The sequence below is a fragment of the Pseudomonas rhodesiae genome (assembly GCF_007858255.1).
Classification (GTDB): Bacteria; Pseudomonadota; Gammaproteobacteria; order Pseudomonadales; family Pseudomonadaceae; genus Aquipseudomonas; species Aquipseudomonas rhodesiae.
Genome location: NZ_VFEU01000008.1, coordinates 111822 through 169492, shown reverse-complemented (window position 1 = coordinate 169492; position 57671 = coordinate 111822). Strand labels below are relative to the sequence as shown.

50 protein-coding genes (1 of these 50 only partly in view) are annotated in these 57671 nt (G+C 60.0%); 24 read left to right on the top strand and 26 right to left on the bottom strand.

The window, feature by feature from the left end; translation table 11 throughout:
- Nucleotides 1–145: 145 nt before the first annotated feature.
- Entirely contained in the window at nt 146–2671 is a 2526-nt protein-coding gene (locus FIV35_RS14720; protein WP_034136947.1) for a PepSY domain-containing protein, read from the bottom strand.
- 128 nt (nt 2672–2799) lie between these two features.
- Nucleotides 2800–5100, bottom strand: a complete 2301-nt coding sequence (locus FIV35_RS14715; RefSeq protein WP_034136948.1) for a TonB-dependent receptor — start codon at nt 5098–5100, stop codon at nt 2800–2802.
- A 205-nt stretch (nt 5101–5305) separates the two neighbouring features.
- Between FIV35_RS14715 and FIV35_RS14710 the strand changes: the two genes are divergently transcribed.
- Both FIV35_RS14710 and FIV35_RS14705 read left to right on the top strand, forming a co-directional pair.
- A complete protein-coding gene (locus FIV35_RS14710) occupies nt 5306–5986 on the top strand; it encodes a Fe2+-dependent dioxygenase (protein WP_034136949.1) in 681 nt (226 codons plus the stop codon).
- 1 nt (nt 5987) lies between these two features.
- The gene (locus FIV35_RS14705) at nt 5988–6743 is read left to right on the top strand and encodes a tetratricopeptide repeat protein (protein ID WP_034136950.1); all 756 of its coding nucleotides are present in this window, start codon (nt 5988–5990) and stop codon (nt 6741–6743) included.
- Between the two features lie 33 nt (nt 6744–6776).
- Here the strand turns inward: FIV35_RS14705 and FIV35_RS14700 are convergent, their stop codons facing one another.
- The 5 genes from FIV35_RS14700 to FIV35_RS14680 form a co-directional block, all read right to left on the bottom strand.
- The gene (locus FIV35_RS14700) at nt 6777–7940 is read right to left on the bottom strand and encodes a type III PLP-dependent enzyme (protein WP_034095854.1); all 1164 of its coding nucleotides are present in this window, start codon (nt 7938–7940) and stop codon (nt 6777–6779) included.
- A gap of 396 nt (nt 7941–8336) precedes the next feature.
- Nucleotides 8337–9494 (bottom strand): osmoprotectant ABC transporter ATP-binding protein OsmV, encoded by a 1158-nt coding sequence (locus FIV35_RS14695; RefSeq protein ID WP_034136951.1) that lies wholly within the window; start codon nt 9492–9494, stop codon nt 8337–8339.
- Nucleotides 9491–10144 carry an ABC transporter permease gene (locus FIV35_RS14690; protein ID WP_005784720.1) on the bottom strand — a complete coding sequence of 218 codons (654 nt, stop codon included), beginning with the start codon at nt 10142–10144 and terminating at the stop codon, nt 9491–9493. Before FIV35_RS14690 ends, FIV35_RS14695 begins: the two co-directional genes overlap by 4 nt.
- A gap of 12 nt (nt 10145–10156) precedes the next feature.
- A complete protein-coding gene (locus FIV35_RS14685) occupies nt 10157–11050 on the bottom strand; it encodes a glycine betaine ABC transporter substrate-binding protein (RefSeq protein WP_034136952.1) in 894 nt (297 codons plus the stop codon).
- Between the two features lie 20 nt (nt 11051–11070).
- Nucleotides 11071–11823 carry an ABC transporter permease gene (locus tag FIV35_RS14680; RefSeq protein WP_232925194.1) on the bottom strand — a complete coding sequence of 251 codons (753 nt, stop codon included), beginning with the start codon at nt 11821–11823 and terminating at the stop codon, nt 11071–11073.
- A gap of 296 nt (nt 11824–12119) precedes the next feature.
- On the opposite strand from FIV35_RS14680, the gene FIV35_RS14675 reads away from it, so the two are divergent.
- Nucleotides 12120–13703, top strand: a complete 1584-nt coding sequence (locus FIV35_RS14675) for a peptide chain release factor 3 (RefSeq protein WP_034111736.1) — start codon at nt 12120–12122, stop codon at nt 13701–13703.
- A gap of 739 nt (nt 13704–14442) precedes the next feature.
- Nucleotides 14443–14688, top strand: coding sequence for a hypothetical protein (locus tag FIV35_RS14670; protein ID WP_034136953.1), 246 nt, complete (start codon nt 14443–14445; stop codon nt 14686–14688).
- 90 nt (nt 14689–14778) lie between these two features.
- On the opposite strand, the gene FIV35_RS14665 is transcribed toward FIV35_RS14670, so the two are convergent.
- From FIV35_RS14665 to FIV35_RS14620, 10 genes are all read right to left on the bottom strand, one after another.
- The gene (locus FIV35_RS14665; protein WP_034095859.1) at nt 14779–15750 is read right to left on the bottom strand and encodes a peptide ABC transporter ATP-binding protein; all 972 of its coding nucleotides are present in this window, start codon (nt 15748–15750) and stop codon (nt 14779–14781) included.
- Entirely contained in the window at nt 15750–16718 is a 969-nt protein-coding gene (locus FIV35_RS14660; RefSeq protein ID WP_034136954.1) for an ABC transporter ATP-binding protein, read from the bottom strand. Before FIV35_RS14660 ends, FIV35_RS14665 begins: the two co-directional genes overlap by 1 nt.
- 10 nt (nt 16719–16728) lie before the next feature.
- Nucleotides 16729–17640, bottom strand: a complete 912-nt coding sequence (locus tag FIV35_RS14655) for an ABC transporter permease subunit (protein WP_010213191.1) — start codon at nt 17638–17640, stop codon at nt 16729–16731.
- 10 nt (nt 17641–17650) lie between these two features.
- Nucleotides 17651–18661, bottom strand: a complete 1011-nt coding sequence (locus tag FIV35_RS14650) for an ABC transporter permease subunit (protein WP_025856266.1) — start codon at nt 18659–18661, stop codon at nt 17651–17653.
- Between the two features lie 76 nt (nt 18662–18737).
- A complete protein-coding gene (locus tag FIV35_RS14645) occupies nt 18738–20336 on the bottom strand; it encodes an ABC transporter substrate-binding protein (protein WP_034136955.1) in 1599 nt (532 codons plus the stop codon).
- A gap of 80 nt (nt 20337–20416) precedes the next feature.
- Nucleotides 20417–21814 carry an OprD family outer membrane porin gene (locus FIV35_RS14640; RefSeq protein ID WP_034136956.1) on the bottom strand — a complete coding sequence of 466 codons (1398 nt, stop codon included), beginning with the start codon at nt 21812–21814 and terminating at the stop codon, nt 20417–20419.
- Between the two features lie 170 nt (nt 21815–21984).
- Nucleotides 21985–23529 carry an ABC transporter substrate-binding protein gene (locus tag FIV35_RS14635; protein ID WP_376782725.1) on the bottom strand — a complete coding sequence of 515 codons (1545 nt, stop codon included), beginning with the start codon at nt 23527–23529 and terminating at the stop codon, nt 21985–21987.
- 364 nt (nt 23530–23893) lie between these two features.
- The gene (locus tag FIV35_RS14630) at nt 23894–25522 is read right to left on the bottom strand and encodes an ABC transporter substrate-binding protein (protein WP_034136958.1); all 1629 of its coding nucleotides are present in this window, start codon (nt 25520–25522) and stop codon (nt 23894–23896) included.
- Nucleotides 25523–25780: 258 nt separating this feature from the next.
- Nucleotides 25781–27382 carry an ABC transporter substrate-binding protein gene (locus FIV35_RS14625; RefSeq protein WP_034136959.1) on the bottom strand — a complete coding sequence of 534 codons (1602 nt, stop codon included), beginning with the start codon at nt 27380–27382 and terminating at the stop codon, nt 25781–25783.
- Nucleotides 27383–27667: 285 nt separating this feature from the next.
- On the bottom strand, nt 27668–28381 hold the full coding sequence (locus FIV35_RS14620; RefSeq protein WP_034136960.1) for an SIMPL domain-containing protein: 714 nt from the start codon (nt 28379–28381) through the stop codon (nt 27668–27670).
- 204 nt (nt 28382–28585) lie between these two features.
- Here FIV35_RS14620 and FIV35_RS14615 point away from each other — a divergent pair, with 204 nt between their 5' ends.
- The 3 genes from FIV35_RS14615 (at nt 28586) to FIV35_RS14605 (ending at nt 32226) form a co-directional block, all read left to right on the top strand.
- A complete protein-coding gene (locus FIV35_RS14615; protein WP_034095868.1) occupies nt 28586–29848 on the top strand; it encodes an ATP-binding protein in 1263 nt (420 codons plus the stop codon).
- On the top strand, nt 29841–30401 hold the full coding sequence (locus tag FIV35_RS14610) for a response regulator transcription factor (protein ID WP_003171731.1): 561 nt from the start codon (nt 29841–29843) through the stop codon (nt 30399–30401). The genes FIV35_RS14615 and FIV35_RS14610 overlap by 8 nt, the downstream gene beginning before the upstream one ends.
- 100 nt (nt 30402–30501) lie before the next feature.
- Nucleotides 30502–32226 carry an ABC transporter ATP-binding protein/permease gene (locus FIV35_RS14605; protein WP_034136961.1) on the top strand — a complete coding sequence of 575 codons (1725 nt, stop codon included), beginning with the start codon at nt 30502–30504 and terminating at the stop codon, nt 32224–32226.
- Between the two features lie 83 nt (nt 32227–32309).
- Here the strand turns inward: FIV35_RS14605 and FIV35_RS14600 are convergent, their stop codons facing one another.
- On the bottom strand, nt 32310–32747 hold the full coding sequence (locus FIV35_RS14600; RefSeq protein WP_034095870.1) for a Z-ring associated ZapG family protein: 438 nt from the start codon (nt 32745–32747) through the stop codon (nt 32310–32312).
- A 147-nt stretch (nt 32748–32894) separates the two neighbouring features.
- Here FIV35_RS14600 and FIV35_RS14595 point away from each other — a divergent pair, with 147 nt between their 5' ends.
- The 3 genes from FIV35_RS14595 to zapE all read left to right on the top strand — a co-directional run bounded on the left by FIV35_RS14595 (nt 32895) and on the right by zapE (nt 36078).
- Nucleotides 32895–33524 (top strand): alpha/beta hydrolase, encoded by a 630-nt coding sequence (locus FIV35_RS14595; protein WP_034136962.1) that lies wholly within the window; start codon nt 32895–32897, stop codon nt 33522–33524.
- 24 nt (nt 33525–33548) lie between these two features.
- On the top strand, nt 33549–34904 hold the full coding sequence (locus FIV35_RS14590) for a tryptophan--tRNA ligase (protein WP_034136963.1): 1356 nt from the start codon (nt 33549–33551) through the stop codon (nt 34902–34904).
- A gap of 79 nt (nt 34905–34983) precedes the next feature.
- Nucleotides 34984–36078, top strand: a complete 1095-nt coding sequence (gene zapE / locus FIV35_RS14585; RefSeq protein ID WP_034095873.1) for a cell division protein ZapE — start codon at nt 34984–34986, stop codon at nt 36076–36078.
- Nucleotides 36079–36112: 34 nt separating this feature from the next.
- Here the strand turns inward: zapE and FIV35_RS14580 are convergent, their stop codons facing one another.
- Complete coding sequence (locus tag FIV35_RS14580; RefSeq protein WP_169868007.1) at nt 36113–37033, bottom strand: GlxA family transcriptional regulator; 921 nt, start codon at nt 37031–37033, stop codon at nt 36113–36115.
- 220 nt (nt 37034–37253) lie between these two features.
- Between FIV35_RS14580 and FIV35_RS14575 the strand changes: the two genes are divergently transcribed.
- Nucleotides 37254–38390: an acyl-CoA dehydrogenase family protein gene (locus FIV35_RS14575; RefSeq protein ID WP_034136964.1), complete on the top strand. Its 1137-nt coding sequence runs from the start codon at nt 37254–37256 to the stop codon at nt 38388–38390.
- A gap of 104 nt (nt 38391–38494) precedes the next feature.
- Here the strand turns inward: FIV35_RS14575 and FIV35_RS14570 are convergent, their stop codons facing one another.
- Entirely contained in the window at nt 38495–39535 is a 1041-nt protein-coding gene (locus tag FIV35_RS14570) for an NADP(H)-dependent aldo-keto reductase (protein WP_034136965.1), read from the bottom strand.
- A gap of 247 nt (nt 39536–39782) precedes the next feature.
- On the opposite strand from FIV35_RS14570, the gene rplM reads away from it, so the two are divergent.
- The 7 genes from rplM (at nt 39783) to FIV35_RS14535 (ending at nt 44672) form a co-directional block, all read left to right on the top strand.
- A complete protein-coding gene (gene rplM, locus FIV35_RS14565; RefSeq protein WP_003188508.1) occupies nt 39783–40211 on the top strand; it encodes a 50S ribosomal protein L13 in 429 nt (142 codons plus the stop codon).
- Nucleotides 40212–40225: 14 nt separating this feature from the next.
- Entirely contained in the window at nt 40226–40618 is a 393-nt protein-coding gene (gene rpsI, locus FIV35_RS14560) for a 30S ribosomal protein S9 (RefSeq protein WP_016971570.1), read from the top strand.
- A gap of 266 nt (nt 40619–40884) precedes the next feature.
- Nucleotides 40885–41478 carry a ubiquinol-cytochrome c reductase iron-sulfur subunit gene (gene petA, locus FIV35_RS14555; protein ID WP_034136966.1) on the top strand — a complete coding sequence of 198 codons (594 nt, stop codon included), beginning with the start codon at nt 40885–40887 and terminating at the stop codon, nt 41476–41478.
- Complete coding sequence (locus tag FIV35_RS14550; RefSeq protein ID WP_034136967.1) at nt 41478–42689, top strand: cytochrome b; 1212 nt, start codon at nt 41478–41480, stop codon at nt 42687–42689. Before petA ends, FIV35_RS14550 begins: the two co-directional genes overlap by 1 nt.
- Complete coding sequence (locus tag FIV35_RS14545) at nt 42689–43471, top strand: cytochrome c1 (protein WP_034095879.1); 783 nt, start codon at nt 42689–42691, stop codon at nt 43469–43471. Before FIV35_RS14550 ends, FIV35_RS14545 begins: the two co-directional genes overlap by 1 nt.
- A gap of 146 nt (nt 43472–43617) precedes the next feature.
- Nucleotides 43618–44235, top strand: coding sequence for a glutathione S-transferase N-terminal domain-containing protein (locus FIV35_RS14540; RefSeq protein ID WP_034136968.1), 618 nt, complete (start codon nt 43618–43620; stop codon nt 44233–44235).
- Between the two features lie 17 nt (nt 44236–44252).
- A complete protein-coding gene (locus tag FIV35_RS14535) occupies nt 44253–44672 on the top strand; it encodes a ClpXP protease specificity-enhancing factor (RefSeq protein WP_034136969.1) in 420 nt (139 codons plus the stop codon).
- A 62-nt stretch (nt 44673–44734) separates the two neighbouring features.
- Here FIV35_RS14535 and FIV35_RS14530 read toward each other — a convergent pair whose 3' ends face one another.
- A complete protein-coding gene (locus FIV35_RS14530) occupies nt 44735–46324 on the bottom strand; it encodes a glucan 1,4-alpha-maltotetraohydrolase domain-containing protein (RefSeq protein WP_034136970.1) in 1590 nt (529 codons plus the stop codon).
- 263 nt (nt 46325–46587) lie between these two features.
- Between FIV35_RS14530 and FIV35_RS14525 the strand changes: the two genes are divergently transcribed.
- Entirely contained in the window at nt 46588–47337 is a 750-nt protein-coding gene (locus FIV35_RS14525) for a FadR/GntR family transcriptional regulator (RefSeq protein WP_034095883.1), read from the top strand.
- 38 nt (nt 47338–47375) lie between these two features.
- On the opposite strand, the gene FIV35_RS14520 is transcribed toward FIV35_RS14525, so the two are convergent.
- Nucleotides 47376–48530, bottom strand: a complete 1155-nt coding sequence (locus tag FIV35_RS14520) for a hypothetical protein (protein ID WP_034136971.1) — start codon at nt 48528–48530, stop codon at nt 47376–47378.
- Between the two features lie 234 nt (nt 48531–48764).
- Between FIV35_RS14520 and kdgD the strand changes: the two genes are divergently transcribed.
- From kdgD to FIV35_RS14495, 5 genes are all read left to right on the top strand, one after another.
- Nucleotides 48765–49676, top strand: coding sequence for a 5-dehydro-4-deoxyglucarate dehydratase (kdgD, locus tag FIV35_RS14515; RefSeq protein WP_034095885.1), 912 nt, complete (start codon nt 48765–48767; stop codon nt 49674–49676).
- A gap of 54 nt (nt 49677–49730) precedes the next feature.
- Complete coding sequence (locus tag FIV35_RS14510; protein ID WP_034136972.1) at nt 49731–51176, top strand: aldehyde dehydrogenase family protein; 1446 nt, start codon at nt 49731–49733, stop codon at nt 51174–51176.
- A gap of 96 nt (nt 51177–51272) precedes the next feature.
- Nucleotides 51273–52637: an MFS transporter gene (locus FIV35_RS14505; RefSeq protein ID WP_034136973.1), complete on the top strand. Its 1365-nt coding sequence runs from the start codon at nt 51273–51275 to the stop codon at nt 52635–52637.
- 10 nt (nt 52638–52647) lie between these two features.
- Nucleotides 52648–54201: a galactarate dehydratase gene (gene garD / locus FIV35_RS14500; RefSeq protein ID WP_034111764.1), complete on the top strand. Its 1554-nt coding sequence runs from the start codon at nt 52648–52650 to the stop codon at nt 54199–54201.
- Between the two features lie 164 nt (nt 54202–54365).
- Nucleotides 54366–55307, top strand: coding sequence for an AEC family transporter (locus tag FIV35_RS14495; protein ID WP_034136974.1), 942 nt, complete (start codon nt 54366–54368; stop codon nt 55305–55307).
- On the opposite strand, the gene FIV35_RS14490 is transcribed toward FIV35_RS14495, so the two are convergent.
- The 4 genes from FIV35_RS14490 to gatB all read right to left on the bottom strand — a co-directional run.
- Nucleotides 55304–55684, bottom strand: coding sequence for a carboxymuconolactone decarboxylase family protein (locus FIV35_RS14490; RefSeq protein ID WP_034095890.1), 381 nt, complete (start codon nt 55682–55684; stop codon nt 55304–55306). The two genes, FIV35_RS14495 and FIV35_RS14490, sit on opposite strands and share 4 nt — an antisense overlap.
- Nucleotides 55681–56727 (bottom strand): calcium/sodium antiporter, encoded by a 1047-nt coding sequence (locus tag FIV35_RS14485; RefSeq protein WP_034136975.1) that lies wholly within the window; start codon nt 56725–56727, stop codon nt 55681–55683. The genes FIV35_RS14490 and FIV35_RS14485 overlap by 4 nt, the downstream gene beginning before the upstream one ends.
- Before the next feature lie 66 nt (nt 56728–56793).
- Entirely contained in the window at nt 56794–57165 is a 372-nt protein-coding gene (locus FIV35_RS14480) for a septal ring lytic transglycosylase RlpA family protein (protein ID WP_034136976.1), read from the bottom strand.
- Between the two features lie 158 nt (nt 57166–57323).
- A protein-coding gene (gatB, locus tag FIV35_RS14475; protein WP_034095893.1) for an Asp-tRNA(Asn)/Glu-tRNA(Gln) amidotransferase subunit GatB crosses the window boundary here: on the bottom strand, nt 57324–57671 show its 3' portion. 1098 nt of this gene lie beyond the right edge of the window; 348 of the gene's 1446 nt are visible here — the last part of the coding sequence; its start codon lies beyond the right edge, outside the window; it ends in the stop codon at nt 57324–57326.

Below are 57671 nucleotides of genomic sequence, written 5' to 3'. Positions count from 1 at the left end.
AAAAAGCGCCACCGGCACAGAACACTGACTTGAAATGCAATCCCAATGTGGGAGGGGGCTTGCCCCCGATGACGGTGTGACAGTTATTTATCAGGCGACTGATCCACCGCTATCGGGGGCAAGCCCCCTGCCACAGTGAGTGACCTCAGTACACGTCGCGGCGATAGCGGCCTTGTTCGATCAAGCGCTCCACCGCCTCGCGGCCGAGGATATCCAGTAGCGCCTGATCCACCCCGGCAGCCATGCCCTGCAAGCTCCCGCACACATAGATCGCCGCGCCGTCGGCCAGCCATCTACGTAGCACGTCGGCCGATTCGCGCAGGCGATCCTGCACGTAGATCTTCTCCGCCTGATCGCGGGAGAACGCCAGGTCCAACAGTGCTAGGTCGCCGCTGGCGAGCCAGCCTTGCAGCTCGTCTTGGCACAGGTAGTCGTGGGCGATATTGCGTTCGCCGAACAGCAACCAGTTACGTTGCTGGCCTTCGGCAATGCGCGCTTTCAGCAAGCTGCGCAGGCCGGCCAGGCCGGTGCCGTTGCCCAACAGGATCAGCGGCACCGGCGCGTCCGGCAGGTGGAAGCCGCTGTTGCGCCGCAGACGCAGGCTGATCGCGCCGCCGAGAGCCGCGTGTTCGGTGAGCCAACCCGAGCCCAGGCCCAGGCGGCCGTCGGCGTGGCGTTCCTGGCGCACGATCAGTTGCAACACGCCGTCGCTGGCAAGCGAGGCGATGGAGTATTCGCGCATGCTCAGCGGCACCAGAGCATCCACCAGCGCTTGGGCGTGCAGGCCGACCAGATGCGCGCGGTTGTCCGGCAATTGGCGAGTGGTCAGGGCCTGATCGAGCGTCTGTGCCAGCCCTTCGATGAGTACGCCGTCGCTGCCTTGCAGGCCCAGGCCCGCCAGAAAGTGCTCGACTGCCGACGCGGGATTACGCGGCAGGATTTCCACTAGGTCGCCAGCGTCCCAATGCTGCGGCGACGTCGACGTGAGGCCCAGCAGGTACACGCCTTCGCCTGCGCTGCCGGGGTTGAGCAGGGTGCGCTGGCTCAGTGTCCAGTGCTCGTACTGGGCGCTGGGCCAGGCGGCGGCGGGGGCGTGGCCGGTCAGTTCGCCCAATTGTTGCTGCCAGTGCAGTAGGGCTTGGGTATCGCCGCTGTCCACTTCCACCGGGGCGAACAGCGCCGTGCCGCCCTGGTTGGTCAGCCAGAAATGCAGGCGCCGGGCGAAGCCGCAAAAGTGCGGGTACTGACGATCCCCGAGGGCCAGCACCGCGTAGTTCAAACCGTTGAGCGACAGAGCCTGGCCGAGCACGCCGCGCTCGAAACCACGGGCGCTGTCGGGGGCTTCGCCGTCGCCGAAGGTGCTGACCACGAACAGCGCGTTGTGCGCTTGGCGCAGGTCCTGTGCATTGACGCTGCCCAGCGCCTGCACCTTCACCGGCAGGCCGGCGGCCTGCAATTGCCCGGCGGTCTGCCAGGCCAGTTGCTCGGCGAAACCGCTCTGGCTGGCAAAGCCGATCAGCCACGCCGGCGCGTCGCTGAGGTTGGTGCCGAGGCGCTGACGGGCGTCGCGCACTTGGCGTTTTTTGCGACGGCGATCCAGGTACAGCAACCAGCCGGTGATAAAGAACAACGGCATCAACAGCGAACTGACGGTCAACACGATCCGCCCGATCAAGCCGAAGTAGCTGCCGGTGTGCAGGGCATAAATGCTGGTCAGTAACTGAGCCTTGAGGCTCTTGTCGGCGTAGCGATCGTGGGATTTGACCTCGCCGGTGGCCGGGTCCAGGTTGATCTGGTTGAGCGCGCGGTCATGGGGCGAGTCGCTCAGCAGGTAATACACGGTGGCCGGTTGCCCGGCAGCGCCTGGCATGCGGATGTTGTAGGCGCTCAGGTCCGGGCCGGCGTTGCTGTAGAGGCTGCTCCAGATCGCGTCGTAGTTGGCCACCGGTGCAGGGCCTGCCGGCGCTGGGCCGCGCGTGCGTACCCGTTCGTTCTGCGGGGCATCGGACAACAGTTGGGTCAGCCCTCGGCTGTACCAATCGTAGGACCAGGACAACCCGGTGAGTGCCGCCAGCAGGTACAGCAGCAGGCACCATGTGCCGAACACCGAGTGCAGGTCCCAGTTAAAGCTGCGGCCCTTTTTGCGCCAGTCCAGGGTCAGCCAGGCGCGCCAGCTCGCCACTTGGCGCGGCCAGCGCAGGTACAGGCCGGAGAGGCAGAAAAACACCAGGATCAGGGTGCAGGCGCCGGTGATCTGCCGGCCGGTTTCGCCGATGGCGAGGAAGCGGTGCAGTTGCAGGACAAAACCGAACACATCCTGGCCCACGGCGTCGCCCAGGTACTCGCCGGTGTACGGATCGAAGTAGCGCATCTGGCCACGTCGCTCACCCGGTGGCGGGGTAAAGGCCACGCGCGCGGCATTGCCGCTGTCACGTTCCACCCACAGCATCGCCACGGTTTTGCCTTCGGCGGCTTCGAGCTTGCGCACCAGTTCGGCCGGTGGCAGCACCCCGGCTTCGCGTTTTTCCACATGCAGGACGCTGGGGTTGAGGGTCCGCAGTATTTCATCCTGGAACGACACCGCCGCACCGGTGATCCCCATCAAGGCCAGCACCAGCCCGGCAGTAATGCCGAAAAACCAGTGCAACTGAAACAGGGTTTTCTTCAACACGTCGGACCGCCTCGCTCATCGGGATATAAATGCCACGGCGCGCATTATGCCGTGGGTTGTCGAGAAACTTTGTTGTTTAACACGCAAAAGCCCCACGCATTCGATGCGTGGGGCTCGGTGGCCAGCGTTTAGAAGTGGAAGCTGGTGGTCAGCAGCGCCGTGCGACCGGCCGCCTGGTTGGCGAAGTGCGCGGAGTATGCCTTGTCGTAGTAGACCTTATCGGTCAGGTTCTGCACGTTCAGTTGCAGGTCGACGTTCTTGGTCAGCTTGTAGCTGGCCATGGCGTCGTAGCGGGTGTAGGACGGCACATACACGGTGTTGCCCACGTCGCCGTAAACCTGGTCGACATAGAACGCGCCGCCGCCAACGGTGAACTTGGGTGTAAGGGCATAGGTGGTCCACAGACTGAAGGTGTTCTTCGGCGTGTTGGGCATCTGGTTGCCTTCGTTGGAACCGGCGCTGATCACCCCGTTGCGACCGTTACGGCCAGCCTTGACCAGTTCGCTGTCCAGGTAGCTGTAGCCGGCGAACACTTGCCATTGCTCGGTGATTTTGCCGCTGGCGGACAATTCCAGACCATCGACCCGAGACTCGCCGGCGTTCTGGTAGGTGAGGGCATCCACCAGAATGCGGGTGTTTTTCTTCTCGGTGCGGAACACGGCGGCGGTCAGCGAGAGGCGGTCGTGGAACAGGTCCCACTTGGTGCCCAGCTCATAGTTGACGGTTTCTTCCGGTTGCAGATCGCTGGTGGCGGCGCCGGCGGACAGCGGGTTGCCGTCCGAACCTTCGCCGACCAGGCCGCCTGGCGGGGTGGCCGAGGTGGCGTAGGAGGCATAGATGCTGCCGTTTTCCAGAGGCTTCCAGACCAGGCCGGCCTGCCAGTTGAAGAACTGGCTGTCGTCCTTGATTTTGCTGCGTGCTTTGACCGTCGCTGTAGGCACTGCGTTGGTATTGGCTTCGGTGTCGAAAGTGTCGTAGCGCAGGCCGACGTTAAGCAGCCATTTCGGGTCCAGTTCGATGGTGTCGAACACGTACGCGGCGCGGCTGGTGGCTTTGGTGTTGGTGCCGTTGTAGTTGCGGGCGACGGAGCCAGTCCAGGCGTCGTCCGGGTTCGGGTTGCTCAGCGACGTGCATTGGCCGCCCAGGCCGCCTTTGGCCACGGTGCAGATCGGGTTGGCGTTCGGGCTGACGGTGTAGCTGCTGACGCGGGTTTCTTCGCCGGTGAATTCCAGGCCGGTGGAGTAGGTGTTCTTGAAGCCCAGGGCCTGGAAACTGCCGAACAGGTCGGTCTGGTTGGTGGTCGTGGTGGTGGTGGACACCCGCGAGTTGGCACGGCGCCACACGGTGCCGAATTTGTTCACGTTGAGTTTGCTGTCGTCCGGCTGGGTCAGTACGTAGTCCTGGCCAGTGCTGCCGTGGCGCAGGGTGTTTTTCAGGGTCATGTTGTCGTTCAGATCGTGCTCGATGGAGAACGTACTGATGTCGGCGCGGGTCTTGCGGAAATCGCGGCCTTTGAGGCCGTAGAAGTTATCGCTGTCGCCGCCGTCGTTGGGTTTGTCGTGGACGTGGGCGGTGGCGGTGGCCGAACCGTAGCCGTAGGGAATCCCCGAGTCTGGCAGGTCGTCGCTTTCCAGATGGTAGTAGCTGAGGTTGACGCGGGTGGGGGTGCCCAGGCCGAAGGTCAGCGAAGGCGCAACGCCCCAGCGGTCGTAGTTCACGGCATCGCGCCCGGCCACGTTCTGCTCGTGGCTCATCAAGTTCAGGCGGAATGCGGCGCTGTCGTCGAGGAACTGGCGGTTCACGTCGAGCACGTAGCGGCGGGTCTGGTCGGAACCGTAGGTGAAGCCGCCGTTGGTGAAGTCCCGTGCCTGTGGGGTCTTGCTCACCAGGTTGAGGCTGCCACCGGCCGAGCCGCGCCCGCCGAAGGAGGAGTTCGGGCCTTTGCTGACTTCGATGGATTCGATGTCGAAAATCTCACGGCTCTGGCCGCCGGTGTCGCGCACGCCGTCCAGGTAGGTGTCGCCTTGGGCATCGAAACCGCGGATAAACGGACGGTCACCCTGAGGGTTACCGCCTTCACCGGCACCGAAGGTGATACCCGGTACGGTGCGCAGCGCATCCTGCAACGAGGTAGCGGCGGTGTCCTTGAGTACTTGTTGCGGCACCACAGTGACCGAGCGCGGTGTGTCCACCAGCGGTGCGGTGTATTTCTGCGAGGCAGCTTTTTCCACTTGGTAAGAGGTGTCGTCCTGTTCCTGGCCGGTAATGCTGGTGGCGCCCAGAGAGATGCTATTGCGCCCGCCTTTTTGTTCCGTGTCTTCAGCCGCTTGCGCCAAGTGGGCGGCAGAGCTGGCGCTCAGAGCGACGCCGATGGCCGAGGCCAACATGCGTGGTGAACCGGCGGAGGTTTTTGTTGAAGTGCGCGACATGACGTGTCCTTTCCCCAAGGATGTGAGGCGGCGGAATATAGGGTGAACACGACTTTCTATCAATTGCGATACATTGCTAATTGCACTGAATTTACATTCTTTACACTTTTTGCTTACGGTTTTTACGATCTCATCCGTCCTTGGGTTTTACAGCGTGGATAAGAATCAATACCATTGGCGTCCCTCCGCACCCAGGTACTGCCCCATGCTGCTGCACATTCCCGGCCTGTTCTCCCGAGAGGAGGTGCAGCGCATCCGCCAGGCCTTGGAAAACGCCGATTGGGCCGACGGTAAAATTACCGCCGGGCACCAATCGGCCAAAGCCAAACACAACCTGCAATTGCCCGAAGGCCACCCCTTGGCCAAGGAAATCGGCACGGCGATGCTCGAACGCCTGTGGCAAAACCCGCTGTTCATGTCGGCGGCGTTACCGCACAAAGTGTTCCCGCCGCTGCTTAACTGCTACACCGCCGGTGGCAGTTTCGACTTTCATATCGATAACGCCGTGCGCCAACCCAAGGGCAGCCCTGAGCGGGTGCGCACCGATTTGTCGTCCACATTGTTTTTCAGCGACCCGGATGACTACGACGGCGGCGAACTGGAGATCCAGGACACTTTCGGCCTGCAGCGGGTCAAGTTGCCGGCCGGCGATATGGTGCTGTACCCCGGGTCCAGCCTGCACAAAGTCAACCCGGTGACCCGGGGGGCGCGTTACGCCTCATTCTTCTGGACCCAGAGCCTGGTGCGCGAAGACAGCCAGCGCACATTGCTGTTCGAGATGGACGGTGCGATCCAGCAGTTGACCCGGGATGTGCCCGATCACCCGGCGCTCATCCAGCTCACCGGCACTTATCACAACCTGCTACGTCGCTGGGTTGAGGTTTGATATGAGCTTTTTGTTGCGTCGCCAAGAGGTGCTCACGGTCGAGCAATTGCAGAGCATGCTTGACGACTCCCCGGTGCGCGCCGCCCAGGCGATTCTGGTCGCGGCGAAGGAAGGGCTGGTGGATGCCCAGGCGTTGCTGGGGCAGATTCTGCTGGACGGGCGCGGTATCGAACGCGATCAAGCGCTGGCGCTGCGGTGGTTTCGCATTGCGGCACAAGGCGGGCAGTTGATGGCGCGCAATATGCTCGGGCGTTGCCTGGAACACGGTTGGGGCTGCGCCGTCGACGAAGCGGCGGCCGCGCGGGAATATCGCCAGGCCGCCGAGGCGGGCTTGGACTGGGGGTTGTACAACTACGCCAACCTGCTGGCCACCGGGTGTGGTGTTGCACAAGATCAAGCCCAGGCATTGGCGTGCTATCGCCAAGCGGCCGAGCGGGGTCATGCCAAGTCGATGAACTTGCTCGGGCGGTATCTGGAGGAAGGACAGTGCTGCCCACGGGATCTGGAAGCCGCGCAGCAGTGGTATCGCCGTTCAGCCGAGGGCGGGGATTTTCGCGGGCAATTCAGTTATGCGGCGGTGCTGGCGGGTAATGGCCAGATCGAAGCGGCGTTGGCATGGCTGCGCAAAGCGCTGGCGGGCGGGAATCTGAAGTTTCTGCGGGTGGCCCACACCGCGCTGGCGGCGGCGGATGAACCGAGGATCCGGGCGATGGCGCAGGCTTATCAACAACGAGCCCAACAGTTGGAAACCCTATAGGGGCGAACCGCTCGCTCCTATAGGAAGCACGGCTTAGACGTAGTAGGACTTCAATGGCGGAAACCCATTGAACTCAACCGCGCTGTAGCTGGTGGTGTACGCACCGGTGGACAACCAGTACAAACGATCACCGATCGCCAGGTTCAGCGGCAGGCCGTACTTGTAGTTTTCGTACATGATGTCGGCGCTGTCGCAGGTCGGGCCAGCGATGACCACTTCTTCCATCTCGCCTTTCTTCTCGGTCCAGATCGGAAACTTGATGGACTCGTCCATGGTTTCGATCAGGCCGGAGAACTTGCCCACATCCGTGTACACCCAACGCTCGACGGCGGTGCGGGATTTACGCGCCACCAACACCACTTCGCTGACCAGAATGCCAGCGTTGGCGATCAACGAACGGCCGGGCTCCAGGATGATTTCCGGCAGATCGTCGCCGAAGTCTTCCTTGAGGAAGCGGATGATTTCCTCGGCATAGGTTTCCAGGCTGTTGGTGCGGGTGATGTAGTTGGCCGGGAAGCCGCCGCCCATGTTGATCAGCTTGAGGTGGATGCCGTCTTCTTCTTTCAGGCGCTCGAAGATCACTTTGACCTTGGCGATAGCCGCGTCCCACACGCTGATATCGCGCTGTTGCGAGCCGACGTGGAACGAGATGCCGTACGGCACCAGGCCCAGGTCACGGGCCAGGATCAGCAGGTCCATGGCCATGTCGGTCTGGCAGCCGAATTTGCGCGAAAGCGGCCAGTCAGCGGTGGTGGAGCCTTCGGTGAGAATGCGCACATACACTTTCGAGCCCGGCGCGGCCTTGGCGATATTGCGCAGGTCGGCTTCGGAGTCGGTGGAGAACAGACGCACGCCCTTCTCGTAGAAGTAGCGTATGTCCTTGGATTTCTTGATGGTGTTGCCGTAGCTGATGCGGTCGGCGCTGACGCCACGGTCCATGACCTTGTCCAGCTCGTAGATCGAGGCGATGTCGAAGCTCGAACCTTTGTCTTTCAACAGGTCGATGATCTCGACGGCCGGGTTGGCCTTGACCGCGTAATAAACCTTGGCGAATTCGAAACCGGCGCGCAGGTCATCGTAGGCCTGGCTGATCATCGCGGTGTCGATCACCACGAATGGGGTTTCTTGCTTGTCGGCGAACGCCTTCATTTTGTCAAAAGTGGCGCGCGCGAAATAATCTTCGACGTTGATCGACATGCTGGGAACTCCTAAGGGCAAACTGTATTGATCAATGGGTACAACTGAACGTCCTCCGTATCCCCACTTTGGTTCGCCTACTTCCCAAGGCATGTCGCCGAAAGCAAAAAGGCCATGGGATAAGCTGCCCTTGGCCTTGCTGTCTCGTCGTCAGTACTTGAGCCGGATGGATCGTTTCCAGCATGGACGTTCGGCGCGAACTTTAGGGCGTGAGGGGCTATAGATCAACTAAAAATGTCGCGTTTTTGCACGCGTTCGTCGCGCTGCGTTGTGCAGCTACTTATGTAACCGACCGGTGTGACGGAATGATGTTCCCCGGATGGGGGTAATTGAAGGTATTTCCCTGACAGATCACGGACCCAATATGGGAGGGAGCAAGCCCCCTCCCACATAAGATCAGGCCAGGGCGGCCTCGGCAGGGGAGACGATGCTGGTCTTGCCCCCACGGGACTTACCGGAGCTCAGGTACTCGGCAATCGACTCTTGCGTCACTTCCCCCAGGAACACCCGCTCGGCATCCATCACTGGCAACCACGAGCGATTGAACTCGTACATGCGCGACAACAGGATGCGCAAGTGCTCGTCGTACGCCGCCGTGGCGTTGAACTCACGCAGGTACTGGCCGCAAGTGCCGGTCTGACGGTGCAGGTCGCGACGGCGCACATAGCCCAGTGCCTTGTTCTCGGCGCAGGTCACCACCACGTAGCGACGGTCGTGCTCGTCCATCAGTTCCAGTGCATCGGCCACCGGGGTTTCCGGGCTCACCGACGGGGCGTTGTCCGCCGCGTCTTCGGCCTTGACCAGCAGCAGGCGCTTGAGGGTGCTGTCCTGGCCCACAAAGTTGCTGACGAATTCGTCGGCCGGGTGTGCCAGCAACGTATCCGGGTGGTCGATCTGCAACAGCTTGCCGGCGCGGAAAATCGCGATCTTGTCGCCCAGCTTGATGGCTTCGTCGATGTCGTGGCTGACCATAATCACCGTCTTGTTCAGCGCCCGCTGCATCTCGAAAAACTCGTTCTGGATCATCTCGCGGTTGATCGGGTCGACCGCGCCGAACGGCTCGTCCATCAGCAGCAACGGCGCATCCGCCGCCAAGGCGCGGATCACGCCAATCCGCTGTTGTTGGCCACCGGACAATTCACGCGGATAGCGATGCAGATACTGCTTGGGCTCCAGCTTGATCATGCTCATCAACTCGCGGGCGCGGTCGTGGCATTTCTGTTTGTCCCAGCCGAGCAGTTTCGGCACGACCACGATGTTCTCTTCGATGGTCATATTGGGGAACAGGCCGATCTGCTGGATTACATAGCCGATGTTACGGCGCAGGGTCACTTCGTCGAGGTCGGTGGTGTCTTCGCCGTTGATCAGGATCTTGCCCGAGGTGGGTTTGATCAGGCGGTTGATCATCTTCAGCGTGGTGCTTTTGCCGCAACCCGATGGCCCGAGGAATACACAGATCTCGCCTTCATTGACGGTCAGGCTGACATCGTTGACGGCGGTGACGGTTTTGCCGTTGCTTTGGAACGTCTTGGACAGGTTTTGAAGTTCGATCATTTGAGCAATCCTTTTGGAGTCAGCGAGCGTTGCAGCCATTGCAGAAGCAGGTCGGCGAAGATGGCCAGCAGGCTGACCAGTACGGCACCGACGATCAGCATCGACATATCGCTGCGGCTGATGGAGGCCAGAATCAGTACACCCAAGCCACCGGCGCCGATGGTGGCGGCGATGGTCATCACGCCGATGTTCATCACCACGGCAGTGCGCACGCCGGCGAGGATCACTGGCACCGCGATGGGCAACTCGACCATGCGCAGGCGCTGGCCGAAGGTCATGCCGATGCCTTTGGCGGCTTCGCGAATGCCCGGCTCCACGCCGGTGAGGGCCAGGTAGGTGTTACGCATGATCGGCAGCAGGGAGTAGAGGAACACGGCGGTAATGGCCGGCATCGGCCCCAGGCCCTGACCGAATTTGGAGTAGAACGGCAACAGCAGGCCGAACAGGGCGATGGAAGGCACCGTCAGCAACACGGTGGCGCTGGCTTGCAGCGGGCCGGCCAGCGTCGGGAAGCGCGTCATCAGGATGCCCAGGGGCACACCGATAAAGATCGCCAGGATCACCGCGATACCGACCAGGGTGATGTGCTGCCAGGTCAGGTGCAGGACTTGGGCCCAATCAAGATGGGAAAAGGCGTTCAGGAATTCCATGTCTTCTCCTCGTTAGTTGATCGGATGCTGGCGCAGAAAATCAGCGGCCACGACGGACGGGCTTTCGTGATCGACATCGACCCGCGCGTTGAGTTGGCGCATGGTTTCGTCGTCGAACAGCGCTGCCAGCGGCTTGAGGTCGGCGGCCAGTTGCGGGTGCGCGTCCAGGTAGGCCTGGCGCACTACCGGCGCGGCGGTGTAGTCCGGGAAGTAATGCTTGTCGTCCGCCAGCAGTTTTAATTTGAAGGCGTTCAAGCGACCGTCGGTGGTGTAGACCAGGCCGGCGAACACTTGGCTATTGCGCAGCGCGGTGTAGACCAGGCCAGCGTCCATTTGCCGGGTGTTTGCGCGGGTCAGGTTCATCTCATACAACTTGACCATACCGGCCAGACCGTCGGAGCGATTGGCGAACTCGGTGTCCAGCGCAACCAGGCGATGTTCCCGGGTGTTTTCCGCCATCGCCTGGGTGAGGTCGCTGATGCTGTTGATCTCGGGATGTTCCTGCGCGACCTTCTGCGGCAACGCCAGGGCATAGGTGTTGCTGAAGCGCGACGGTGCCAGCCAGACCAGGCCCTTTTTCGCGTCGAGTTCTTTGACCCGAGCGTAGGACTGTTCGCTGTCGAGTTTCTCGTCGATGTGGTTGTAGGCCACCAGCGACACACCGGTGTATTCCCATAACAGGTCCAGTTGCCCGCTTTCCTGGGCACTACGCGCCAGGTTGCTGCCAAGGCCGCCGGTCACTTGAGGGGCATAGCCCTTGGTGCGCAAGTATTGGGAGGTGATCTCGGCGAGCAGGGTCTGTTCGGTGAACACCCTGGCGCCGATGCGGATTACCGGTTTTTCTGCGGCTTGTGCAAACCCTGCGCACAGCAGGACGCAGCTCAATATCAGTGTCAGCTTTTTCATGTGAATTCCTTTGCCAAGCCTTAAGACGGACGCAACCCGCGTTCCAGCCAGAGGCGGCTGGCCATGGTCACCAAGCCGTCCAGCAACAAGGCCAGCAGTGCCGTGCATGCGGCGCCGAGCAACAGTTGCGGCTGGTTGTTCAGGGCGATGCCGGGGAAGATCAGACTGCCCAGGCTGTTGGCGCCGATCAGAAACGCCAGGGGCGCGGTGCCCACATTGATCGCCAGCGCCACGCGCACGCCGCCGATGATGATCGGCACGGCATTGGGCAACTCCACGCGAAACAGCACCTGGCGCGGGGTCATGCCGATGCCGGTGGCGGCTTCTTTGAGCGAGCCTTGAACGTTTTTCAGGCCTTCGTAGGTGTTGCGCACGATAGGCAGGAGGGAGGCGAGGAACAGCGCGAAGATGGCCGGGCCGCTGCCGATGCCGAGGACGCCGAGGGCGATGGCCAGTACGGCCAGGGGAGGGACGGTATTACCGATGTTGAAGATTTGCATGAAGCGTTCTGCGCGCCCGACCATGTGCGGTCGACTGAGCAGGATACCGGCGGGGATGCCCACAACGAGGGCCGCCAGCATGGAGACTAGAACGAGAACTAAGTGAGCTTGCAGGTAAAACAACAAATCGTCGCGGTACAACTCGATCGTGTTGATGCCGATCCAGTGGATCAGCAGGGCCAGGAGCGCGACGACAACCGCGCCTCCTATCAGCCCTTTGCCATAGCGAATAGCCACAGGCGGACTCCTTTTTTCTTCTGTCGACGAACACATTCCTGCGTGGCATGCCATGGCTGGCTGTCAGCGAAAAGTGAACGCGAAATGCAGCTCGCCAATGCCGTCAAAAGCGGCATGAGTTCGAACCATAAGCGCAGCCTCGTCAGGCTAACTTGCTGATTTTTCAGCCCCTGTTACGAGTGCGATAGCAGGGGAGTGGACGTCTCTACCTTTTAAAAGGTTCCACACTTGGCACCATTTAGCCACCCCTGATCGGGTGAACGGTGGTCCGTCACCTTGGGTTTGCGCTATACTCGCCGCCCTTTTTTGACTCACCTGCCAGGCGATTTCCCATGACCCACCAGGCCGCCGAAGTCGCGAAACGCCGCACTTTCGCCATTATTTCCCACCCCGATGCCGGTAAAACCACCATCACCGAGAAGCTCTTGCTGATGGGCAAGGCAATCGCAGTGGCCGGCACGGTGAAATCCCGCAAATCCGACCGCCATGCCACCTCCGACTGGATGGAAATGGAAAAACAACGGGGTATCTCCATTACCACGTCGGTCATGCAGTTCCCGTATCGCGATCACATGGTCAACCTGCTCGACACCCCGGGCCACGAAGACTTCTCCGAAGACACTTACCGCACCCTGACCGCGGTGGACTCGGCGTTGATGGTGTTGGACGGCGGTAAGGGCGTCGAGCCGCGCACCATCGCGCTGATGGACGTATGCCGTCTGCGCGATACGCCCATCGTCAGCTTTATCAACAAACTCGACCGCGATATCCGCGACCCGATCGAGCTGCTCGACGAAATCGAAGCCGTATTGAAGATCAAGGCCGCGCCGATCACCTGGCCGATTGGTTGCTACCGCGACTTCAAAGGCGTGTACCACCTGGCCGATGATTACATCATCGTCTACACCGCCGGCCACGGACATGAGCGCACCGAAACCAAGATCATCGAAAAACTCGACTCCGACGAAGCCCGCGCCCACCTGGGTGACGAGTACGACCGCTTCGTCGATCAGTTGGAGCTGGTGCAGGGCGCCTGCCATGAATTCAACCAACAGGAATTCCTCGACGGCCAGCTGACCCCAGTGTTCTTCGGGACCGCCCTGGGCAACTTCGGCGTCGACCATGTGCTCGACGCCGTGGTGGACTGGGCCCCGCGCCCGCTGCCACGGGTGGCCAACGAACGTACCGTGGAGCCGGTGGAAGAGAAATTCACCGGCTTCGTGTTCAAGATCCAGGCGAACATGGACCCCAAGCACCGCGACCGTATCGCGTTCATGCGCATCTGCTCCGGCAAATACGAAAAAGGCATGAAGATGCGCCACGTGCGCACCGGCAAGGACGTGCGCATCGGCGACGCCCTGACGTTCTTCTCCTCCGAGCGTGAACAGCTCGAAGAAGCCTACGCCGGCGACATCATCGGCCTGCACAACCACGGCACCATTCAGATCGGCGACACCTTCACCGAAGGCGAAGCGCTGGGCTTTACCGGTATCCCGCACTTCGCCCCGGAACTGTTCCGCCGCGTGCGCCTGCGCGATCCGCTCAAATCCAAGCAATTGCGCCAAGGCTTGCAGCAACTGGCGGAAGAGGGCGCCACCCAGGTGTTCTTCCCCGAGCGCAGCAACGACATCATCCTCGGCGCCGTGGGTGTGCTGCAGTTCGATGTGGTCGCCAGCCGTTTGAAAGAGGAATACAAGGTCGAATGCTCCTACGAGCCGATCACCGTGTACTCCGCGCGCTGGATCGAATGCGCCGATAAGAAAAAGCTGGAAGAGTTCTCCAACAAAGCCGTGGAAAACCTCGCGCTCGACGGCGGCGGGCACCTGACCTACCTGGCCCCGACCCGCGTCAACCTGGCGCTGATGGAAGAGCGCTGGCCGGATGTGAAATTCCGCGCGACCCGCGAGCACCACTAAACAACATGTGGGAGGGGGCCTGCCCCCGATAGCAGTGTGTCAGCCCTGAATGTACTGGCTGACACACAGCCATCGGGGGCAAGCCCCCTCCCACTTTTTTTACCGCGTTGTGTCTAACCGGAACTTGGTCAGGCGGAAATTGGCGGTTGGCGGGCCAAATTGTGGCGAATTTGCCAGCATATCTTGGCCCAGATGTGGGAGGGGGCTTGCCCCCGATAGCATTGTGTCAGCCCTGAATGTACTGGCTGACACACAGCCATCGGGGGCAAGCCCCTCCCACTTTTTTTACCGCGTTGTGTCTAACCGGAACTTGGTTAGGCGGAAATTGGCTATTAGCTAGCGGGCCAAATTGTAGCGAATTTGCCAGCACATCTTGGCCCAGATGTGGGAGGGGGCTTGCCCCCGATAGCAGTGTGTCAGCCCTGAATGTGCTAGCTGACGCACTGCCATCGGGGGCAAGCCCCCTCCCACTTTTTTTACCGCGTTGTGTCTAACCGGAACTTGGTCAGGCGGAAATTGGCGGTTGGCGGGCCAAATTGTGGCGAATTTGCCAGCACATCTTGGCCCAGATGTGGGAGGGGGCTTGCCCCCGATAGCAGTGTGTCAGCCCTGAATGTACTGGCTGACACACAGCCATCGGGGGCAAGCCCTCTCCCACATTTTTCTCCACCAGGCGTTAGATTGGCGAGAACCCGGCATCCGGTCTAGCGTTTAACCACCGACTGCAAAGGAGACCACCGTGCGAAAGGCTCAACGCGCCATATCCCTGCTGTTGCTGGCCTGCCTGTGGCTGACGACCCTCCCGGCACTGGCTGACGCAGGCGCGCCTCAGTGGAAAGACACCGGCCCGGTCACCAAGAAAAAGCAGAAAGAGGTCAATTCCGGCAGCTGGCAACCCCAGGCCCAACCGGCTCCCAAAGAGGACGCAGAAAACCCCTACAACGAAGGGGAAGACAGCGAAACCTATGACGATGGCAACAAATAGCCGCCGCAAAAAGAAAGCCCCTCCCGCCAGGCTGATGCGCAACCTGATGGGAAGGGCTGTGAAACTCTGCTACTGATCGGTCCGGCGCGCTCAGGCGACGAATTGTTCCGCGTAGTGGCAAGCCACCTGACGATTATCCAACGCTCGCAATTGCGGCTCCTCGGTGCTGCAACGCTCGGTGGCGTACGGGCAGCGCTTGTGGAACGCGCAACCTGGCGGCGGGTTCAAGGGGTTGGGCAACTCGCCGACGATTTTGATCTTCGGTTTGTTCGGATCCGGATGAATGGTCGGCGTGGCCGACAGCAGCGCCTGGGTGTAGGGATGCAGCGGGCGCGCGTAGATGTCTTCCTTCGGGCCGACTTCCACCGGGCGACCGAGGTACATCACCATCACATCGTCGGCAACGTGTTGCACCACCGCCAGGTTGTGGGAAATGAACACGTAGGCCGTATTGAATTCCTGCTGCAGATCCATGAACAGATTGAGCACCTGGGCCTGGATCGACACGTCGAGCGCCGAGGTCGGCTCATCCGCCACCAGCACTTTGGGTTGCAGCATCATCGCCCGAGCCAGTGCAATCCGCTGGCGCTGGCCGCCGGAGAACATGTGCGGGTAGCGCTGATAATGCTCGGGGCGCAGGCCCACTTGCTTCATCATCGCCTGCACTTTCTCGCGGCGTTCGGCGGCGGACAGGTTGGTGTTGATCAGCAGCGGTTCGCCCAGTTGATCGCCAACTTTCTGCCGTGGGTTCAACGAGGCGTAAGGGCTTTGGAACACCATCTGCACATCTTTGCGCAATTGCTTGCGCTGGGCCTTGTCGGCACCGGCGACTTCCTGGCCGGCGATTTTCAGCGAGCCCGAAGACGGCTCTTCAATCAGCGTGAGTGCGCGGGCGAGGGTGGACTTGCCGCAACCCGACTCGCCGACCACGGCGAGGGTCTTGCCGGCTTCCAGCTCGAAGGACACACCATTGAGGGCCCGCACGGTGGCGTGGCCCTTGAACAGGCCACGGGACACTTCGTAGTGACGGGTCAGGTCGCGGGCGGTAAGAACGACGGCCATTACGCCACCTCCTGGTTCAAGGGGTAGAAGCAGCGCGCGAGGCTGTTGGTTTTGGGATCGAGGCCCGGGCGCTGGGCACGGCAGGATTCCTGCACGTACGGGCAGCGCGGCGACAGCAGGCAACCCTGCGGGCGGTCGTAGCGGCCGGGCACGATGCCAGGCAACGTGGCCAGGCGGGTGGCGCCCAGGCTGTGCTCGGGAATCGCCTTGAGCAGCGCTTCGCTATAAGGGTGCGCCGGGATGTCGAACAGTTGCGGCACCTGGCCGACTTCCACGGCCTGGCCGGCGTACATCACGCATACGCGCTGGGCGGTTTCGGCCACCACGGCGAGGTCGTGGGTGATCAGCACCAGGCCCATGTTCTGCTCTTTTTGCAGGGCCAGCAGCAGGTCCATGATCTGCGCCTGGATGGTCACGTCCAACGCGGTGGTCGGTTCGTCGGCGATCAGCAGTTTCGGCTCGCCGGCAATTGCCATGGCGATGGCTACGCGCTGGCTCATACCGCCGGACAGTTGGTGCGGATAGGCGTCCATTCGGCTGGCGGCGCCTGGGATCTCAACTTTTTCCAACAATTCGATCGCGCGTTTGCGTGCCTGTTTGCCGGACATTTTCAGGTGCAGGCGCAGCACTTCTTCAATCTGGAAACCCACGGTGTAGCTGGGGTTCAGCGCGGTCATCGGGTCCTGGAACACCATCGCCAGGTCTTTGCCGACGATCTGGCGACGTTGACGGTTGCTCAGCTTGAGCATGTCCTTGCCGTCGAAGGTCAGCGCATCGGCGGTGACGATACCGGGGTGCTCGATCAGGCCCATCAGCGCCATCATGGTCACGGATTTCCCCGAACCCGACTCGCCCACGATGGCCAGTACTTCGCCCTTGTCCACGGACAGGTCGAGGCCGTCGACCACCGGCACGGCGGTTGCGTCGCCGAAGCGTACGTTGAGATTCTTGATTTCTAACAGTGACATGGGAATCTCCTCAGGCGGCGTTCTTGAGTTTCGGGTCCAGCGCATCGCGCAGGCCGTCGCCCATCAAGTTGATTGCCAGCACGCTGAGCAAAATGGTCAAACCAGGCAGGCTCACCACCCACCAGGCGCGTTCGATGTAGTCACGGGCCGAAGCCAGCATGGTGCCCCACTCCGGGGTCGGCGGTTGTACGCCAAGGCCGAGGAAGCCCAGGGCCGCGGCATCGAGGATCGCCGAGGAGAAACTCAAGGTGGCCTGCACGATCAGCGGCGCCATGCAGTTGGGCAGCACAGTGATGAACATCAGGCGCGGCAGACCGGCACCGGCCAGGCGCGCGGCAGTCACGTAGTCACGGTTCAACTCGCCCATCACCGCAGCACGGGTCAGACGCACGTAGGACGGCAGCGACACGATGGCGATAGCGATCACGGTGTTGATCAGGCCAGGGCCGAGGATGGCAACGATGGCCACGGCCAGCAGCAGCGACGGCAGGGCCAGCATGATGTCCATCAGGCGCATGATGGTCGGGCCCAGCAGACGCGGGAAGAACCCGGCGAACAGACCCAGCAGGATGCCCGGGATCAGCGACATCACCACCGACGACAAACCGATCAGCAGCGACAGGCGCGAACCCTGGATCAGACGCGAGAGCAGGTCACGGCCCAGTTCGTCGGTGCCCAACAGAAACTGCATCTGCCCGCCTTCCAGCCACGCCGGCGGGGTGAGCAGGAAGTCGCGGTATTGCTCGCTGGGGTTATGGGGCGCGACCCACGGGGCGAAGATCGCGCAGAACACGATCAGCAACATAAACAGCAGGCCGGCAACCGCGCCTTTGTTCTTGGAAAAGGCTTGCCAGAATTCTTTGTACGGGGACGGGTACAGCAGGCTTTGATCGACTGCTGACACTGGAGTAGGTGTGGTCATGGTCATGATCTCAGCGCTGGTGACGGATGCGTGGGTTGGCGAAGCCGTAGAGGATATCCACCACGAAGTTCACCAGGATCACCAGGCAGGCGATCAGCAGAATGCCGTTCTGCACCACCGGGTAGTCCCGCGCGCCAATGGCTTCGATCAGCCATTTGCCGATGCCGGGCCAGGAGAAGATGGTTTCGGTCAGCACAGCGCCGGCCAGCAGGGTGCCGACTTGCAGGCCCACTACGGTCAAGACCGGGATCAGCGCGTTGCGCAGGCCGTGCACGAACACCACGCGTGTCGGCGACAGGCCCTTGGCCTTGGCGGTGCGGATGTAGTCTTCGCGCAGCACTTCGAGCATCGACGAACGGGTCATCCGCGCGATCACCGCCAGCGGAATGGTGCCGAGCACGATGGCCGGCAGGATCAGGTGGTGCAGGGCGTCGAAGAACGCGTCCGGCTCGTCAGCCAGCAGCGTGTCGATCAGCATGAAGCCGGTGCGCGGCTCGATGTCGTAGAGCAGGTCGATGCGCCCGGAAACCGGGGTCCAGCCTAGGCTCACCGAGAAGAACATGATCAGGATCAGGCCCCACCAGAAGATCGGCATCGAATAGCCCGCCAGGGAGATGCCCATCACCCCGTGGTCGAACAGGGATCCTCGCTTGAGTGCCGCGATTACCCCGGCCAACAGGCCCAGGATACCGGCGAACAACAGGGCGGCCATGGACAGTTCCAGGGTCGCGGGGAAGAGTGCGGTGAACTCGGTCCACACGCTGGTACGGGTGCGCAGGGACTCACCAAGATCGCCCTGGGCGAGCTTGCCGACATAGTCCAGGTATTGCGCATACAGCGGCTTGTTAAGGCCAAGGCGTTCCATTGCCTGTGCGTGCATCTCGGGGTCGACGCGGCGTTCGCCCATCATGACTTCTACGGGGTCGCCGGGAATCATGCGTATTAACGCAAACGTCAGCAACGTGATGCCGAAGAACGTGGGGATCAATAACCCCAGTCGGCGGGCAATAAAACTAAACATCTTGTGGTGTACCTCAATCAGCCGGTTAGGCAGGTTCGGCACCGCCCATGTCGACGGTGCCGAGCGTTTTTCTTATTTACTTCACCTGGGTGGTGGCGAAGTTATTAGTCGTCAGAGGGCTTTGGGTAAAGCCTTCGACGTTCTTGCGCATGGCGGTAAACATTTTCGGGTAGGCCATGGGAATCCACGGTTGGTCTTTCTCGAAAACATCCAGGGCTTGTTCATAGAGTGCGGCGCGCTCAGCGGGTTCAGCGTCAGCGCGGGCCTTGTCGATCAAAGCCTGAAACTCTTTGTTACACCAGCGGGCGTAGTTTTCGCCGTTTTTCGCAGCATCGCAACTCAGGTTCGGCGTGAGGAAGTTATCCGGGTCGCCGTTATCGCCGGCCCAGCCCGCGGACACCATGTCATGCTCGCCGGCCTTGGCGCGCTTGAGCATCTCGCCCCATTCCATGACTTTGATGTTCACTTTCAGGCCGATCTGCGCCAGGTCCGCCTGCATGCGCTGGGCGCCGAGCATCGGGTTGGGGTTGGTCGGGCCGCCGCCGTTACGGGTAAACAGGGTGAACTCGGTGCCTTCCGGTACGCCAGCTTCCTTGAGCAGGGCGCGGGCCTTGTCCAGGTCGCGCTCAGGGTTCTTCAACTTATTGTTGAAGCCCAGCAGGGTTGGTGGATACGGGCCGGTGGCGTCGATGGCGTTGCCTTTGCCATAGAGGGATTCGTTGTAGCCTTTCTTGTCGAACGCGATATTGATCGCGTGGCGCACCCGCGCGTCGCTCATGTACTTGTGGGTGGTGTTCAGGGCGGTGTACGCGGTGGTCATCGCCGCCAATTCCGCCACTTTCAGGTTTGGGTCGGCCTTCACGCTCGGCACGTCGTCGGGCTTGGGATACAGCGCGATCTGACATTCGTTGGCCTTGAGCTTTTGCAGGCGCACGTTGTTGTCGGTGGTGATCGCCAGGATCAGCGGATCGGCCGGCGGCTTGCCACGGAAGTACTCCGGGTTGGCCTTGAAGCGCACTTGGGCGTCCTTGGCGTAGCGAGTGAAGATGAACGGGCCGGTGCCGATCGGCTTGCTGTTCAGCTCATCGGTCTTGCCGGACTTGAGCAACTGGTCGGCGTATTCGGCGGAGTGAATCGAGGAGAACGCCATGGCCAGGTCGGCCAGGAATGGTGCTTCAGGACGGGTCAGGGTAAAGACGACGGTGTGATCGTCGGTTTTCTCTACGCTCTTGAGCAGTTCTTTGAAGCCCATGCTCTCGAAGTACGGGTAGCCCACGGTGGACTTGTTATGCCACGGGTGATTCGGGTCCAGCTGGCGTTTGAAGCTCCAGAGCACGTCGTCGGCATTCAGGTTGCGCGTGGGTTTGAAGTAATCGGTGGTGTGGAACTTGATGTCTTCACGCAGGTGAAAGGTGTAGGTCAGGCCATCGGCGCTGATTTCCGGCAGGTCCTTGGCCAGCGCGGGAACCACTTCGGTAGTACCGGGCTTGAAATCCACCAGGCGGTTGAACACGGTTTCGGCCGCGGCGTCCGCGGTGACGGCGGTGGTGTACAGGACCGGGTCAAAACCCTCCGGGCTGGCTTCGGTGCAGACCACCAGGGGTTTGGCCGATACGCCGATAGCTGCGCTCAATAGCGCGGCGGCAACGGCAGCTTGTAGCGGGAGCATTTTCATTCAGAGCCCTCTGCAATCGATGGGACCAGACAAGCGTAGACGGCAGGCTCTTCCTGAGCCTGCCGTCTGCCTGGTGCTAATTAAAGAATGTTGAATGGGATGGTGGTGACCAGACGGAACTCTTTGATGCTGCCGTCCGCCTGGAACTCGCTGCCACGGTGCTCCACATAAGTCGCGCGTACGGTAGTGGCTTTGAGGGGGCCGCTTTGCAGGGCGTAAGAGGCGCCTACACCGTATTCCTGATGCTTCTCGCCGTCTTGGGACTGGATGCCGTCGTAGGCGAACTTGGCCCGGCCGTTGTTGCCGGTGTAGTGAGTACCGTCGATACCCCAGCCGCGAGCCGAGTAGGCGTTGAATTTCAAGCCTGGTACACCGTACTCCGCCATGTTGATGGCGTAGGCGACCTGGAAAGACTTCTCGTTCGGGCCGTTGAAGTCCGAGGTCAGGGAGTTGGCCAGGTAGATGCCGTTGGTTTCGTGCAGGTAGTCGAAGTACTCGTTACCGTTCACTTGCTGGTAAGCGAAGGTCAGGCTGTGTGCCTGGTGAGTCAGTCCCAGGGACAGGGAGAAGGTATCGTTGTCGATTTCCCCCATCTCTTTTTTGCCTTCGTCGACAGTCTTGTAGTAGTTGAAGCCGGTAGTCAGCCCCAGTTGCGAAGTGTCGCCCAATTCGTGGGTTGCACCGAAGTAGTACTGGTTCCAGAAGTCCTTCACGTTGGCGGCGAAGAAGCTGGTTTTCAGGCTTTTCAGCGGCTGGTAGTTCACGCCCAGGGTCGATACTTTGTCGGTTTCCTGGGTGCCGTTGCCGTATTCGCTACGGAATTTCGACAGGCTTTGTTCGGTACGTGGCGAAACGCGATCGAAGATACCGCCCTGGAACGACAGGTTGCTGAACTCTTCGCTATTGAAGCTCACACCTTCGAAGCTTGAAGGCAGTGCACGGTTGCCGATGGTGTCGACGATGCCGCTGCTGAAGTTCTGGCGACCTGCGGTCAGAGTGGTGTTGGACACGCGGAATTGCACGTTGGCCAGGCCCAGTTTGCTCCACTGATCTACGGCGTTGCCGTCGGAGTCGGCCAGGGTGCGGTTGGAGCCGCCTTTGATGTCACGCTTGCTGCGGTCCAAGACCAGCGCGTTGTAAACCGCTACTTCTGTCTTGACACCTACAGTGCCCTGGGTGAACCCCGAGCTTGCGTTAAGGATAGTGCCCTGCACCCAGTTGGTACGGTTGCGGTCGGTGCGAGTTTCGCCGTGTTTCTCGTAGGAGAAGGTGCCGCCACGGTATTTGCTTTCATGGGAGTACCAGTTACGCGTGGTGCCGCCCAGGCTGAAATCTTCGATAAAGCCTTTGGCTTCGCTTTGCGCGCTGGTGCCGGCCAATGTCGTCGGAACGAAGTCCTGGCTGGCCGGTTCTGCGTAGGCGGTGGCCGTGATGCTGCTGATGGCCATAGCCAGAAGCACTTTGCTGCTCAGTTTCATGGGTGGAGCTCCTTTGGTTCTCTTTTTTTATGCCGGTCTTTTTAGGTGAACCGGCTATTGGTGTGTAACTCGTTCAAGCTGTTGCAAACGTTTGCCGTAGGAAAAATCCCAATAAAAGGCTGCACGTTTGCAGCAGGGCAGCCTTTGCCCTGCGCAATCCGGTTATTTTCTTATGGGGTAATACTGACGCCCGAGAACACGTTGCGGCCGAAGGGGCTGACTTTGAACCCTTCGACTTTGACGCTTAACGGCTGGTTGACCGTCGAGTGGGCGACGGGCGTGATCGGCACCTGCTGCTTGAGCAGTTGCTGCGCCTGTTTGTATAGAACAGTCCTTTGTTCACGGTCGGTTACGACCTTGGCTTGCTTGATCAGCTTGTCGTACGCCGGGTCACACCACATCGAGTAGTTGTTCCCACCGATGGCGTCGCAGCTGTAGAGGGTGCCCAGCCAGTTGTCCGGGTCACCGTTGTCGCCGGTCCAGCCGATCAGGCTGACATCGTGCTCACCGTTCTTGGTGCGCTTGATGTATTCGCCCCACTCGTAGCTGACGATCTTGACCTTGAGGCCGATCTTGGCCCAGTCGCTTTGCAGCATCTCGGCCATCAGCTTGGCGTTGGGGTTGTACGGCCGTTGCACCGGCATCGCCCACAGGGTGATCTCGGTGCCTTCCTTCACGCCGGCGGCCTTGAGCAGTTCCTTGGCTTTTTCCGGGTTGTAGGCGGCATCTTTGATGGTTTCGTCGTAGGACCATTGGGTCGGCGGCATGGCGTTGACCGCCAGTTGCCCGGCGCCCTGGTACACGGCATTGAGGATGCTTTGCTTGTTCACCGCCATGTCCAGCGCCTGGCGCACTTCAAGCTGGTCGAAGGGCTTGTGACGCACGTTGTAGGCGATGTAACCGAGGTTGAAACCCGGTTTGGTCAGCAGTTGTAGGTTCGGGTCGGCCTTGAGCGCATCGACGTCCGCCGGACGCGGGTGCAGGGTCACCTGGCATTCGCCTGCCTTGAGTTTTTGCACGCGCACCGAGGCATCGGTGTTGATGGCGAAAATCAACTGGTCGAGCTTCACGCGGCTCGGGTCCCAGTATTGTTTGTTGGCCACGTAACGGATCTGCGAGTCTTTCTGGTAACGCTGGAATACGAACGGCCCGGTGCCGATCGGCTTCTGGTTGATGTCGCTGGGCTTGCCTTCCTTGAGCAATTGCTCGGCGTATTCGGCTGACAGAATCGCGGCGAAGCTCATGGCGATGTTTTGCACGAACGCGGCGTCCACCGTGTTCAGGGTCATCACCACGGTATACGGGTCGGTTTTCTCGACCTTGGCGATGTTCTTGTTCAGGCTCATCCCGTTGAAGTACGGAAACTCGGTGGGGTAGGCCTTGCGGAACGGATGATCCGGGTCAAGCATGCGGTTGAAGGTGAACAGCACGTCGTCGGCATTGAAGTCCCGCGTCGGCTTGAATTCCTTGTTGCTGTGGAATTTCACCCCTTCACGCAGATGGAAGGTGTAGGTCAGGCCATCTTCTGAAATATCCCACTTGGTCGCCAACCCAGGTATTACGTTGGTCGCGCCTTTCTCGAACTCGACCAAGCGGTTGTACAGCGGCTCGGCCGCGTCGTTGTCGGTGGCGGTGGTGTACTGCGCTGTATCGAACCCTGCGGGGCTGCCTTCGGAGCAGAACACCAGGCTCTTCTTGTCGGCGGCTTGGCCCATCGTGGCCACAGCCAGCAGGCTGGTGCCAAAAATTGCGGATAGAACGGTGGTATGGCGCATGACGATCCCGATCCTTGTTTGTAGTTGTCATCAGCGAGCAACCGCCCAGCCTTTCGGACTGGGAGACATCACTGATCCCACGCACAGCAAGTGCCTTTCCCATATGGCTACCGCTGCTGTCCTACGACGTTATGGGTCGCGGAGTTCGCAGTAAATGCGCCAAATCGGATTGACCTTGTAGGCAACGGAGTCGCGGACCGCAGTTCGTTGCTGTAGGACGCAACGGATGCGGGCGTGGTCTGTTTCCTACTGGTCTGGCGGATGCAATAACGGCGACGTTATGAAACGTCGCCGTCACTGGTCCTTACTTGCCGCTTACGCTCACGCCATAGAAGGAGTTCAAGCCAAACGGGCTGATCTTGAAGTCCTGTACGGTGTTACGCATGGGTTGATACACCGTCGAGTGCGCGATAGGTGTCATCGGGACTGCATCTTTGAGGATATGTTGCGCCTGCTTGTACAGCTCGGTGCGTTTAGCGACGTCGGAAGTGGCCTTGGCCTCTTTCACGATACCGTCGAATTTCTTGTCACACCACTTGGAGAAGTTGTTACCGGCCAGCGAATCGCAGCCGAACAGCACGTTCAGCCAGTTGTCCGGGTCACCATTGTCGCCGCTCCAGCCAATGATCATGGCCTGGTTCTCGCCGCCTTTGGAGCGCTTGATGTACTCGCCCCACTCGTAGCTGGTGATCTTGACCTTCAGGCCGATCTTCGACCAATCGTTCTGCAGCATTTCTGCCATCAGCTTGGCGTTCGGGTTGTAAGGACGCTGAACCGGCATGGCCCACAGCACGATCTCGGTCCCTTCCTTGACGCCGGCTTCCTTGAGCAGCGCCTTGGCTTTCTCAGGGTCGTACTTGGCGTCCTTGATGGTGGTGTCATAGGACCACTGGGTCGGCGGCATGGCGTTGACGGCCAGTTGGCCCGCGCCTTGGTAGACGGAGTCGATGATCTGCTGCTTGTTCACCGACATGTCCAGTGCCTGGCGTACGCGCAGGTCAGCCAGCGGGTTGGGCTGGTCGCTGCCTTTGATTTTGTCCATGACGTTGTAGGCCACGTAGCCCAGGTTGAAACCGGCCTGGTGCGGCAGTTTCAGGTCTTTGTCTTCGCCCAGCGCCTTCAGGTCGGCCGGACGTGGGAACAAGGTGATCTGGCATTCGTTTTTCTTGAGCTTCTGGATACGCACCGACGGGTCAGTGGTGATGGCGAAGATCAGGTTGTCGATCTTCACGTCTTCAGGCTTCCAGTAATCCTTGTTGCCGGTGTAACGGATGTTGGAGTCTTTCTGGTAGCTCTTGAACACGAACGGGCCAGTGCCGATCGGCTTCTGGTTGATGTCCGCAGGCTTGCCTTCTTTCAGCAGCTGGGCCGCGTATTCCGCCGACTGGATCGACGCGAAGCTCATGGCCAGGTTCTGGATAAATGCCGCGTCCACGGTGCCAAGGGTGAACTTGACGGTGTGGTCATCGATTTTTTCGATGTTCTTGATGTTGGTGTCCATCCCCATGTCCGTGAAATACGGGAACTCGGTGGGGTAGGCCTTACGGAATGGATCGTCTTTGTTGATCATCCGATTGAAGGTGAACAGTACGTCGTCAGCCGAGAATTCACGAGTGGGCTTGAAGTATGGGGTGGTGTGGAACTTGACGCCTTCGCGCAGATGGAAGGTGTAGGTCAGGCCATCCGGGGATACGTCCCAGCTGGTGGCCAGGCCAGGTACCACGGCGGTGCCGCCGCGTTCGAACTGGCTCAGACGGTTGAACATGGTTTCGGCCGAAGCATCGAAGTCTGTTCCGGTGGTGTACTGGCCTGGATCGAAACCGGCCGGGCTCCCTTCGGAGCAGAACACCAGGTTAGTCGCCGCATGGGCGAATGGGGCCGCGGCCATAAGGCCCGCGCTCACTAATAACGGAAGGACTGCGTGTTTAAGCATGTTGGCCTCATGATTTGTTGTCATTTTTGGTGGTGAGGGCGACCTCGTGAGTCGGCCTGCGGATACTTATGCAGGCGCCATACCCAATGCAAGACGTTGAACTGTTGCAAGGCGCAAAGAGTGGTACGAGCGTACAGGAATGTCGCAATTATGAAAGTTTTGACATATTTGCGCCTGTTTTGAGGGTTTTTTCGGTGCGCAGGCTGCACCAAGAAAGGCCAACCGAGGCGTCTAGCGCACTCGGTTGGGGCGTCACTGTTACTTCTCCAGACTCACGCCATAAAAGGGCGTGAGCCCAAAGGGGCTGATTTTGAAGTCTTTGACTTCCTTGCGCAGAGGTTGGAAAACCGTCGAGTTCGCAATAGGCGTTATAGGTACTTGTTCCTTAAGAATTTTTTGTGCCTGTTGATACCACTTGATGCGCTGCTCGCGGTCGTTGCTCACTTTGGCCTGCTGCACCAGTTTGTCGTACGCCGGGTTACACCATTTGGCGTAGTTGCTGCCCTTGACCGCGGCACAACTGTAGAGCACGCCGAGCCAGTTGTCCGGGTCGCCGTTATCGCCGGTCCAGCCGTAAATCATGGCGTCGTGCTCGCCATTTTTGGCCCGTTTGATGTACTCGCCCCATTCGTAGCTGACGATATTGGCGTTGATGCCCACCTTGGCCCAATCCTGTTGAATCATCTGGGCCGACATGCGCGCGTTCGGGTTGGATGCGCGTTGTACGGTCATCGCCCACAGGTTGAGGGTGGTGCCGGGTGCAACCCCTGCTTCTTTTAGTAGCGCCTTGGCTTTGACCGGGTCGTAGGGCGCGTCCTTCACCGATGGGTCATAAGACCACTGGGCCGGTGGCAGCGCGTTCTGCGCCAATTGTCCGGCACCTTGATACACCGCTTTGATAATCGCCTGCTTGTCGATGGCCATGTCCAGAGCCTGGCGCACTTTCAACTGATCCAACGGCGGATGCGTCACGTTGTAGGCCAAGAAGCCCAGGTTGAAACCGGCTTGTTGCAGCACGCGCAGATTCGGGTCCTGTTTCATCACCTCAATGTCGGCAGGGCGCGGATAGCCGCTGACCTGGCATTCGCCGGCCTTGAGTTTTTGCAGGCGCGAAGCGGCGTCGGGGGTAATCGCGAAGACCAGGTTGTCGAGCTTCACATCCTCGGGTTTCCAATACTGTTTATTGGCCACGTAGCGGATCTGCGAGTCCTTCTGATAACGCTTGAACACGAACGGCCCGGTGCCCACCGGCTTCTGGTTGATATCTTCGGCCTTGCCGTCTTTCAACAACTGGCCCGCGTACTCGGCCGATTGCACGGAGGCAAAGCTCATGGCCAGGTTCTGCACGAACGCGGCATCGACGTTGTTCAGGCTGAAACGTACGGTGTGCTCGTCGAGTTTGTCGACGCTCTTGATCGTGGTGTTCAGGCCCATGTCGGTCAAGTACGGCGACTCGGAAGGATAAGCCTTGCGGAACGGGGTTTCGGCGTCCAACAGGCGGTTGAAGGTGAATAGCACGTCATCCGCGTTGAAATCACGAGTGGGTTTGAAGAAGTCAGTGGTGTGGAACTTGACGCCTTCTCGCAGGTGGAAGGTGTAGGTCAGGCCGTCGTTGGATACCTCCCAGCGGGTCGCCAACCCAGGCTCGACCTCAGTGCCGCCACGCTTGAACTGGGTCAGGCGATTGAACACGGTTTCGGCGGACGCATCAAAGTCGGTGCCACTGGTGTATTGGCTAGGGTCGAACCCGGCAGGGCTGGCTTCGGAGCAATAGACCAGAGTGCTGGCTGCGTGCGCTGCGGGCATACAGGCCAGGAGACTGGCGGCGAGGAGCAGCGGTTTGAAGGCAATTCTTTCCATGGAGACCCCTGAAGTGGCTGGCATACAAAAGCTGGCCATACGAAAACGGCTGTCTGCGAGGTTACCGTCGTTCTGGGGGTGTGAGGTAGTGACAACGCGAGCTCTGATTGAGCCTGATCGGCGTGCCGACATTGGAAGGGGCGTTTTAACGACGATTTAGCGACTCCAGCAGGGCGCGAAAAAACGGCTGCGGAGTCTTTATGGCGTGGTCATGCGGGCAGCTTTTGGTAAAGCAAGAAACGCTGCCCGGAGGCAGCGTTGTTATTAGAGGTCGGGCTCGGGTAATCAGGGGATCTGAACTTCAATCACCCCATCCGCCGACATAGTGACCTTACTGGTGCCGGGTTCCACTTCGGGGGCCGGTGCCGCATCCATCATGGCGGCCTTCATCATCATTGCGCCGCGCTCGTAAGGTTGCGGGTAGCCATTGGTATTGAAGTTTAAGTTGACGATTTTGTAACCCTTGCCGCCCAACGCATCGGTGGCCAATTGGGCACGGGCCTTGAAGGCTGCTACGGCGTCTTTGAGCAAGGCGTCTTCACTGGCCTTGCGGGTGCTATCGGCGATGGTGAAGTCCATGTTTGCCATTTTCAGGGTGTTGAGCAGCTCGCCCGTGAGCTTGGACAGCGCCGGGAAATCCGCACTTTCCAGGCGCAGCTCAGCACGCTCGCGCCAGCCGGTGATTTTCTGGTTCTTGTTGTCGTAGATCGGGTAGCTGTTACGGCTGCCTTGACGCAAGGTGACGGCCTTGACTTCGCGGGCCTGGCCCAACGCTGTGTTCAAGGTAGTGGTGATGTCGGCCGCGAGTTTGGCGGGGTCGGCGTTTTGAGCTTCGGTGTAAAGGGTCACGATCATCTTGTCGCGGGCTACTTCCTGGCTGACCTCCGCACGCAGGGAGATCTGGTTGTAGTGCAGTTCATCGGCCGCCATCGCCGAAAGGCTGGCCAGGGTGCTGGCGCTAAGGGTTAGAACGGCTGCGCTGCGAATGAAACGAGACATAAAAGCTCCTTGGGTTGATCCTGTGGATATGACTGTAGACGTTGATGTCGGGTTCTTCGGGTTTACACATTCACTACGGGTTGTCGTGTGGGCGACGAACGGTCATGCAGCGTACCTGCGTCAAAGAGCCACACACGCCGTGCCAGCCGGTCTGCTTCGTTTATACTCCTGCCGATCCGCCTGCAGCACTCATCGGGAGAGCTCATGCTCGCCGCCGTAAAACTGACTTCCGCCACTCGCCAGAACCTCTGGCGCCTGACGTTCATTCGCATCCTGGTACTGGCCGCGCAGGCCGGCTCGGTTGGGCTTGCCTATTGGTTCGATCTGCTGCCGCTGCCGTGGCTGCAACTGGGCGTGACCCTGGGTTTTTCCACCGTGCTCTGTGTGTTTACCGCCATCCGGCTGCGCACCACCTGGCCGGTGACCGAGCTGGAGTACGCCCTGCAACTGGCCTGTGATCTGTTTATCCACAGTGTGTTGCTTTACTTCTCCGGCGGTTCCACCAACCCCTTCGTTTCGTATTACCTGGTGCCTCTGACCATCGCCGCCGTGACCTTGCCGTGGCGCTACTCGGTGGTGCTGTCCGGGATCGCGCTGACCCTCTATACCCTGTTGCTGGCTCAGTTCTATCCGTTGCAGACGTTCCCTATCGCTCGGGAAAACCTGCAGATCTACGGGATGTGGTTGAGCTTTGCCCTGTCGGCCGCCGTGATCACTTTCTTTGCCGCGCGCATGGCCGAAGAACTGCGCCGGCAGGAAGAACTGCGGGCCATTCGCCGTGAAGAAGGCTTGCGCGACCAGCAATTGCTGGCCGTGGCCACTCAAGCGGCCGGCGCGGCTCACGAATTAGGTACGCCGCTGGCGACCATGAGCGTGCTGCTTAACGAGATGACCCAGGACCATCACGACCCGGCGCTGCAAGAGGATCTCGGCGTGCTGCGCGAACAGGTCAAGCAGTGCAAGCAAACCTTGCAGCAACTGGTACGCGCCGCCGAAGCCAACCGCCGCCTGGCGGTGGAGATGCAGGACGTGACCCAGTGGCTCGACGAAGCCCTGAACCGCTGGCACCTGATGCGCCCCGAGGCCAGTTACCGATTCCATCTACTGGGGCAGGGCCCGGTGCCGCGCATGGCGCCGCCGCCGGACTTGACCCAGGCGCTGCTCAACCTGTTGAACAATGCCGCTGATGCCTGCCCCGAAGGACTCGAAGTGCAGTTGGACTGGGACACGGAAAACCTCACCATCAGCATTCGCGACCACGGTGCGGGCGTGCCGTTGGCCATTGCCGAGCAGATCGGCAAACCGTTTTTTACCACCAAGGGCAAGGGCTTCGGCCTCGGTCTGTTTTTGAGCAAGGCCAGCGTGACCCGCGCCGGCGGCTCAGTGAAGCTCTATAGTCATGAGGACGGCGGCACGCTCACCGAGCTGCGCCTGCCCCGTGTCGCACGAGGAGATATCGATGAGTGATGAGATCCAAGTCGAAGGCGAAGAACTGCCGCACCTGTTGCTGGTAGATGACGACGCCACATTTACCCGCGTGATGGCGCGCGCCATGAGCCGTCGCGGTTTTCGCGTAAGCACCGCCGGTTCCGCCGAAGAGGGCCTGACCATCGCCCAGGCCGACCTGCCGGACTACGCCGCGCTCGACCTGAAAATGGACGGCGACTCCGGCCTGGTGCTGCTGCCCAAATTGCTGGAATTGGACCCGGAAATGCGCGTGGTCATTCTCACCGGTTACTCCAGCATCGCCACGGCGGTCGAGGCTATCAAGCGCGGTGCCTGCAATTATCTGTGCAAGCCGGCGGACGCCGACGACGTGCTCGCCGCGCTACTGTCCGAACATGCCGACCTCGACACCCTGGTGCCGGAAAACCCGATGTCGGTGGACCGCTTGCAGTGGGAGCATATCCAGCGCGTACTCACCGAGCACGAAGGCAATATCTCCGCCACCGCCCGTGCTCTGGGCATGCATCGCCGGACGTTGCAGCGCAAGCTGCAGAAGCGCCCGGTACGGCGCTGAACCCCGACTGAACGAATCGCTTCAGCTTGTAGGACGTCCTGAACCGATCGCCTATGATCGGCTCAAACGCCTGTGATGTTTTCCCTACCGAGCCTGAACGATGAATCAGAACGCTGAGTACTCCGCAGTCAATGACGCGGTGCGGGGGCAATTCTTTCGACGAACCTGGGCGATTATCACGCCCTATTGGCGCAGTGAAGAGAAGGGCAAGGCTTGGTTGTTGTTGGTGGCGGTGATCGGCCTTTCGCTGTTCAGCGTCGCGATCTCGGTGTGGATCAACCATTGGTACAAGGACTTCTACAACGCCCTCGAAAAGAAGGACACGGCCGCCTTTTGGCAATTGATCGGTTATTTCGGTGCAATTGCCGCCGTGGCGATCCTGGGCGCGGTGTATCGCTTGTACCTGACCCAGATGCTGACCATCCGCTGGCGCGCCTGGCTCACCGAAAAGCACTTTGCGCGCTGGCTCGCCCACAAAAACTACTACCAGCTGGAGCAGGGCGGTTACACCGATAACCCAGACCAGCGGATTTCCGAAGACCTCAACAGTTTCACCACCGGCACCTTGAGCCTGGGGCTCGGGCTGTTGCGCAACATCGTCAGCCTGGTGTCATTCTCGATCATCCTGTGGGGTGTTTCGGGCAGTATCGAAGTGTTCGGCATCACTATCCCTGGTTATATGTTCTGGTGCGCATTGTTGTATGCCGCCGTCGGCAGTTGGCTCACCCACCTGATCGGACGACGCTTGATCGGCTTGAGCAATCAGCAACAGCGCTTCGAGGCGGACCTGCGTTTTTCCATGGTGCGTGTGCGCGAGAATGCCGAGAGCATCGCCCTGTACAACGGCGAACCGAACGAAAACCAGCGTTTGAGCGAACGCTTCAGCAAGGTTTGGCATAACTTCTGGGACATTATGAAGGTGTCCAAGCGCTTGACGTTTTTCACCGCCGGCTACAGCCAGATCGCAATCATCTTTCCATTCATCGTTGCCGCGCCGCGTTACTTCACCGGCAAGATCGAGCTGGGCGAGCTGATGCAAATCAATTCGGCGTTCGGCAACGTGCAGGATAACTTCAGCTGGTTTATCAGCGCGTACACCGAGCTGGCCAGCTGGCGCGCCACCAGCGATCGTCTGTTGAGCTTCCAGCAGGCCATGAGTGAAAACGAGCAGCGCCCGGCAGCCATCGACGTCAGCTCGGAGGGAGAGCGCCTTGTGGTGCAAGGGTTGGGCATGAACCTGGCGGACGGCCGCCATCTGCTGACCGATGCGAACATGGTGGTCGAACCGGGCCAGCGTGTGATGCTCAGTGGCCGCTCTGGCAGCGGTAAAAGTACCTTGCTGCGCGCGATGGGGCATTTGTGGCCGGCCGGCCACGGCAGCATTCGCCTGCCGGCCAAGCGTTACTTGTTCCTGCCGCAAAAGCCTTACCTGCCAATCGGCACGTTGAAGGCTGCGTTGAGTTACCCACAGGACGACGGCGTCTATTCGGCGCAACGTTATGCACAGGTCTTGCAAACCTGCCGCCTGCCGCATCTGGTGGACCGTCTGGATGAGCCCAACCACTGGCAGCGCATGCTTTCACCGGGCGAGCAGCAGCGCCTGGCCTTCGCCCGCGCGTTGCTGTATGCCCCGCAATGGCTATACATGGACGAAGCCACATCGGCGATGGACGAAGAGGATGAGGCCACGCTGTATCAAGCATTGATCGATGAACTGCCGGGGTTGAGCATCGTCAGCGTCGGCCATCGCAGCAGCCTCAAGCGCTTCCATGGCCGGCATGTGCGGATCGAAGGCGGTTGGCTTCAAGAGCAACCCGTGGCCTGAAGCCCACTATTCCGAGAAACGAGGCCCAACAAAAAGCCCGGTTGATCATCGATCAACCGGGCTTTTTTGCTGCTTGAAAAGACTTACTTCTTCAAGCCGTAATGCTCATCCAGCATGCCGGGGGCATCCGCCGTTTTTGGCGCGTAATCCCGTGGCGGTTCCTGATTTTCCCGGGGCGGGGTCAGGCGTTCCCGTGGTGTTTGCGGTGCATCGGAGTGCAGCGCGGCCAGCAGGCGCTGGCGGGTAATGTCGTCGAGAGCCAGGCGGTTAGCGCCATCGGCGAGATGATCCTGTACTTCCTGGTAGCTCTGAGTGAGCTTCTTGACCAGGGTCGCAGTGCTATTGAAGTGGGTAACAACCTCGTTCTGATAACTGTCAAAACGTTCCTGGATGTCATCGAGCTGACGCTGCGTGCGGTTAGGCGCGGCATTCGGCAGCAGGCGAGCAACCAGGAATCCAATGGCGACACCGGCAACCAGGGCAAGAGTCGGCAACAACCAAACTAAGAGCGAGTGTTCCACGAGTCCTTCCTCTATAAACGGCTTTGCTTTACGTTAACGGCTCGGACCTGCGCTGTATACCGCGATTAAGCTCGCAATGATGTCATGCACAGATTTTTAGCTAGACGAGTCGACCCATTGAGAGGTCACGGAGTTCATTCCTTGCTCATGCGTGAAACCCCCGTTTTGATCGATGGCCCGGTAGGCCAGTTGGAAGCCTTGTACCTGGATCAGCCCGAACCACTTGGCCTGGCGCTGATCTGCCACCCTAACCCGGTGCAGGGCGGGACCATGCTCAATAAAGTCGTGTCGACCCTGCAACGCACCGCCCGCGATGCCGGTTTGATCACGCTGCGCTTCAATTACCGTGGCGTCGGCGCCAGTGCCGGCACTCACGACATGAGCAGCGGCGAAGTGGACGACGCCGAAGCGGCCGTCACCTGGCTGCGGGAAAAACACCCGGACCTGCCGATCACCTTGCTCGGTTTTTCCTTTGGTGGCTATGTGGCGGCGAGCCTCGGCGGGCGCCTGGAGGCCAAAGGCGAAAAACTCGCGCACCTGTTCATGGTCGCCGCTGCCGTGATGCGTTTGAGCGACAGCGATGTGCTGCCCCAGAACTGCCCATTGACCCTGATCCAGCCGGAAACCGACGAAGTAGTCGAGCCGCAGTTGGTTTACGACTGGTCCGCCGCGTTGAAACGCCCCCATGAGCTGCTGAAAGTGGCAGAATGCGGGCACTTTTTTCACGGCAAGCTCACCGATCTCAAGGATCTGGTGCTGCCGCGTCTCTCGAATTGATAGCAGTCTGATAAGCGATTACCCATGACGACTCGTACCCGTATCCTCACCGGCATCACCACCACCGGCACGCCGCACCTGGGCAACTACGCCGGTGCGATTCGCCCGGCCATCCTCGCCAGCCAGGATGCCAATGCCGATTCCTTCTACTTTCTGGCCGACTACCACGCCCTGATCAAATGCGATGACCCGCAGCGCATACAGCGCTCGCGCATGGAAATCGCCGCGACTTGGCTGGCCGGTGGTCTGGATGTGAACCGGGTGACGTTCTATCGCCAGTCCGACATCCCGGAAATTCCCGAGCTGACCTGGCTGCTGACCTGCGTCGCCGCCAAGGGCCTGCTCAACCGCGCTCACGCTTACAAAGCGTCGGTGGATAAGAACGTGGAAGCCGGCGAAGACCCGGATGCGGGCATCAGCATGGGGCTGTATAGCTACCCGGTGCTGATGGCGGCGGACATTCTGATGTTCAACGCGCACAAGGTGCCGGTGGGCCGCGACCAGATCCAGCACGTGGAAATGGCCCGCGACATCGGCCAGCGTTTCAACCACCTGTTCGGCAACGGTAAAGAATTCTTCACCATGCCCGAGGCGTTGATCGAAGAAAGCGTCGCCACCTTGCCGGGCCTGGACGGCCGCAAGATGTCCAAGAGCTACGACAACACCATCCCGTTGTTCACCAGCGCCAAGGACATGAAAGACGCGATCTCGCGCATCGTGACCGACTCGCGTGCGCCGGGCGAAGCTAAGGACCCGGACAACTCGCACCTGTTCACGCTGTACCAGGCGTTTGCGACTAAAGCGCAAGAAGAAGAGTTCCGTGGCGAGCTGCTGCAAGGCCTGGGCTGGGGCGAGGCGAAGAATCGTCTGTTCCAACTGCTCGACAGCCAGTTGGGTGAGGCCCGCGAGCGTTATCACCAATTGATGTCACGCCCTTCGGACATGGAAGACCTGCTGCTGGTCGGCGCCAAAAAGGCTCGCGCCGTGGCCGCACCGTTCCTCGCCGAGTTGCGTGAAGCGGTAGGCTTGCGTTCGTTCGTCAATCAGGCGGCCGCGCCGGTCAGTGCCAAGAAGAAAGCCGCCAAGACGGCGCGCTTCGTTAGCTTTCGCGAAGACGACGGAAGTTTCCGTTTCCGCCTGCTGGCCGCCGATGGCGAGCAATTGCTGCTGTCACGCAACTTTGCCGATGGCAAGGCGGCGGGCGCGGTGACTAAACAACTGCAAAGCGGTCAAGCGTTGGACGTACGCACCGAAGGTCTGCGTTTCAGCGTATGGCTGGACGGCGCCGCGGTGGCCGACAGCGCTGAGTTTGCCGACCCTGCGTCGCTTGACGCGGCCATCGAAGCCCTACGCGTCGCATTGACCCCCCTCGAGGATTAACCCGACCAAGGGTTGATTGCCATTATCCAGGGCCGTCGTTACAGTGACGGCCCGTTTTTGTTGCCTTGCTAACGAAATTATGACGCCCCTAGAACGATATCAAGCTGATCTGAAACGCCCTGAATTCTTCCATGATGCGGCCCAGGAAACGGCGGTGCGTCATTTGCAGCGTCTGTACGACGACCTGCTCGCGGCCTCGCAAAGCAAGCCGGGGATGCTCAGCAAGCTGTTTGGCAAGAAAGACCACACGCCGGTCAAAGGCCTGTACTTCTGGGGCGGCGTGGGCCGTGGCAAGACTTACCTGGTCGACACCTTCTTTGAAGCGCTGCCGTTCAAGGAAAAAGTCCGCACCCACTTCCACCGCTTCATGAAGCGTGTGCACGAAGAAATGAAGACCCTGCCGGGCGAGAAAAACCCGCTGACCATCATCGCCAAACGTTTTGCCCAGGAAGCCCGGGTGATCTGCTTCGATGAATTCTTCGTTTCCGACATCACCGACGCCATGATCCTCGGCACGTTGATGGAAGAGCTGTTCAAGAACGGCGTGACCCTGGTCGCCACCTCGAATATCGTGCCCGACGGCCTGTACAAAGACGGCCTGCAACGTGCGCGCTTCCTGCCGGCGATTGCGCTGATCAAGCAACACACTGAAATCGTCAACGTCGACAGCGGCGTCGACTACCGCCTGCGTCATCTCGAACAAGCGGAGCTGTATCACTTCCCGTTGAACGAAGCCGCCCACGAAAGCTTGCGTAAGAGCTTCCGTGCGCTCACGCCGGAATGCACCCAGGCGGTGGAAAACGACAAGCTGGTGATCGAGAACCGCGAAATCATCGCCCTACGCACCTGCGACGACGTGGCCTGGTTCGAGTTCCGCCAGCTATGCGACGGCCCACGCAGCCAGAACGACTACATCGAATTGGGCAAGATCTTCCACGCGGTGATCCTCAGCGGCGTGGAACAGATGAGCGTCACCACCGACGATATCGCGCGGCGCTTTATCAACATGGTTGACGAGTTCTATGACCGCAACGTCAAGCTGATCATCTCGGCGGAAGTCGAACTCAAAGACCTCTACACCGGCGGTCGTTTGAACTTCGAATTCCAGCGAACCTTGAGCCGCTTGCTGGAAATGCAGTCCCACGAGTTCCTCTCGCGCGGCCACAAACCCTAAGTGTGGGAGGGGGCTTGCCCCCTCTCACATTGGTTTAAGCGGCCTGCTGGAACTGCTGGCGATACTGGTTCGGCGACAACTCCGTGTGCTGCCTGAACAGCCGCGCAAAGAAACTCGCATCGTCGTAACCCACCTCATAACTGATGGTCTTGATGCTCTTGCGGCTGCCTGAGAGCAGGCCCTTTGCCGTCTCGATGCGCAACCGTTGCAGGTAATGCAGCGGCTTGTCACCGGTGGCGGTCTGGAAGCGCCGCATGAAGTTGCGGATGCTCATGCCATGTTCCCGGGCCACGTCTTCGAAGCGGAATTTGTCGGCGAAGTGTTCTTCGAGCCAGTGCTGGATCTGCAGGATGATCACGTCCTGGTGCAACTTCTGCCCGCCAAAGCCAATACGTCCAGGCGAATAGCTGCGCTGCACCTCATAGAGAATGTCCCGGGCCACGGCCTGGGCGATGTTGGCGCCGCAGAAGCGTTCGATCAGATAGATATAGAGGTCGCACGCTGAGGTGGTGCCGCCGGCGCAGTAGAGGTTGTCGGCGTCGGTGAGGTGCTTGTCCTGATTGAGTTGCACCTTGGGGAAGCGTTCGCTGAAGGCGTTGAAGAAACGCCAGTACGTAGTGGCTTCCTTGCCATCGAGCAGGCCGGCTTCAGCCAGCCAGAACACCCCGGTGGCTTCGCCGCACAGCACGGCGCCGCGTGCGTGTTGCGCGCGCAACCAGGGCAGCACTTGGGGGTAGCGGCCGCACAGGGCGTCGAAATCATCCCAGAAGGCCGGCAACACGATGATGTCGGCGTCTTCCAGCCCGCCGTCCACCGGCATGATCACATCGCTGAAGCTGCGCACCGACTGCCCGTCGGGGCTGACCAGGCGCGTTTCGAACGCGGGTGTCAGGCCCAGGCCTTGCTGCTTGCCATAGCGCAGGCTGGCGAGGTGGAAGAAATCCTTGGCTTGCATGAGGGTTGAAGCGAATACCCGATCAATGGCCAAAATGCTGACGCGCCGTAATGGCGTGGAGATTTGGTTAGACATAATTTCAATTATTCTTATAGGGGAAAGTGGTCACCAGACGGCTGGATCGTCTTATTTTTTGTCGCATGTGTCCAGTGTCCCGTGACGCTTTGGCGGCATAGGCTCTGTGAGCTCGTCCTTGTCCGACAATCCAAACAGGTGCGCCATGATCCCGAGAACCTTGTTCAGCCCCGACCACGAACTCTTTCGTGAGAGCGTGCGCACTTTTCTGGAAAAAGAAGCCGTGCCGTTCCATGCGCAGTGGGAAAAGCAGGGCTATATCGATCGCGACCTGTGGCGCAAGGCGGGGGAGGCCGGCATGTTGTGCTCCCACTTGCCGGACACTTATGGCGGCTTGGACGCTGACTTTCTCTACAGCGCCGTGGTGATCGAGGAGATCGGCCGGCTGGGGCTGACCGGCATTGGTTTCTCCCTGCATTCGGACATTGTTGCGCCTTACATCCTGCACTACGGCAGTGAGGCGCTGAAGCATAAATACCTGCCGAAATTGATCTCTGGGGAGATGGTCACCGCCATCGCGATGACCGAGCCCGGCGCAGGCTCCGACCTGCAAGGGGTCAAGACTACCGCCGTGCTGGATGGCGATGAGTATGTGATCAACGGCTCCAAGACCTTTATCACCAACGGCTATCTCGCCGACCTGGTGATCGTGGTGGCCAAGACCGATCCCAAGGCCGGCGCCAAGGGCACCAGCCTGTTTCTGGTGGAAGCCGATACGCCGGGCTTTGCCAAGGGCAAGCGTCTGGAGAAGGTTGGCATGAAGGCGCAGGACACCTCCGAGCTGTTCTTCCAGGATGTGCGAGTGCCCAAGGAGAACATCTTGGGCCAGGCGGGGATGGGCTTTGCCTATCTGATGCAGGAGTTACCGCAGGAGCGTTTGACGGTGGCGATCGGTGCGCTGTCGTCCGCCGAGGCGGCACTGGCGTGGACCCTGGAATACACCCGCGAGCGCAAGGCGTTCGGCAAGGCGATCGCCGATTTCCAGAACACCCGTTTCAAGCTGGCGGAGATGGCCACTGAGATTCAGGTCGGTAGGGTGTTTGTCGATCAGTGCATGGCGCTGCACCTTGAAGGGGAACTCGACGTGCCCACCGCCGTAATGGCCAAGTACTGGGCCACCGACCTGCAATGCAAAGTGCTCGACGAGTGCGTGCAACTGCACGGTGGCTACGGCTTTATGTGGGAATACCCGATTGCCCGCGCCTGGGCGGATGCGCGGGTGCAGCGGATCTATGCGGGGACCAATGAGATCATGAAGGAGATCATTGCGCGGTCGCTTTGATTTTTGCTGGTCATGAATGCGTCATCGGGGGCAAGCCCCCTCCCACATTGGAATGCATTTGAATGTGGGAGGGGGCTTGCCCCCGATAACGGTCTACAGACCAATCAGGGCGCCGGATTCGGATGATCCTTCTGAATCGCCTCAATCCCTTCAAGTACTTCCTTCGATAGCTTCAGATCAGCACTGGCAATGTTGCTGTCCAGTTGCGCCAGCGACGTTGCGCCAATAATGTTGCTGGTCACGAACGGCTGTTGCGTCACGAAGGCCAAGGCCATCTGCGCCGGGTCCAGGCCGTGTTCGCGCGCCAGTGCCACATAGCGGCTGCACGCCGCCTCCGACTGCGGGTTGAAGTAGCGGCTGAAGCGGCTGTATTCGGTCAGGCGCGCCTTGGCTGGACGCGCACCGTTTTCGTATTTGCCGCTGAGCATGCCGAACGCCAGGGGCGAGTAGGCCAGTAGCCCGCACTGTTCGCGAATCGCGACTTCCGCCAGGCCCACTTCAAAGCTGCGGTTGAGCAGGTTGTACGGGTTCTGGATCGATACCGCGCGCGTCCAGCCGCGGGCTTCGGCCAAGGCCAGGAATTTCATGGTGCCCCACGGGGTTTCGTTGGACAGACCGATGTGGCGGATCTTGCCGGCCTTGACCTGTTCGTCCAGCGCTTCGAGGGTTTCCTCCAGCGGCGTGAGGTCGTCTTCGTCCTTGTGTTTGTAACTCAGTTGGCCGAAGAAGTTGGTACTGCGCTCCGGCCAGTGCAATTGATACAGGTCGATCCAGTCGGTCTGCAGGCGCTTGAGGCTGGCATCCAGCGCTTGGACGATGTGCTTGCGGTTGTGGCGCAGATGGCCGTCGCGAATGTAGTCGATGGTATTGCCGGGGCCGGCGATCTTGCTGGCCAGAATCCAATCGGCACGGTCGCCGCGGCTTTTGAAGTAATTGCCGATGTAGCGTTCGGTGGTGGCGTAGGTATCGGCCTTGGGCGGCACCGGGTACATTTCAGCGGTGTCGAGAAAGTTGATCCCCGCGGCCTTGGCTCGTTCGATCTGCGCGAAGGCCTCTGCCTCGCTGTTCTGCTCGCCCCAGGTCATGGTGCCCAAGGCTATCGCGCTCACGTTCAGATCCGTACGGCCCAGCTGTCGATAATCCATCGGGTACTCCTTCGGGAAAACAATCATAAAAGCAGGTTGAATTTTTTTTCGCAATCTGCATAATTGCCCACCTCTTTCTGCAGTGGAAGTGATGCGCCGCCTGCCGAAGAATCTTGCCGTTGAACGGACGCGCCGACCCGAGCCCCCGATAGCGTCTGTATCCGGCTGCCTTTGACTTGTCAAAGTACGCACTATTCAGTAAGATCCGCCGTCTAATTTACAGGGCGGCCCCTGAGGCTATTAAAGAATGACAACTTTTACTGCAAAACCGGAAACAGTTCAGCGCGACTGGTTTGTCGTCGACGCCGCTGGTCAGACCCTGGGTCGTCTGGCCACTGAAGTCGCCAGCCGTCTGCGTGGCAAGCACAAGCCTGAGTACACCCCTCACGTCGATACCGGTGACTACATCGTGATCATCAACGCTGAGCAGGTTCGTGTAACCGGCAACAAAGCAAGCGACAAAATGTACTACCGTCACTCCGGTTTCCCAGGCGGTATCAAGTCTTCCAACTTCGAAGGCCTGATTGCCAAGAAGCCTGAAGCCCCGATCGAAATCGCGGTCAAAGGCATGCTGCCGAAGGGCCCACTGGGTCGCGATATGTTTCGCAAGCTGAAAGTCTATGCGGGCGCTGTCCACCCTCATGCTGCTCAGCAGCCCCAAGAACTGAAGTTTTAACGGAATAGTTCATTATGTCGGCGACTCAAAATTACGGCACTGGCCGTCGCAAAACCGCAACCGCACGCGTTTTCCTGCGTCCGGGCACTGGTAACATCTCGATCAACAACCGCTCCCTGGACAACTTCTTCGGCCGCGAAACTGCCCGCATGGTAGTTCGTCAGCCGCTGGAACTGACCGAGACCGTTGAAAAGTTCGACATCTACGTCACCGTTATCGGTGGCGGTGTAAGTGGTCAAGCTGGCGCAATCCGCCACGGTATCACTCGCGCACTGATGAGCTACGACGAAACCCTGCGTAGCGCTCTGCGCAAAGCTGGCTTCGTGACTCGCGATGCTCGTGAAGTTGAACGTAAGAAAGTCGGTCTGCGTAAAGCGCGTAAGCGTCCGCAGTACTCGAAGCGTTAATTCGCTTTACGTTCCAGAAGAACGCCCAGCCTCCTCACGGAGCTGGGCGTTTTTTATTGCCTGCAATTTATGCATAAAAATTGGCGTGACAACTTGCCACATCCGTAGACCCCCTATACTACAAGGCCTGGAGCCGGAGCTCCGGGTAATTCCCTTGTCAGAGGTGGGGCTTTTCATTACCATTCGGCAAAATTTTTATAAGTTCAGATTTAATACTTAGTAGACGCCTGATTTAACAGGCCAAAAAGCTGATGGGAGAGGACTGAATGAGCAATGACGGCGTGAATGCAGGCCGGCGTCGCTTCTTGGTAGCAGCCACATCCGTGGTGGGTGCTGCAGGAGCGGTGGGGGCTGCGGTCCCGTTCGTGGGGTCATGGTTTCCCAGTGCCAAGGCGAAAGCCGCAGGTGCACCGGTGAAGGTGAATGTCAGCAAAATCGAGCCAGGCCAGCAGATGATTGCTGAATGGCGCGGTCAGCCAGTGTTCATCGTTCGTCGTACCGAGGAAATCCTGGGAAATCTTAAAAAGATCGAGGGGCAGTTGTCTGACCCGAAGTCCGAGAAATCCGACCAACCCGCCTACGCCAAGAACGAAGTGCGTTCGATCAAACCAGAGATTCTGTTGCTGGTCGGACTCTGTACCCATTTGGGTTGCTCGCCAACCTTCCGCCCGGAAGTGGCCCCTGCCGATCTGGGCCAGGATTGGGTCGGCGGTTATTTCTGCCCATGCCACGGTTCTCACTACGATCTCGCTGGCCGCGTCTACAAGTCCCAACCTGCTCCGCTGAACCTGCCCGTGCCACCGCATACCTACGAAACTGACGACCTTATTGTCATTGGCCTCGATAAGGAGAACGCGTGATGAGCAAGTTCATGGATTGGGTGGATGCGCGCTTCCCCGCCACCAAAATGTGGGAAGACCATCTCAGCAAGTACTACGCTCCAAAAAACTTCAACTTCTTCTATTTCTTCGGCTCCCTGGCGCTGCTGGTGCTGGTCAACCAGATTGTTACCGGCGTGTGGCTGACCATGAGCTACAACCCTTCGGCGGAAGAGGCATTCGCCTCCGTCGAATACATCATGCGTGACGTCGAGTACGGCTCGATCCTGCGGTTGTTGCACTCCACTGGCGCTTCGGCGTTCTTTATCGTGGTCTATCTGCATATGTTCCGTGGTTTGCTCTACGGTTCCTATCAGAAGCCGCGTGAACTGGTGTGGGTCTTCGGCATGCTGATCTACCTGGCGCTGATGGCCGAAGCCTTCATGGGTTACCTGCTGCCGTGGGGTCAGATGTCGTACTGGGGGGCCCAGGTGATCATCTCGCTGTTCGGCGCTATCCCCGTGATCGGCAATGACCTGACCCAGTGGATTCGGGGTGACTACCTGATCTCCGGCATCACCCTGAACCGCTTCTTCGCCCTGCATGTGGTGGCGTTGCCCATCGTGATCCTGGGACTGGTGGTGCTGCACATCCTGGCTCTGCACGAAGTGGGTTCGAACAACCCGGATGGCGTGGACATCAAGAAGCACAAGGACGAGAACGGTATCCCGCTGGATGGCATTCCCTTCCATCCGTACTACACCGTCAAAGACATTGTCGGCGTAGTGGTGTTCTTGTTCGTGTTCTGCTCGATCGTGTTCTTTTTCCCGGAGATGGGCGGCTATTTCCTGGAGAAGCCTAACTTCGAACAGGCCAATGCCTTCAAGACACCTGAGCACATCGCTCCCGTCTGGTACTTCACGCCGTTCTACGCGATCTTGCGGGCCATCCCAGACAAGCTTATGGGCGTGATCGCCATGGGCGCGGCCATCGCGGTGCTGTTCGTACTGCCCTGGCTCGACCGAAGCCCGGTCAAGTCCATGCGTTACAAGGGCTGGTTGAGCAAGATCTGGTTGTGGGTGTTCTGCATTGCTTTCGTGATCCTGGGCGTATTGGGCGTACTGGCGCCAACCCCGGGGCGGACGTTGCTGTCGCAGGTCTGCACCTTCCTGTACTTCGCCTACTTCATTCTGATGCCGTTCTATACCCGGCTAGAGAAGACCAAACCGGTTCCGGAAAGGGTGACTGGCTGATGAAAAAATTATTCGTTGCATTGATGCTTGCGGCACTGCCGCTGCTGTCCTTCGCTGCCGAACATGGCGGGCCGGAACTGGAAAAAGTCGATATTGACGTATCCGACAAAGCCGCCATGCAGGACGGTGCGCGTACGTTCGCCAACTACTGCATGGGTTGCCACAGCGCCAAGTTCCAACGCTATGAACGCGTTGCCGATGACCTGGGCATCCCTCATGAAATGATGCTGGAAAAGTTGGTCTTCACTGGCGCCAAGATCGGCGACCACATGAACATCGGCATGCAGCCGGCGGACGCCAAGGCCTGGTTCGGTGCTGCACCGCCTGATCTGACCCTGGTCGCTCGTGTGCGTGGCACCGATTGGCTGTACAGCTATCTGAAGTCGTTCTACGAAGATCCGACACGCCCCTGGGGTGTGAACAACAAAGTGTTCCCGAACGTCGGCATGCCTAACGTGCTGGTCGGCCTGCAGGGGCGCCAAGTGGTAGGATGCAAGCAGGTTCAGGTCGTTGAGAACGGTAAGAAGCAATATGATCCGTTGACCGGCACGCCTCTGACCCATGAGGCCTGCGATCAATTGACCATCGTGCCTAAGACCGGTGCACTGAATGAAGAGCAGTTCGACGAGAAGGTCAAGAACCTGGTGACCTTCCTGGCCTACTCGGCTAACCCGGTCAAACTGCAACACCAGCGTATCGGTACCTATGTATTGCTGTACCTGGCCTTCTTCTTCGTATTCGCCTATCTGCTCAAACGCGAATACTGGAAGGATGTGCATTGATCCAACCGTAAGCAATTGCTGTTAATCTTGCGCGCCCAGCGGCATCTCTGAACCGTAGCGACCTGGTCATCAGGTACTACAGAGATGCTCTCTGGGCGCGCTCGTTTTTGAGCTTTCGATAATTTCAACAAGCGAGGAGGACCGCCATGGGCGTGACCAATCGGTTGGCCTGTTACTCCGACCCCGCCGACCACTATTCCCACCGAGTACGTATTGTGCTCGCAGAGAAGGGTGTCAGCGCCGAGATCATCAGTGTGGAGGCGGGCCGTCAGCCGCCGAAACTGATCGAAGTGAACCCTTACGGCAGCTTGCCCACCCTGGTCGATCGTGACCTGGCGTTGTGGGAGTCAACCGTGGTGATGGAATACTTGGATGAGCGTTATCCTCATCCGCCTCTGCTGCCGGTGTATCCGGTGGCGCGTGCCAACAGCCGGCTGCTGATCCATCGGATCCAGCGTGACTGGTGCGGGTTGGTGGATGTGATTCTGGATTCGCGTACAAAAGAGCCCGCTCGGGTGCAGGCGCGTAAGGAATTGCGCGAAAGCCTGACCGGCGTTTCGCCGTTGTTCGCCGATAAACCTTTTTTCCTCAGCGAGGAACAAAGCTTGGTGGATTGCTGCCTATTACCCATACTCTGGCGCTTGCCGATTCTGGGCATTGAACTGCCTCGGCCTGCCAAGCCGTTGCTTGATTACATGGAGCGCCAGTTTGCGCGTGAGGCTTTCCAGGCGAGTCTGTCTGGTGTCGAACGCGATATGCGCTAAGGCTTAAGGAGCCGTTGATGAACTCCAGTCGACCCTACCTGGTCCGCGCGCTCTATGAGTGGATTGTGGACAACGATTGCACCCCGCACATGCTGGTCAATTCCGAATTTCCTGCGGTTCAGGTACCGCAGGGGTTTGCCAGTGATGGACAGATCGTGCTGAACATCTCGCCCAGTGCCGTGCGTCATCTGCACATGGACAACGAAGCGGTGAGCTTCGAAGGGCGTTTTGGCGGTGTGCCCCATACGCTGTATGTGCCGATTGGCGCCATTCTCGGGATTTATGCCCGTGAGAATGGGCAAGGCATGGTGTTTGATCTGGAGTCGCCCTTCGAGGATGACGAAACGATCGACGGCGAAGAGGGCGACGATATGCCGCCACCGGACACTGAGCCTCCGCGTCCCAGCGGTCGTCCTAGTCTGAAAGTGGTGAAGTGACAAAACGGCGTCGTTCGCACGTCGGTTGAAAAATGCCTCGGTCTTGCCGGGGCATTTTTTTGTCAAAAACTGCCTACGGCCTCGGTGCCGGCACCGGTGATCAACGAGTTGTCAGGGTCCTTTTGCCAATAGGCTTGGTTGACGTTGCTGAGGCTGCGGATCACACATTTCCATTTGATGGCTTGCTGGGTCGGCCATACCACGGCGCCGCTCCACCGATGCGGCGCTGTTGGCCTCAGTGAGATGGCGTGGGCCGGATCCCAGGCGCCCAGTTCAACCGGCGAACCCACGGCGTACACTGCCTGCCCATTGCCAGGGTTTGCATTGTCGCAGTGTAGTGTCGTCGTGGTGTCTTCCGGTGCCGAGCGAGTTTGCCAGGCTCGAATACGCTCTGCGTCCGCGAACAGTGCCTGGGTAAAACCCTCCGGGATCATGCTGAGGTTCGCGTCCAGGGCGATCAATAAGCGCTGGCGACTGCCATTGATCGTAGCCACCAATCCTGAATAGTGGCTCTGAAAGCGGATGGGCGAGTCGGCTCGAATGCCGGCGTCCTTGCGCAGTTTGATCAGCGTGCGAATCAGATCGCCACGGCCCCAGTCGTACATGTCGGGCCAATACACCGTGGGTATGCCGGGGCTCAGCAGAATGTAAGCGTAGGCGATGTTGCGCTTGTCTTCGGGTACAGGCCAGTGGTGCTGCCCGCCGTATTGCCCCGGGGAATAGCCGGTGTCGTGGTTGTCGACGAACGTCACCGCAATCTGCCGCCAGGCTGGGTCCGGGTTGCTACTGAGGCCGTGCCGCCATTCGGCGAGGCTGCCATTTTGCAGGCGCTCCTTGAGCGCGAAATCGAAGACTGCGCAACGCGATCTGTCCGACCAGTCCTTGAGAATGTCCTGCCAGCTGGCTTTATTGCGCCAGTCGCTGGCGGGAAACTCGCCAGGGCTTTTCCACAGTTCGCCAACGCAGAACGCTTGGTCGCCAAAATCTTTCATCCACAGGTTGACCCGCTCCGGCGCATAGCCGCGCACAAAATCGAAGCGCAAGCCCTTGGCGCCGTAGTTATCCCGCAGGTTCCTGAACTCCTGCATCATGCGTGACGAAACCTCCGGACTGCTGGTGTTGAGGTCGGCCTTGCCGCTATCAAACGGGTCGCCTTCGTCGCAGCTTGACGCAGGGGTGGGGGAGATGCAGTCAGTGCGCCACAGCTTGAGGCGCCGAAGAAAGCGCACCTGGGTGCCGGGGAGGTTGTCGTTCATATGGTTAGGCACTACGTCGTACACCGCTTGCACGCCAGCGCTCGATAAGGCGTCAACCGCTTGTTTGAGCTGGGGTTCGCTGCCGTAATTGCTGTTTTTGTCAAAGTCGTGCCAGAAGTAACCCTCCCCGCCGCCGGAAGTCCCTGAGTTCGCGTCGACCCAGCTGGATTTATCGACCCAGGCGGGAGGCAACCAGATTTTGGTGAAGCCATCGCGCCCGATGGTGGGGGCCATTTGTTTCAGTATTTCGTACCACGTTTGCGGGGTCGTGCGACTGGAGTTCCAGTGGAACCCCTGCAATATGACGTCCTCGCCCCCGCCGTTGCGTACGCCCGGGGCAGCCAGAACGACGCAGGTCAGCAGCCAGGCTGCGCATAACAAAGTAAGGCGTTTCATGAGCGCTCACCTGGGTGTCGGAACAGGCTTGACTCTGCGACGGTCTGGTGAGGTTGTCTGCTGTCATATCTGACAGGAGCAGGAGAACGTTTCGCACTCACTGCCGCGGCTGAAGTAACCGGTGGGTCTATCCGAACACGGGTAGGTACGGCGGCGATATGTACTACGCGCGCGAAAGCCGATGAAAGTGCAGCGCGAGCGGTGATCATACAACCGTCATGGGCTATGATGCCCCTTCAGTTCACCGACAAAGATGACCCCACATGGAAAACGCCAACACCGCCCCTCGTCTTCCCCGCAAGCGCCGCAGCCTTGCTCAGGAATTGGTCACGGTGTTATCCGAGCAAATCCGCGATGGTCAGCTCAAACGTGGCGATAAGCTGCCCACCGAGTCGGCGATCATGGAAGCTCATGGGGTCAGTCGCACGGTGGTGCGTGAAGCCATCTCACGTTTGCAGGCCGCAGGCCAGGTAGAGACCCGGCACGGCATCGGCACTTTCGTGCTGGATACACCAAGCCCCAGCGGCTTTCGTATCGACCCCGCTACCGTGGTGACCTTGCGCGATGTGTTGGCGATTCTGGAGCTGCGGATCAGCCTGGAAGTGGAGTCGGCCGGCCTCGCCGCGTTGCGTCGCAGCGATGAGCAATTGGCGGCCATGCGCGCGGCACTCGACGCGCTGAACGAAAGCGCCGCGCACGCGGGGGATGCGGTTGCGTCAGACTTCGCGTTCCATCTGGAAATCGCATTGTCCACCGGCAACCGTTACTTCACTGACATCATGACCCACCTGGGTACCAGCATCATTCCTCGGACCCGCCTGAACTCCGCACGCTTGGCCCATGATGACCAACAGCACTACATGGACCGCCTGAGCCGCGAGCACGAAGAAATCTACGAAGCGATTGCCCGCCAGGATTCGGACGCGGCACGAGCGGCCATGCGTTTGCACCTGACCAACAGTCGCGAGCGGCTGCGCCATGCCCATGAAGAGGCGCAGGCGCAGCGCGGGTGAGTCTCAGGGTTTGATCATCGACGGGGCAACGGTTGTGATCAGACCGGTGTATTGGGTTCGTAGTCCTTGAGCAACAAGTACGTACTCCATCCCCACCAATCATTCGTCCACTGCTTGTCGTTCAAGTCATTTACGTCCTTGCGCCGCAGCACCTTGTCGCCCTCCCTCTTGAACAGCGGCGAAAAGTTGTTTGCCGGGTTTTGAGCGGCATTCAGGTCCGGCACGTACAGCGGCGCCTTGAAGGTGGCCGGGGAGGGCGCGGTGCCGCTGAGGAAAGTGTCGAAGATTTCGTCCGCCGAGGCTTGCACCGCGCGTTTGACTTGGGCCCGACTGGCCGCATCGGCGCTGTCGAAGTAGCGCTTATCCCCGTAGGCATGCCATTCGTCACCCATGGCATTGCGCACCTTGAGCCCGAATTTACTGTCTTCGTCGTGCATGAAACGGCTGATCAGCGAGCCGAGTTCTCCGGGGGTAACCACGGCGGCCAATTGCTTGCGTGGCACGCGCAGGTGGCCGGCGGAAAACAGATCGGTCAAAAAATGATCGGCAAAACTGTTCATGGCATAGGCCAGTTCCAGCGCCTGGTCGGTGCCTGTCTGATGAGCTATCACTGCCTGTTGCAGGGCTGCGGTATGCCCGGCGAGGTAGGCCGACAGCGCCCACTCGCCGAAGTGGTCGGCGTTGTCCGCCGCCAGTTTCAAGTAACGTCCCAGCGGAATCAGCGCCGACACCGCGCTGCCGCCACCGGTGATGCGGTTCCACTCCTCGGACAAGCTATCGCCCAAGGCGTCGTACGCCTCATGAGGCTGTTTGCCTGCCTTGATTGCCTGGTTGACCGCGTTGATCTCCTTTTGCATCACCCCAAGGATGTTGCGTGCTTCTTCCCGTGACGCCGGCAACACGGCCAGGGAATTGAACGCGGCCGTGAAGCGTTGCACACGCTCGGCGGGGGAGGCACCATCGCTGATCGGTTGGCCAGGGATGCCGTAGAAGTCGCCACCCAGGGCGATCACTTGGCCGTAAGTCAGTGCCAGCCCGTTGGGCAGATGCAGCTCAACTTCTCGCGCAGGTATCGGCGCGGCGTCTTTGGCGAAGCGCAGCAGCGTATCGTCGCCAATTGACGTGTGTTCGCCGCCTTCGAAGCGTAGGGTCGGTGGGTTTTTTTCGGGTAATGCGAGTTCAAGACCTGACATGTTAGCTCCTTGCTAAGTCGTAGGAATCTTCCTTGGTTACTGTATGTATATACAGCTACGGCGAGCATAGAGCATAAATTTCCTACGTCAAGAATGCCTGTTTCAACACTCTTTGCCGGGAGGTTGATGAATTGCAGTTGACGAATAGTTTTATAGTTGTACGATGACGTACGACATCATCAAAACCAACAACAAACCTTTCGACAGAAAGTCTTTACCCAGGGTGTTCGAATAATGAATCCACAAGAACTGAAGTCCATCCTTTCCCACGGTCTGCTGTCTTTCCCCGTGACCGATTTCAACGCGCAGGGTGATTTCCACCAGGCGGGTTACATCAAGCGCCTGGAGTGGCTGGCCCCGTACGGCGCCACCGCCTTGTTCGCCGCCGGCGGCACCGGTGAGTTTTTCTCCCTGGCCGCCAGCGAATATTCCCAAGTGGTAAAGACTGCTGTTGATACCTGCGCCACCAGCGTGCCGATCCTCGCCGGCGTCGGCGGTTCGACGCGTCAGGCTATCGAATATGCTCAGGAAGCCGAGCGTCTGGGGGCCAAGGGCCTGTTGCTGCTGCCGCACTACCTCACCGAAGCCAGCCAGGATGGGGTTGCCGCCCACGTTGAAGCCGTGTGCAAATCGGTCAAGATTGGCGTGGTGGTCTACAACCGCAACGTCTGCCGTCTGACTGCGCCGCTGCTGGAGCGTCTGGCTGAGCGCTGCCCGAACCTGATCGGCTACAAGGACGGCCTGGGTGACATCGAACTGATGGTGTCGATCCGCCGTCGCCTCGGTGATCGGTTCAGCTACCTGGGCGGCCTGCCCACCGCAGAAGTTTATGCCGCTGCCTACAAGGCTTTGGGCGTACCGGTGTACTCCTCGGCGGTGTTCAACTTCATCCCGAAAACCGCGATGGACTTCTACCACGCGATCGCCAAGGATGATCACGCCACCGTCAGCAAGATCATCGACAACTTCTTCCTGCCTTACCTGGACATCCGCAACCGCAAGGCCGGTTATGCCGTGAGCATCGTCAAGGCCGGCGCAAAAATCGCCGGTTATGACGCCGGCCCAGTGCGCACACCGCTGACCGACCTGCTGCCGGAAGAGTACGAAGCCCTCGCCGCGCTGATCGATAAGCAAGGCCCGCAATAAGACATTTACAAGGCCGCTGAGCAATCAGCGGCCTTTTGCGTCAGGAGAAGATTCGTGTCCCAAGCCAAACGCTTTGAAAACTACATCAATGGCCAGTGGGTGGCCGGTGTGGACTATTGCACCAATATCAACCCGTCGGAGTTGTCTGATGTCATCGGCGAATACGCCAAGGCTGATGTTGCTCAAGTCAACGCCGCCATCGACGCCGCACGCGCCGCGTTCCCGGCCTGGTCCGCCTCGGGCATTCAGGCCCGCCACGATGCGCTGGATAAAGTCGGCAGCGAAATCCTCGCCCGCCGCGAAGAACTCGGCACCCTGCTGGCCCGTGAAGAGGGCAAGACCCTGCCCGAAGCCATCGGTGAAGTGACTCGCGCCGGCAATATCTTCAAATTCTTTGCTGGCGAATGCCTGCGCTTGTCCGGCGACTACGTGCCGTCGGTGCGTCCGGGCGTCAACGTCGAAGTTACCCGCGAAGCCCTTGGTGTGGTTGGTTTGATCACCCCGTGGAACTTCCCGATTGCCATCCCCGCATGGAAAATCGCCCCGGCCCTGGCCTACGGCAACTGCGTGGTAATCAAGCCCGCCGAGCTGGTGCCGGGTTGCGCCTGGGCCCTCGCGGAAATCATCTCCCGCGCCGGTTTCCCGGACGGTGTGTTCAACCTGGTAATGGGCAGCGGCCGTGTGGTCGGTGATGTGCTGGTCAACAGCCCGAAAGTCGACGGCATCAGCTTCACTGGTTCCGTCGGTGTCGGCCGTCAGATCGCCGTCAGCTGTGTGTCGCGTCAGGCCAAAGTGCAGTTGGAAATGGGCGGCAAGAACCCGCAGATCATTCTCGACGACGCCGACCTCAAACAAGCGGTCGAGCTGGCGGTACAGAGCGCGTTCTACTCCACCGGGCAACGTTGCACAGCGTCCAGCCGTTTGATCGTGACCGCCGGCATCCACGACCAGTTTGTCGCGGCCATGGCCGAGCGCATGAAGTCGATCAAGGTCGGCCATGCCCTCAAGAGCGGCACCGATATCGGCCCCGTCGTGTCCCAGGCCCAACTGGATCAGGACATGAAATACATCGATATCGGCCAAAGCGAAGGCGCGCGGTTGGTCAGCGGTGGCAGCCTGGTGACGTGCGACACCGAGGGTTACTTCCTCGCGCCGACTTTGTTCGCTGACAGCGAAGCGGCCATGCGCATCAGCCGTGAAGAAATCTTCGGGCCAGTGGCCAACGTGGTGCGCGTGGCGGACTACGAGGCAGCCCTGGCCATGGCCAACGACACCGAGTTCGGCTTGTCGGCCGGTATCGCCACCACGTCGCTGAAGTACGCCAATCACTTCAAGCGCCACTCCCAGGCCGGAATGGTGATGGTCAACCTGCCGACCGCCGGCGTGGATTATCACGTTCCGTTCGGTGGGCGTAAGGGCTCATCCTATGGTTCGCGTGAGCAGGGTCGCTATGCGCAAGAGTTCTACACCGTGGTGAAAACCAGCTACATCGGTTCGTAAGACGCAATACCCCGTGGGGCCGGACGCCTGCCGGCCCCACGACCAAAACAGAAAACCATTACCCGCAAAAAAAATAATTAGTGGGAGTACTTCTACATGCAAGCGACCAAGCCGACCCACGTCCGCTATTTGATCCTGCTCATGCTCTTTGTGGTGACCACGATCAACTACGCCGACCGGGCCACCATCGCCATCGCGGGCTCCAGCCTGCAAAAAGACCTCGGCATCGACGCGGTCACTCTCGGTTACATCTTCTCCGCATTCGGTTGGGCCTATGTGGCCGGGCAAATTCCCGGTGGCTGGCTGCTGGACCGGTTCGGCTCGAAAAAAGTCTATGCCCTGAGCATCTTCACCTGGTCCCTGTTCACCGTGCTGCAAGGCTATGTGGGTGAGTTCGGTGTTTCCACCGCCGTGGTCGCGCTGTTTATGCTGCGCTTCCTGGTGGGCCTGGCCGAGGCACCTTCCTTCCCGGGTAACGCACGCATCGTCGCGGCCTGGTTCCCGACCGCTGAACGGGGCACCGCCTCGGCGATATTTAACTCGGCGCAGTACTTCGCCACGGTGCTGTTCGCGCCCCTGATGGGTTGGATCGTCTACCGCTTCGGCTGGCAGCACGTGTTTATCGTGATGGGCGTGATCGGCATCGTGTTCTCGCTGATCTGGCTGAAAGTGATCCACAGCCCCCGCCAGCACCCGATGATCAACGAGGCCGAGCTCAATCACATCGCCGCCAATGGCGCGATGGTCGATATGGATCAGGACAAGGCCAAGGGTAAGAAAACCGACGGGCCGAAGTGGGATTACATCCGCCAGTTGCTCACCAACCGCATGATGCTCGGGGTGTATCTGGGCCAGTACTGCATCAACGGCATCACCTACTTCTTCCTGACCTGGTTCCCGGTATATCTGGTGCAGGACCGTGGCATGACCATCCTCAAGGCCGGTTTCATCGCCTCGTTGCCGGCGATCTGCGGCTTTATCGGCGGCGTGCTCGGCGGGGTGATTTCCGATTACCTGCTGCGCAAAGGCCACTCGCTGACCTTTGCCCGCAAGGCGCCGATCATCGCCGGCCTGCTGGTTTCCAGCAGCATCATTGCGTGCAACTACGTGGATGTGGAGTGGATGGTGGTGGGCTTCATGGCCTTGGCCTTCTTCGGCAAGGGCGTTGGCGCACTGGGCTGGGCGGTGGTGTCCGACACTTCGCCGAAACAAATCGCCGGCCTCAGTGGTGGCTTGTTCAACACCTTCGGTAACCTGGCGTCGATCACCACACCGATTGTCATCGGCTACATCATCAGCACCACCGGTTCTTTCAAATGGGCCCTGGTGTTTGTCGGCGCCAACGCGCTGGTGGCGGTGTTCAGCTACCTGGTGATCGTCGGTCCGATCAAGCGCGTGGTGCTCAAAGAGCCGCCCGCCCAGGGGCCTGAAGTAACCCACCTTACCCAAGCGCATTCCTGAGGTTCGTGTAATGCAGTTGATTGAACATGCCGACTCGCCGCGCTCGATTCGTTTGCACGAGCGCGACAACGTAGTGATCGTGGTCAACGACCAGGGCGTACCGGCCGGGACTGAGTTCCCGGACGGCCTGGTGACCGTAGACTTCATCCCCCAGAGCCACAAAGTGACCCTGGAAGATATTCCCGAGGGCGGTCAGATTATTCGTTACGGCCAGACCATCGGGTATGCCTTGGCGCCGATTCCGCGTGGCAGTTGGGTCCAGGAAGATCAACTGCGCATGCCCACCGCGCCACCGCTGGATAGCCTGCCGCTGTCTACCGAAGTGCCCGAGGGCCAGGCGCCGCTGGAGGGCTATACGTTCGAGGGCTACCGCAATGCCGACGGCACCGTCGGCACGCGCAATATCCTGGGCATCACCACCACGGTGCAGTGCGTGACCGGCGTGCTGGACCACGCGGTCAAGCGCATCAAGGAAGAGTTGCTGCCCAAGTACCCCAATGTCGATGACGTGGTGGCGCTGACTCACAGCTACGGCTGCGGGGTGGCGATCACCGCGACGGATGCCTACATCCCGATCCGTACCGTGCGCAACCTGGCGCGCAACCCGAACCTGGGGGGCGAAGCCCTGGTGATCAGCCTGGGCTGTGAGAAATTGCAGGCCGGCCAGGTGATGCACGACAACGACAGTTCCGTCGACTTGAGCGAGCCGTGGCTGTATCGGCTGCAGGACTCCAGCCACGGTTTCACCGAGATGATCGAGCAGATCATGGAACTGGCCGAAGTGCGCCTGAAGAAGCTCGACCAGCGCCGCCGGGAAACCGTGCCGGCGTCCGAGCTGATCCTGGGCATGCAGTGCGGCGGCAGCGATGCGTTTTCCGGTATCACCGCCAACCCGGCCCTGGGCTACGCCTCGGACTTGTTGCTGCGGGCCGGCGCGACGGTGATGTTTTCCGAAGTCACCGAAGTGCGTGATGCCATCTACCTGTTGACCTCTCGCGCACAGACGAAGGAAGTGGCCGAAGAGTTGGTCAGAGAAATGGACTGGTACGACCGTTACCTGGCCAAAGGCGAGGCAGATCGCAGTGCCAACACCACGCCGGGCAACAAGAAAGGCGGGTTGTCGAACATTGTCGAGAAGTCGTTGGGCTCCATCGTCAAGTCCGGCAGCAGCGCAATCAATGGCGTGCTCGGCCCTGGCGAGCGCTTCAAGGGCAAGGGCCTGATCTTCTGCGCCACTCCGGCCAGCGACTTCGTGTGCGGCACGTTGCAACTGGCGGCTGGGATGAACCTGCATGTGTTCACCACCGGTCGTGGTACGCCCTATGGGCTGGCGATGGCGCCGGTGGTTAAGGTCTCGACGCGTACGGAGCTGGCGCAACGCTGGCCGGACCTCATCGACATTGACGCCGGCCGTATCGCCACCGGGCGCGCAAGCATTGAGGAGCTGGGCTGGGAGTTGTTTCACTTTTACCTGGACGTGGCCAGCGGCAAGAAGAAGACGTGGGCCGAGCATCACAAGCTGCACAACGACATCACGTTGTTCAACCCGGCGCCGATTACCTGAGACCGAGGCGTCTGCATCGGGGGCAAGCCCCCTCCCACATTTGAAGGTATTCACAATTCAAACTGTGGGAGGGGGCTTGCCCCCGATAGCGGTCTAACAGGCACCCCTGAGCTGTATGGCTTATCATTAGCCACCTAACGACGCTCACCAAGGTTCTCCCCGGCATGCTGGCTATCTTCCTCACCACCCTCACGATCACCGCGCCGGTGTTTGCCATGCTGTTTCTGGGAGTGCTGCTCAAGCGCATCAACTGGATCAACGACAACTTTATCCACACTGCATCGTCCCTGGTGTTCAACGTCACCATGCCGGCGCTGTTGTTCCTGGGCATCCTGCATGCGGACCTGCACTCGGCGCTCAAGCCGGGCCTGCTGATCTACTTTTGCGTCGCCACGCTGGTGAGCTTTGCCCTGGCTTGGGGGTGGGCGATCTTTCGTTGCCCCAAGGAAGATCGCGGCATCTACGCCCAAGGCGCGTTTCGCGGTAATAACGGCGTGATCGGCCTGGCACTGGCGGCGAGCATGTATGGCGACTACGGCATCTCCCTCGGCGCGATCCTCGCGGCGTTGGTGATCCTGTTCTACAACACGCTGTCGACCATCGTGCTGGCGGTGTATAGCCCGGTGATCAAGTCCGACCCGTGGAGCATCTTCAAAAGCGTGGTCGCCAACCCGCTGATCATCAGCGTGATCACAGCCGCGCCGTTCGCTTACTTCAAGATCGGTTTACCGGGCTGGTTGGAAAAGTCCGCGCAATACCTGGCAGACACCACCTTGCCACTGGCCTTGATCTGCATCGGCGGCACCTTGTCCCTGGCGGCGCTGCGCAAGAGCGGCAGCATGGCGTTGAGCGCGAGCCTGATGAAAATGATCTGGCTGCCGCTGCTCGCCACGCTCGGCGCGTGGCTGCTGGGCTTTCGTGGGGCGGAACTGGGAATTCTGTTCTTGTACTTCGGTGCGCCGACCGCAGCTGCCAGCTTTGTGATGGCCCGGGCGGCCGAGGGCAATCATGAACTGGCGGCGGCGATTATCGTGATCACCACGCTGATGGCGGCGGTGACCACGAATATCGGTATTTTCGTGTTGCAGGCCGGGGGCTGGATCTAGGCGTCTTTCTGGTAGCTGTCGATCACTTCCTGCGCCGCTCGAAACGCATCGATGGCGGCCGGCACCCCGGCGTACACCGCGCAGTGCAGCAGGGCCTCGCGGATCTCTTCTACGCTACAGCCATTGTTCAACGCGCCACGTACGTGGCCTTTGAGTTCTTGCGGGCACTTGAGCGCGGTCAGGGCGGCGAGGGTGATCAGGCTGCGGGTCTTGAGGGGCAAACCGTCGCGGTTCCACACGGCGCCCCAGGCGTGCTCGTTAACGAAGTCCTGCAGCGGCTGGGTGAAGTCCGTGGCGTTGCCCAGTGCGCGGTCGACAAACGCGTCGCCCATCACCTGGCGACGCATCTCAACTCCAGGTGTTTTCTGCTCGGTCATGACGATTCCCTCTTGTGTTGGCGGCGCCAGGCTCGCAGCGTGCTGAACAACAGAAACGCCACCAGCACTGGCAGGATGTAATACACCATCAAGTGTTCAAGTTTGTTGGCCAGGGGCATGCCGGTGGTGAACGACATCACATGCAGCCCATACGCGAGGTACAAGCCCAGCAGCACCAAACCTTCGGCACGGGTCACGCGGTAGCCGGTATAGAACACCGGCAGGCACAGCACCACTACGCCGAGCATCACCGGCAAATCGAAAACCAGTGCGTTGGGCGAGACCGACAGCGGCGACGGCGCCAGCACAGCTGTCAGGCCCAGCACACCCAGCAGATTGAACAGATTGCTGCCGATCACGTTGCCCACGGCGATTTCCCGCTGCCCACGCAGGGCGGCGATCAGGGAGGTGGCCATGCACGGCAGCGAAGTGCCGACGCCGATCAGCGTCAGGCCGATGATGCGTTCCGACAGGCCCAGGTCGCTCGCCACATCCACCGCCGCACCGAGCAACAAGTGCCCGGCCAGCACCAGCACCAGCAAACCGCCCAACATCAGCAGCACGCTGCTCAGCCATGGTGCCTGGGCCACGGTGTCGAGGGTACGCGGCCGCCGTGAGTGGCGGGTCTGGTAGTGCAGCACACCGAGGTAGGCGATCAGCGCCACCAGCAGCAGCGCGCCATCGACCGGCGTGAGTTCCTCGTTGGCGGCCAGGGTAAATACCAGCAGCCCGGCGAGGATCATCACCGGAATATCCAGGCGTACCAGTTGTCGCGAAACCCGCAGTGGGATGATCAGCGCAGAAAGGCCCAGGGTCACCAGGATGTTGAAGATGCTGCTGCCAATCACACTGCCCACGGCAATGTCGGTATTGCCGGCCAAGGTGGCTTGCAGGCTGACCGTCATCTGCGGTGCGCTGCTGCCGAAGGCGACGATCGTCAGGCCGATGATCAATGGCCGCACCTTAAGGCTGGCGGCCAGGCGCACCGCGGCGCGTACCAGAATTTCGGCGCCGACAATCAGCAGCAACAGGCCGCTGATCAGTTCCAGCAGGCTCCAGGGGGAGAGGGCGGTTAATCCGAAAATGGTCAGGGCTCCTTGCGTTGTGGTTCAGTTGCTCAGGGCCTGCACGCGAACCCGTGCGGTGCCGCTGCTCAGCATGCCCAGTTGCTCGGCTGCCTTGCGTGAGAGGTCGATCAGTCGCCCACGGGTATGCGGGCCGCGATCATTGATGCGCACCACCACGGAGCGGTCGTTGTTCAGGTTGGTCACCTTGACCTGGGTGCCGAAAGGCAGTTGCCGATGGGCGGCGGTCAGGGCGTTCTGGTTGAAGAGTTCACCGCTGGCAGTCTTCTTGCCGTGGTGTCTGGCGCCGTAATAGGAAGCGGTGCCGGTTTCGTCGTAGCCGTTGGGGTCGATGATGCCGCTGGCGCAACCGCCTAAAAGAGAGAACAGGGCCAGGAGGCCGAGTAGACGCTTCATTCTAAGGTTACCCCGTTACAAATGTGGGAGGGGGCTTGCCCCCGATAGCTGAGTGTCAGCCGCCACTGGGTTGACTGAATCACCGCTATCGGGGGCAAGCCCCCTCCCACAGGGAGTCCGAGTTAAGCGTGAAGTCTCACTCGGACCATTCATCGTTGTCAGCCTTCAAGCTTGCTTTTGAGCAGTTCGTTCACCTGTTGCGGGTTGGCCTTGCCCTTGGACGCTTTCATGGCCTGGCCGACAAAGAAACCGAACATCTTGCCGCGCTTGGCTTCGTCCGCTGCACGGTACTGCTCGACCTGCTCGGCATTGGCCGCCAGCATTTCATCGAGAACGGCCGAGATGGCGCCGCTGTCGGTGACTTGCTTGAGGCCGCGCTTTTCGATGATCTCATCGGCACTGCCTTCGCCGCTGGCCATGGCTTCGAACACGGTCTTGGCGATTTTGCCGGAGATGGTGTTGTCCTTGATGCGCAGCAGCATGCCGCCCAGTTGCTCGGCGGTGAC

Excerpts from the sequence above, each read along its gene's own strand:
- FIV35_RS14715 (WP_034136948.1), bottom strand. The coding sequence starts at position 5,100 with ATGTCGCGCACTTCAACAAAAACCTCCGCCGGTTCACCACGCATGTTG.
- FIV35_RS14710 (WP_034136949.1), top strand. The coding sequence starts at position 5,306 with ATGCTGCTGCACATTCCCGGCCTGTTCTCCCGAGAGGAGGTGCAGCGC.
- FIV35_RS14705 (WP_034136950.1), top strand. The coding sequence starts at position 5,988 with ATGAGCTTTTTGTTGCGTCGCCAAGAGGTGCTCACGGTCGAGCAATTG.
- FIV35_RS14700 (WP_034095854.1), bottom strand. The coding sequence starts at position 7,940 with ATGTCGATCAACGTCGAAGATTATTTCGCGCGCGCCACTTTTGACAAA.
- FIV35_RS14695 (WP_034136951.1), bottom strand. The coding sequence starts at position 9,494 with ATGATCGAACTTCAAAACCTGTCCAAGACGTTCCAAAGCAACGGCAAA.
- FIV35_RS14690 (WP_005784720.1), bottom strand. The coding sequence starts at position 10,144 with ATGGAATTCCTGAACGCCTTTTCCCATCTTGATTGGGCCCAAGTCCTG.
- FIV35_RS14685 (WP_034136952.1), bottom strand. The coding sequence starts at position 11,050 with ATGAAAAAGCTGACACTGATATTGAGCTGCGTCCTGCTGTGCGCAGGG.
- FIV35_RS14680 (WP_232925194.1), bottom strand. The coding sequence starts at position 11,823 with ATGTGTTCGTCGACAGAAGAAAAAAGGAGTCCGCCTGTGGCTATTCGC.
- FIV35_RS14675 (WP_034111736.1), top strand. The coding sequence starts at position 12,120 with ATGACCCACCAGGCCGCCGAAGTCGCGAAACGCCGCACTTTCGCCATT.
- FIV35_RS14665 (WP_034095859.1), bottom strand. The coding sequence starts at position 15,750 with ATGGCCGTCGTTCTTACCGCCCGCGACCTGACCCGTCACTACGAAGTG.
- FIV35_RS14660 (WP_034136954.1), bottom strand. The coding sequence starts at position 16,718 with ATGTCACTGTTAGAAATCAAGAATCTCAACGTACGCTTCGGCGACGCA.
- FIV35_RS14655 (WP_010213191.1), bottom strand. The coding sequence starts at position 17,640 with ATGACCACACCTACTCCAGTGTCAGCAGTCGATCAAAGCCTGCTGTAC.
- FIV35_RS14650 (WP_025856266.1), bottom strand. The coding sequence starts at position 18,661 with ATGTTTAGTTTTATTGCCCGCCGACTGGGGTTATTGATCCCCACGTTC.
- FIV35_RS14645 (WP_034136955.1), bottom strand. The coding sequence starts at position 20,336 with ATGAAAATGCTCCCGCTACAAGCTGCCGTTGCCGCCGCGCTATTGAGC.
- FIV35_RS14640 (WP_034136956.1), bottom strand. The coding sequence starts at position 21,814 with ATGAAACTGAGCAGCAAAGTGCTTCTGGCTATGGCCATCAGCAGCATC.
- FIV35_RS14635 (WP_376782725.1), bottom strand. The coding sequence starts at position 23,529 with ATGGGCCAAGCCGCCGACAAGAAGAGCCTGGTGTTCTGCTCCGAAGGC.
- FIV35_RS14630 (WP_034136958.1), bottom strand. The coding sequence starts at position 25,522 with ATGCTTAAACACGCAGTCCTTCCGTTATTAGTGAGCGCGGGCCTTATG.
- FIV35_RS14625 (WP_034136959.1), bottom strand. The coding sequence starts at position 27,382 with ATGGAAAGAATTGCCTTCAAACCGCTGCTCCTCGCCGCCAGTCTCCTG.
- FIV35_RS14620 (WP_034136960.1), bottom strand. The coding sequence starts at position 28,381 with ATGTCTCGTTTCATTCGCAGCGCAGCCGTTCTAACCCTTAGCGCCAGC.
- FIV35_RS14615 (WP_034095868.1), top strand. The coding sequence starts at position 28,586 with ATGCTCGCCGCCGTAAAACTGACTTCCGCCACTCGCCAGAACCTCTGG.
- FIV35_RS14610 (WP_003171731.1), top strand. The coding sequence starts at position 29,841 with ATGAGTGATGAGATCCAAGTCGAAGGCGAAGAACTGCCGCACCTGTTG.
- FIV35_RS14605 (WP_034136961.1), top strand. The coding sequence starts at position 30,502 with ATGAATCAGAACGCTGAGTACTCCGCAGTCAATGACGCGGTGCGGGGG.
- FIV35_RS14595 (WP_034136962.1), top strand. The coding sequence starts at position 32,895 with ATGCGTGAAACCCCCGTTTTGATCGATGGCCCGGTAGGCCAGTTGGAA.
- FIV35_RS14590 (WP_034136963.1), top strand. The coding sequence starts at position 33,549 with ATGACGACTCGTACCCGTATCCTCACCGGCATCACCACCACCGGCACG.
- zapE (WP_034095873.1), top strand. The coding sequence starts at position 34,984 with ATGACGCCCCTAGAACGATATCAAGCTGATCTGAAACGCCCTGAATTC.
- FIV35_RS14580 (WP_169868007.1), bottom strand. The coding sequence starts at position 37,033 with ATGCAAGCCAAGGATTTCTTCCACCTCGCCAGCCTGCGCTATGGCAAG.
- FIV35_RS14575 (WP_034136964.1), top strand. The coding sequence starts at position 37,254 with ATGATCCCGAGAACCTTGTTCAGCCCCGACCACGAACTCTTTCGTGAG.
- FIV35_RS14570 (WP_034136965.1), bottom strand. The coding sequence starts at position 39,535 with ATGGATTATCGACAGCTGGGCCGTACGGATCTGAACGTGAGCGCGATA.
- rplM (WP_003188508.1), top strand. The coding sequence starts at position 39,783 with ATGACAACTTTTACTGCAAAACCGGAAACAGTTCAGCGCGACTGGTTT.
- rpsI (WP_016971570.1), top strand. The coding sequence starts at position 40,226 with ATGTCGGCGACTCAAAATTACGGCACTGGCCGTCGCAAAACCGCAACC.
- petA (WP_034136966.1), top strand. The coding sequence starts at position 40,885 with ATGAGCAATGACGGCGTGAATGCAGGCCGGCGTCGCTTCTTGGTAGCA.
- FIV35_RS14550 (WP_034136967.1), top strand. The coding sequence starts at position 41,478 with ATGAGCAAGTTCATGGATTGGGTGGATGCGCGCTTCCCCGCCACCAAA.
- FIV35_RS14545 (WP_034095879.1), top strand. The coding sequence starts at position 42,689 with ATGAAAAAATTATTCGTTGCATTGATGCTTGCGGCACTGCCGCTGCTG.
- FIV35_RS14540 (WP_034136968.1), top strand. The coding sequence starts at position 43,618 with ATGGGCGTGACCAATCGGTTGGCCTGTTACTCCGACCCCGCCGACCAC.
- FIV35_RS14535 (WP_034136969.1), top strand. The coding sequence starts at position 44,253 with ATGAACTCCAGTCGACCCTACCTGGTCCGCGCGCTCTATGAGTGGATT.
- FIV35_RS14530 (WP_034136970.1), bottom strand. The coding sequence starts at position 46,324 with ATGAAACGCCTTACTTTGTTATGCGCAGCCTGGCTGCTGACCTGCGTC.
- FIV35_RS14525 (WP_034095883.1), top strand. The coding sequence starts at position 46,588 with ATGGAAAACGCCAACACCGCCCCTCGTCTTCCCCGCAAGCGCCGCAGC.
- FIV35_RS14520 (WP_034136971.1), bottom strand. The coding sequence starts at position 48,530 with ATGTCAGGTCTTGAACTCGCATTACCCGAAAAAAACCCACCGACCCTA.
- kdgD (WP_034095885.1), top strand. The coding sequence starts at position 48,765 with ATGAATCCACAAGAACTGAAGTCCATCCTTTCCCACGGTCTGCTGTCT.
- FIV35_RS14505 (WP_034136973.1), top strand. The coding sequence starts at position 51,273 with ATGCAAGCGACCAAGCCGACCCACGTCCGCTATTTGATCCTGCTCATG.
- garD (WP_034111764.1), top strand. The coding sequence starts at position 52,648 with ATGCAGTTGATTGAACATGCCGACTCGCCGCGCTCGATTCGTTTGCAC.
- FIV35_RS14495 (WP_034136974.1), top strand. The coding sequence starts at position 54,366 with ATGCTGGCTATCTTCCTCACCACCCTCACGATCACCGCGCCGGTGTTT.
- FIV35_RS14490 (WP_034095890.1), bottom strand. The coding sequence starts at position 55,684 with ATGACCGAGCAGAAAACACCTGGAGTTGAGATGCGTCGCCAGGTGATG.
- FIV35_RS14480 (WP_034136976.1), bottom strand. The coding sequence starts at position 57,165 with ATGAAGCGTCTACTCGGCCTCCTGGCCCTGTTCTCTCTTTTAGGCGGT.